We start from the raw sequence: 57671 nt of genomic DNA, 5'->3' as shown, positions 1-57671 counted from the left end.
ATAAGGAGATTGTTTTTGCCCTAAACTCCATCCCCATTCTCCCATAGTAACTACTTGATTGTGTAAAGTTGCTGTGTTGAATCCTGCTTTCTTCATCGTTTTTTCAATACATTTAAATGCTTTGGTAGCGAAATAGGGGCTTCCTGCTTGGGTTACAATCACGCCTCTATTTCGAAGAACTCGGTAGCAAGTTTTATAAAACTCAAAACTGTAAAGTCTAGAAAGTTCTATAGTTCGAGGATCTGGAAGGTCTATAATAATCACATCATAACTCGATTTATCATTGGTTAAATATTCATATCCATCTGCATTTACGATTTCAACTTTATCATTGTTTAAAGAGTTGTTATTAAGCTGAGACAGAATGTTATTTTCTTTTCCTAATCTAGTCATTTCTGGATCAAGATCGATAAGTTTAATCTTTTCTACAGTCGCGTACTTTAAAATCTCTCTAACTGCACAACCATCACCACCGCCTAAGACCAAGACGTTTTGTGGATGCGGATGTAAACGCATTGCTGGGTGAACCAAGGGTTCGTGATACATTACTTCATCTCTACTGCATAATTGTTGATTTCCGTTTAAATAAAGCCAAAAATCATCTTTCCATTCTGTAATAACTATTTTTTGATAAGCGGTCTGTTTAGAGAAAACTACTTTATCTTGGTATTTAGATTGTTCACCATATAAGATGATGGGTTCAGCAATAAAAAAACCACCCACTAATAAAATAAATAGGATACTAGAAATTGGGACTAATTTTTTCTTTTGTGAGGTAGAAAAAGCTTTCCAGAGTAATGTAATTAGTAAGCAAGCCACTAAGAAATTAGCTAGACCTAATACAAACGGAGTATACATTAAACCTAAAAGTGGTAAACCAATGAAAGCAAAAAATACACCCCCTAACAAACTTCCGTAGTAATCGTTTTCTAGAATATTAGAGATATTGAAGCGCAAATCTTCAAAATCATTGTTTATTCTAATTACTAAAGGAACCTCTAGGCCTATAAGCAAGCCAATCGCTATTGCTATTAAGTAAATGAGCAGGCCATAAGCCTCGGTATATGCTGCGCATAAGTATATAATTAATGGAGAAAATGCTACAATAAGCGATAAAGTAAACTCTATTAATAAAAACTTATTTAATAGGTTATTATGAAGAAACTTACTAAACCTACTACCTAATCCCATAGAAAATAGCATCAATGAGATGATCATAATCCATTGAAAGATAGAATCTCCCAGAAAATAAGTCGCTAGCGTAGAAAGTATATATTCTGCAACAACTCCAGAAAAACCAGTAGCGAAAATGGCAATTTTTAGTAAAGTAGATTTTTTACTGAAAACCTTCTTGAAATCTATCATTCTAATTGCTTTATAAACACCAAGTAAGAAGAATTGCTCCACCAATGTAAGCAAAACCTTCAATTAATGAAGCTCCGATATTCGGCTTTTCTTGATTGATGATTTCTTCAGTTAAATTTGCGCCAGGTAATAGAATTTTATCTGTTAAATACCTCATTAATGGAAGAAGTAATAAGCCAATCAAAATTTCTGCTCCTGCTTCATAAACCACATCGGTCCAATCTTCAAATACTCCTGAGATACCGAATTTAATGATAATAGAAATTGCTATAAGTGCTCCGGCATAACCAATACCTACCGCAAAATTATCTTCTTCTAAGTGTTTATGAATATTATAACTAGTGATCATATTATATACTCGAGTCGTGATAATGAGTACAACTTGACCAATTGCCCAAAAAATAAGAGTTGAAATTATGCCGTGTAGTAATGAATACCCTTCACCACTTATAGCTCCAAAAATTATTAAACCCGAGCCTATAGAAATTGCTCCCTCTATAACACCTACACCAACATTCTTATCTTCTATAATTTCTTTTTTAATTGAAAAATGCCTTAGAATTATTTTATCTGAAATTATAATGGATAGATTTAGTAAAATAATACCTAATACACCATAACTAAGTATATCGATGACATCATTTACTAATCCCTCTGAAGGGCCTATAATACTGCCACCAATTATTATTAATAAACCCGATAAGTAACCTAGATGTGAAAGAGTAAATGCTAGATTATCTTTAATGACTAATTCTTGTTTTAGAGAAATGTCGCGATGTACGAGTTGATATATTTTCTTTCCTATGAAGAAAATAAAGAATGCTAAGACAAAATAAATGAGTCCGTTATAAATTAATGTAGAAATTTCTGATAATGTCATTTTCTTATTTTTTATTTACCAAAGCCTCCGCTTCTTGATCTGTAAGAAGTGCTTCTTGAAGATCTTGATGCACTACGTGCTCTGCGGGCGCTAGAAAGTTTCACTTGACTTCTTACTTTGTTTTTAAAGCTTTGGTCTTTACTATTCCAAGAACTTTTTCCTGTATAAGTACTAGTGCCGTAAACTTTTCTGCCATTGGGACCGTAATAACTTCTACCTGAATAGTTTGTGCGATAATCATTATAATAATCTCTTCGGTAAGGATTATTGAATCTATTAAATACATGGGAAAGAAACATATATCGACCATAAAACTCCCAAAAAGAATGCCCGTTATGCTGCCTCCATTGCCCGTATTGGCTATTACCTACATAACCACGATAACCTGCAGGAACAGTTTCTTCGTGTACTTTACCATTTTCTTTAGTAACCAGCTCCATTCCTAAATCATCAATATGTTTATTAAAATAGGTGGAGGTTACAGGGTACCATTCTGTACTTTCTACGAGCACGGTATCTTTTCTTTCTTTTAAAATTTGATATTTATGAAGGTATTTTTCAGAAGACGTATTTAGATTTTTAGCGTCCATGTCTTCTAAAATGATACTGTAATTTTGCTCATTTTTAAGTTTCCCTTTTAAAATAGCAATAGGAGTAGGACTAGCAGGGTTAGAATGTGATCTATTTCTACAAGATTGGGTGATAAATGAAACAACTAAAAGAGCTGCAATTATCTTTGCGAAATTTTTCATAATAAATATTGGATTATTTTACGGGCAAAATGTTACTAATTTCAAACTCTTTTACTACTTTAGCTAGACTACCTTCAAATTCATTTTTAGCCCATTGTTCAATAGTTAAAATATTTTGAGAATTTTGACCAATCAAATCCCAGCTAATTAACTCTTCCCAATCGCTCTGCTTTCTAGCGGTATCTAAAAAGTATCCAGGAGATTCTTCTTCCAAAACAAAAGTTTCATCTTGATAGATTATTTTCTGAGGTGGCTTTTGATTATTAATAAGTTCGGTAGATAGATTTTTATCGATTTTACTAAGCTTTATTTTTTTACCTAACGTTAAAAGTAACTCATCGTCTTCTTCGACTCCTAAAAATAAGGTTTGGCTACCATTACTAATTTTATACTCTAAGGTATAAAAATGATTTCCCCAATCATATTTATAAGTATTAAGCACCTCCCAAGAACTAAGATCGTAATCAAAAATAAATCCGGTTTTTAGATCTTTAATCCCAATTCTTATACTATCGTAAGAAGGCTCTTTTTCTTTTGAAAATAAATTTTTTAAAAAGCCCATGATTATGAATCTTTAAGTTGTTTTTTTAATGCTTCTAATGAAGATTCTGCACTAGTATCAGTATTATCTAAGGCTTGATCAATTTCGTCGTCAACACTTTTGCCTTGTTTAGCAATATCACCGTAAGCCTCTGCTAGAGCTTCTTCTTCGGCCACTTTTTCTTTCATTTTTTCTAACATACTTACTGTTCCGCTGCTATCAATTCCTGAAACTTGTTTATTTATTTTCTTGGTAGCTGCACTTACTTTAGATCTTGCCTTTAGCGTTTTAAGCTCGTTTTCGTACTTAGAAATTGTAGATTTTAGATTCTGAATATTAGATTCTAGCTGAGAAATGTTACCATCAAATTTATTAACCTCTTCTTGATGAGTTGCTGCCTGCTGCTGAGCTTGATCTTTTTTCTTTAAAGCTTCTGTAGCAAGTCTATCGGCTTCCGTACTATCTATAGCTCCACTTTCAGCTTTTTTAAGAATGGCAACAGCTTTTTGTTGATAAGATTCTGCTCTAGATTTACTTTCACCTAATTCTTTTCTACTTCTAATGGCTATCGCTTTAACTTCAGCTAAAGCCTGTAAACTATTGTCTAAATCTTTTTTTAAGTCTTTTATACCTTGTTCGGTAAGTTTTATAGGGTCTTCTAATTTATCAATTGCTGAATTGGTTTCAGCCTTCCCTATTGTAAAAAGTCGTTTAAAAATTCCCATGGTTTGTTATTTTGAAAAAGCTATAATATTACCTGCGTATTCACTTAGTAGTAATTCTAATGAATATAAAGTAGCTTGTAATTCGTTAAAATCTAAATTTTCTAATTGTAAGGTATCTCTAAAAAATACTTTTTGTCCATTGTCGTCTAAGGCAAAGGCTCCGTGAATAATATCACGGTTTTTTATGAGTAAACTCTCAATTGTTGCTAAATTTTTGTTTTTGATGTCGAATAAATAAACCTCTATAATAAGTAGAGGATCTTCGCAGTCTATAATTAAGTTAGTGATCCCTGCTTCTAAATTTTCGGCGATAAAGAGCTGTTCAGCTTCATTTTCTTTGATAATTGTATATTCTAAATCTAGTAAAAATGTTTTTACTTTATTGAAGTGATTTTCCATCTTTGATAAAATTTCTATAAAACTAATGGTTTTACCTTAAACACGTATAAGGTCTTAAACTTTTATTAAAAAAATGTGTTAATGCTTCTATGTTTAAGTATTAGCAATCTATATTTATCCATTATGAGTAAAGAAAATATAACTACCGAAAGCGGCGTTTCCATTCAGATACCCGTAAAAATAAGATTAGAAGCTTTGGAGAAAGTACTTCAAGATAAATTGGTTGGGTTTAAAATTCAGAAAGAAGAAGATGGAGCAAAACAATTCGGTGAAATCTTATCGATTAATTTATCTTCAGGAATAGATGATTACGGTTTATGTATTCAGCAGGAAATTTTAATGAAAACATTTCTGTTTAAAAATAAGAAAATAGGTTTCAAGATGCAGCTTAATTTTGAATATAATCAAAAAGACCAAGAATTAGTTATTAAAAATTATAAAGTTGAAGGAGAAAAAAAGTCTTGGCTAACCAACATTTTGATTAATGTGGTGATGGGGTTATTGTTTAAAAAGAAACTTTCTAACAATTTTAAACTTGAATTGACTCCAAAAATATCTGAGTTGCTCAACCAAATTAACGATAAACTTAAAAATATTTTGGAAGTAAAAAAAGGAATTAATCTATTTGGAGCTATCGATACTTTTAAAGTCAACGATCTCTATTTTAAAGAAGATGGATTAGTAGCTTTGATAAATATACAAGGAAATCTTGCGGCAGAAGTTTCTGAAATAGAACTCTCTAATTAAAAATTCGTAGTCAATATTTGATTTTTTTATTAACGATGCTAAATGTAATTTCAGATTTTATTATTGAATAATTCATTATAATTGAGGGTTAGACTGTATGATGTTGAATATAGTAAGATTAAAAGTTTTTTTTTCTTATATATTTGTTGTGAAATTGAAATCAATTTTATAACCAACTATATTATTTATTATGAAAAAATCAATTTTTATCTTCTTTATGTTTTTATCAAGTTTTTTAAGTAGGGCACAAGAGAAAATGAATAATCAATCAGTGCTTGACTTATTAGATTTAGGGTTTGAGAGTGAAGTCATAATGGCGAAAATAAATTCTTCTTCTGTAGATTTTGATACATCTATAGAACAGCTTAAATTTCTTAAAGAAAAAGGAATTTCTTCTGATGTTTTAGCTTTAATGATAGATAAATCTAAAGTTGAAATTGAAACAGGAGTATTTTATTATGAAAACAATATACTAAAAAAAATTAATCCTTCTGTTTTTGCAGGGACTAAAACAAATGCTCTTGGTGCAGCTTTTTCTTACGGGATAGCTTCTGCTAAAATTAAATCTTATGTTAACGGTAATTCATCTTCAAATAAATTAAATAAAGATAATTTAACGTTTATCTTTCAATTTGATAATAAAAACAAAAATGATTTAGGTAGCGTTAATTGGTGGTTTAGATCGGCTTCTTCTCCAAAGGAATTTGCATTAACAAAACTAAAGGAAAAAAGAAATAGAAGAGAACTAATAACGGGCAAAGTTACTGGAATTACAGCAACATCACAAATGGGGGTTGATGTAAGAGATACTATTAATTTTTTGATTGAAGATTTAGAAAATGGTAGGTTTAAAGTAACATTAAAAGAAGCTTTAGAAACGGGAGAATATTGTTTCTTTTTTCAAGGAACAGTCCCAATGGGTGGATTTAATAATCAATCAATTTTTGATTTTTCAGTAGAGTAATTCTTTAATTTTTCACCTATAAAATGAGTAATAAACTATTATTTTCGTCAACCAAGAGTTGATAAGGGATTTTATTCTATTTTCAAAAAAATATATTGGTAAGGCTTTGATTCAAGTAGAGAGTGATTCCACTTAAAATTATGATTAGAGAATTGAATGATTTTGATAAAAATAGATCAACAGTCAATTTAAGTATAGGTAATTTGTTTAGTACGAAACGAAAAAGTGAAAATTATTGGACTCCTGAAAAATAAATATTAGATGAATAAAATCTCTTGGGGAATTATAGGTTGCGGTGATGTTGCTGAAGTAAAAAGCGGACCTGCATTTCAAAAATGTGAACATTCAGAATTACTTAGTGTGATGCGAAGAGATCTGGAGAAAGCTAAAGATTTTGCATCACGTCATAAAGTACAGCATTGGACGAATCAAGTACATGAAATTTTAAATAATCCTAAAATTAATGCGGTTTACATTGCTACGCCGCCGTCTTCGCATTTAGACTACGCATTAAAAGCCCTTGAAGCTGGAAAGCACGTGTATTTAGAGAAACCTATGACGTTGAATCTAGCAGAAGCTTTGCAATTAGAAATAGCTTTAAAAACTTCGAAAAGTAAATTGGTGGTTGCGCATTACCGAAGAAAACTTCCGTTGTTTTTAAAAGTAAAAGAATTACTAGATCAAAATGAAATAGGAAATGTTCAATTTGCAGAAATTAAACTTATTCAGCCTAATCATGATAAATTGACTGTAGAAACGCCAGAAGATTGGCGGTTAAATACCGAAATTTCTGGAGGTGGATATTTTTACGACTTAGCTCCACATCAACTCGATTTACTGATTCATTTTTTTGGTAAACCAAATCAAATAGATGGTTTTGCTAGTGGTCAATCAAATCTTCATACAACAAATACTACCGTAAACGGTATTTTGAAATTTAATAACAACATTCATTTCCAAGGAGTTTGGGCTTTTAATTGTGAAGTTGGAAAACGAAAAGATTCTTGTGTGATTTACGGAGATGAAGGTGTGTTAGAGTTTTCTTTTTTCGGAGATCAACTTCAGCTAATCACAAAAACACACCGTGAAACGTTCAGTTTCAAAAACCCGAAACATGTACAGCAACCCATGATCCAATCTGCAATACATTATTTTTTAGAGAAAGAAGCAAATCCTTGCTCCGTTACAACAGGCTTAGAAGTCATGAAGATTATGGAAAAATTCACAAAATCTTAAACAATAAAATTTTCGAAAAAGGTATAGGGAGAATTCTTATAAAATCTTTAATATTGTTATTAATGATTTCTTTGAGCTATTTTATTTGTTAATTCTTCATTTTCAATGTAAAAAAAATGAGAAATATTGAAATGATGAAAAAACATTTATATATTTGTGTAATCGATTGCACAAATTGATTTAGTTAAGAGCAATTCAGGTAAGCTCAGGATGCAAATCTTGACCTAATATGAATACCTTGCTAGTATTAATAAAAATTTCGAATTAAAAACACCTAAAATCATGACCACATCAGAATTTAGATACGCGCATCATCCAGAAGATGTCAAAAAATATACAACAGATCAACTTCGTGAGCATTTCTTAATCCCGAATTTGTTTGTGAAAGATGAAATTAAATTAACTTACACTATGTACGACCGCTATATTGCTGGTGGTGCATTTCCGGTAGATAAAGCATTAAAATTAGAAGCTATCGATGAGCTAAAAGCAGAAAACTTTTTAGACCGTCGTGAGCTAGGAGTGATTAATGTTGGTGGTAAAGGGAAAGTAACGGTAGATGGTAAAGTTTACGAAATTGGTCACCGTGAAGCTATTTATGTAGGTAGAGGATCTAAAGAAGTAATTTTTGAAGCTACAGAAGAACAGCCTTATTTTTACATCAATTCGGCACCTGCGCATAAAGCAAATCCTACTAAAAAAGTAACAAGAGCTGAAGCTGAGATTGTAGAGCTGGGAGATACCAAAACATCCAATAAACGTGTGATTAATAAACTAATCGTAAACAGTGTTGTAGAAACTTGTCAACTTCAAATGGGGATGACAGAACTTCAAGAAGGTTCAGTTTGGAACACGATGCCACCACATACACACGAACGTAGAATGGAGGTTTACTTTTATTTCGATTTAGAAGAAGGGCAAACTATTAGTCATTTTATGGGACAACCACAAGAGACTCGTCACGTGTTTATGAAAAATCATCAAGCCATCATTTCGCCAGAATGGTCTATTCACGCAGGTGCAGGAACTTCAAACTATACTTTTATTTGGGGAATGGCAGGTGAGAATTTAGATTATGGAGATATGGATAAAGTAACGCCAGACGAACTTAAATAAAAAGCAATTATGAGTTTATTTAGTTTAGAAGGAAAAACAGCCTTAGTAACCGGATGTAAACGAGGTATCGGTTTCGCCATGGCAGAAGCTTTAGCTGAAGCTGGCGCAAATATTCTTGGTGTTTCCGCTTCTTTAGAATTACAAGATTCTAAAATAGAAAAGCGAATTAAAGAAATAGGAAGAGATTTTAAAGCCTATCAATGTGACTTTTCAGATCGTAAATCGCTTTATGCGTTTATAGAAAAAGCAAAAGCTGAAAATCCAAAAATTGATATTTTAATCAATAATGCGGGTACGATTATGCGTAAACCGGCAGCAGAACATCCCGATGAATATTGGGATAAAGTGATTGAAGTTAACCAAAACGCGCAATTCATTTTAACTCGAGAAATTGGAAAAGAAATGATTAAGCGTGGTTCTGGTAAAGTGATTTTTACTGCTTCGTTGTTAACCTTTCAGGGAGGAATCACTGTTCCTGGTTATGCGGCTTCAAAAGGGGCAATTGGTCAATTAACGATGGCTTTTTCTAACGAATGGGCTAGCAAGGGAGTAAATGTAAATGCAATTGCACCGGGTTATATTGCTACCGATAATACGCAGGCTTTACGAGAAGATGAAGATCGTAGCGAAGCAATTTTAGCCAGAATCCCTGCAGGACGTTGGGGGCAACCAAAAGATTTTAAAGGACCTACCATTTTCTTAGCTTCAGAAGCTAGTGATTATATGAGTGGTAGTATTGTTACCGTTGACGGTGGCTGGATGGGAAGATAATTCTTCTAAAAATTGAAATTTAAAAAAATGAGTACAAAAACATATATTACCGATAATTTTTTGTTGGAAAACAAATTCGCAGAACAACTTTACCATTCGTATGCGAAAAGCCAACCTATTATAGATTACCATAACCATTTACCTCCGGCTCAAATTGAAGCCGATACGCAATTCGAGAATATTTCTCGCGTATGGTTAAATGGCGATCATTACAAATGGCGTGCAATGCGAACTATGGGAGTAAACGAAAAGTTTATTACAGGTGATGCAAGCGATAAAGAAAAATTTGAAGCTTGGGGAAAAACAGTTCCGCATACACTTAGAAATCCATTATACCATTGGACGCATTTAGAATTGAAACGTTATTTTGGTATTGATGAATTGCTGAATGAGAACAACGCTTCTTCCATTTATGAAAATGTAAATGCACAGCTTCAGCAAAAAGAGAATTCGTGTAGAGGTTTGTTGAATAAGATGAATGTAGAGACTTTATGTACGACAGAAGATCCTACAGATAATTTAAAGCATCATCAAGCTATCAAACAACAAAATATCGGGATTAAAGTTAGTACCGCTTTTCGCCCAGATAAATCAATTTTAATTGATGCTGAAGGTTATACCGATTATTTAAAAGAATTAGGAAAAGTTGCAGAAGTAGATATTCAGAGTTTTCAAGATTTAAAAGATGCGTTATTAAAGCGTGTTGAATATTTTGATGCAAACGGATGTAAATTATGCGACCACGGATTAAATTCAATGTCGTTTTCAGAATTTACAGATGCTGAAGTTGATGCTGCTTTAAAAGCTAAATTAGCAGGAAAAACTGTTTCTTTAGAAGATGCTGAAAAATTCAAAACGGCTTTATTATTATTTTTAAGCGAAACATATCACAAATTTGGTTGGGTACAACAATTTCATTTAGGTGCGCTTCGTAACAATAACAAGCGTATGTTGGCACAATTAGGTCCAGATACAGGTTGGGATTCTATTGGAGATTACAGTCAAGCTGAAAAATTATCTCAGTTTTTAAATACTTTAGACGGTAAAGATAAATTAACAAAAACCATTTTGTACAACCTAAATCCTGCCGATAACGAAGTTTTTGCCACTATGATTGGTAACTTTAACGACGGTAGTATAAAAGGAAAAGTACAGTGGGGTTCTGGTTGGTGGTTTTTAGACCAAAAAGACGGAATGGAAAAGCAGATGAATGCGCTTTCTAATATGGGTTTAATTAGCTGTTTTATTGGAATGTTAACCGATTCTAGAAGTTTCCTTTCGTTCCCAAGACACGAATATTTTAGAAGAGTTTTATGTAATCTCTTCGGAAAAGAAATGGTTTCAGGTGAATTACCACAAGATATGGAGTTGGTAGGAAAAACCATTGCTAATATTTGCTACGGAAACGCCAACGATTATTTCAATTTTTAGATGAAAAATTCAACTCAACATAAAAAAATTGTCTCTTTCGGAGAAGTTTTAATGCGATTATCACCTGCGGAAAACAGAAAGCTTCCGCAGGCAACATCGATGGATTTCTACTTTGGAGGAACAGAAATGAATGTAGCGGCTTCGCTTGCTTATTTTGGCGAAAAAACACAACAAGTGACTAATGTCTCAAACGATTTAGTAGGTGATGCTGCTATTGCTGCTATGCGCCAGTTTGGCATTAATGTATCGGCGGTCAATAAAGTAGATCACCCACTTGGGCTTTATTTTTTAGAAGTAGGTTCTGGGCTTCGAGCTAGCAAAATCGCTTATAACCGTTTACAAGGAAGTTTTGCCAATATTATACCAGAAAGTGTAAATTGGGAAGAAGTTTTAGAAGATGCTGGTTTTTTACATTGGACGGGGATTTCTCCTGCAATTTCAGAAGGTGCTTATCAAACTTTAAAAGAAGGCTTGCAAGTAGCTAAAGCAAAAGGAATAGCAGTAACCGCAGATCCTGCCTATCGTAGTAATCTTTGGAAATACGGTAAAGATGGTCACGAAGTCTTAAAAGAATTAGTAGGGATGTCTACCATATTTATTGGTGGCGTTAATGAAATTAATGAGATTTTAAAAACTGATTTTAATTTTTCTAAGGAAGGATTTATTGCCGCTAGTAAAGCGTTGATAAAAGAATGTCCTTCCGTAGAAAAAGTGTTCGATAAAATACGAGAAGGAGTAAGTGCAAGTTGGCAAAAAGTTTATGCTCATGCTTGGACAGGTTCAGAATATATCGAAACACAACAATTAGAAATTACCAATGTAGTAGATCGAATAGGTACGGGAGATGCTTATGCAGCTGGACTTATTTATGGATTACTTCATTTTGACGATCAAAAAGCAATAGAATTTGCAAACGCAGCTTGTGCTTTAAAACATACCATTTTAGGTGATGCTAATTTGGTAAGCCCTGAAGAAGTTTTAGAAGTAGCGGAAGGAAGTACCGGCGGAAGAATAAAAAGATAGATTTAGAAAGTCAGATATTAGAATATAGACCTTAAGCTAAATTATAGTAATCGTCACTTCGATTGATTTTAATGAAGCGCAAGCGGAATTAAAATAGTATCGAGAAACAATTTTTAGGTCATCTTGAATTTCTTTCAGGATCTCATTCTGTCGATCATGTAATGTGATTTCGTTCTAAAAACAGAATCACAAATAGTAAATAAATTAATTTATAACCATTAATAAATGGCAACATATTCAAGAATAGCAGTCGCACAACAAATGAAGGAAACAGGTATCGTTCCTGTCTTTTACCATGCAGATGTACAGACTTGCAAAGAGGTATTAAAAGCTTGTTACGATGGTGGAGCTCGTGTATTTGAATTTACCAATAGAGGTGATTTTGCACACGAAGTTTTTACCGAATTAGTAAAATATGCCAATAAAGAATTACCAGGAATGATGTTAGGAGTAGGTTCTGTAATAGATGCTGCAACCACCGCATTATACCTTCAATTAGGGACAAATTTTATTGTCTCTCCTTTAATTAATGCTGAAATGGCTACAACCTGTAATCGTAGAAAAGTAGCTTGGATGCCGGGTTGCGGATCTGTTACGGAAATTAACTACGCACAAGAATTAGGAGCAGAGGTTGTAAAGATTTTTCCGGGTTCTCAAGTAGGCGGACCATCATTTGTAAAAGCAGTAAAAGGACCGTTACCTTGGTCTAGCATTATGCCTACAGGTGGAGTTTCACCAACTGAAGAGAATTTAAAAGAGTGGTTTGAAGCAGGTGTTCACTGTGTTGGAATTGGTTCTAAACTTTTTATTAAAAATGAAGAAGGAAATTTCGACTTGAACAAAGTGCAAGCAAAGGTGAGTGAAGCTATTCAAATTGTAGAAAGCTTAAAGAAATGATTTCATTCAAAAAGAAAATAGCAGTAGCAGCACTTTTAGTTTTTACCTTAGTTTTTTCAGCTTGTAAAAAAGATGAGCAAACTAAAGTAATTCGCTTAGGTCATGCTTTAGATGTTTCACATCCAGTACATAAAGCCATGAAATTTATGGCAGACCGTATTGAAGAAAAATCTGATGGAAGGTTAAAAGTAGATATTTATTCAAGTCAGCAATTAGGTTCAGAAAGAGAGCTTATTGAGCTTTTACAAATCGGTAGTTTAGGAATGACTAAAGTTTCAACAGGAACTTTAGAAAATTTTGCTCCAGAATTAAAAGTTTTCGGATTGCCTTTTTTATTTAAAGATCGTCAGCATCGCTTTAATGTTTTAGAAAGCGAAATAGGCGAAAAACTTTTAGAGTCTAGTGTACGAAATCGATTGAAAGGATTAACTTTCTACGATGCGGGAAGTAGAAGTTTTTATAGCACTAAACCATTAAACTCTCCACAAGATTTAAAAGGACAAAAGGTGAGAGTAATGGAAAGTCAAACGGCGATGAATATGGTGAAATATTTGGGAGGTTCTCCTACACCAGTAAGCTGGGGAGAATTATATACTGCCTTACAACAAGGTATTGTAGATGGTGCAGAAAATAATTTGCCAAGCTTTTATTTATCATATCACTACGAGGTTTGTAAGCATTTTATGGTCGATGAGCATACTGCGCTTCCAGATGAACTTTTAATTGGTACAGTAGTTTGGAATAAGCTTACTGAGCAAGAACAAAAGTGGGTAAAAGAAGCTGCCATGGAATCTTCAGAATATGAAAAAGAAATTTGGAGAGAAGCAGAACTACATGCATTAGAAGAAATTAAAAAAGCAGGTGTAAAAGTAACCTATCCAGAAAAAGAACAATTTAGAGAAATGGTGCAACCCATGTATGATAAATTTAAGGAAGATCCTGAATTGAAGAAAACCATAGAAGCTATTCAAGCTATTAAATAATATTGATTCATGAAAAAAAGTTTAGATAAAATACTGGGAACGGTTTTAGTCTTTTTAATGGCTTTGATTGTAATTGCTGTTTTATGGCAAGTATTTTCTCGATATGTATTACAAAATCCAAGTTCATTTACCGAAGAAATTGCTCGGTATCTAATGATTTGGATCGGAATTTTAGGAGCGGCTTACGCTTCTGGACAACAAGAACATTTAGCAATTAATATACTTCCGCCTAAGTTAAACGAACGAAATCGTATTCGTTTACGTGTAGGGATTAATATTTTAATTATTGCTTTTTCTTTATTTGCCCTAATTATAGGAGGAGGAAATCTAGTCTATATTAGTTATTTACTAGGCCAAACTTCTGCAGCTTTACATTTACCGCTATCGGTGGTTTATATTGTTTTGCCTATAAGCGGATGTTTAATAATTGTATATAAATTAAATGAAGTGTTTAACAGTAAAAAGTATTTAGTATGATTGCCGAAATTTTATTGTTAGTTATTTCATTTTTAATACTCTTAAGTTTAGGAGTTCCTGTAGCTTGGTCTATTGGTATTTCTTGTTTATTAACTTTAGTAGTATCTATAGATTCTCTTGCGGCATTTACCACAATGGCGCAACGTATGGCCACAGGATTAGATAGTTTTTCTTTATTAGCAATTCCATTTTTTATTCTCGCCGGTCAAATTATGAATCAGGGCGGGATTGCTCATCGACTCATTAATTTTGCAAAAGCACTCATAGGCTCACTACCTGGAGGTTTAATTTATGTGAATGTAATTGCAGCCATGCTTTTTGGTGCAATATCAGGATCAGCAGTTGCGGCAGCATCTGCGATTGGAGGGATTTTAGGACCACCCATGGAAAAAGAAAATTACTCTAAAGAATTTGGAGCGGCAATAAATGTGACAGCTTCCACTACAGGCTTAATTATACCGCCTTCAAACGTACTCATAGTCTATTCATTGGCTAGTGGTGGTGTTTCTATCGCTAGTTTATTTTTAGCAGGTTACATTCCAGGTATTTTAATGGGATTGTCGTTAATGCTAGTAGCAGCGGTATGGATTAAAAAGAAAAAATATCCATCTGGGCAAAAAACAAACGTAAAAAGAATAGGGTCTACTTTTTTAGATGCTTTACCAAGTTTATTATTATTAGTGGTAGTTATTGGAGGTATTGTTTCAGGAATTTTTACAGCTACAGAAGCCTCAGGAATTGCGGTTTTGTATACGTTAATTTTAGCTGCGATCTACAGAGAAATTAATCCGAAGAAATTATTTCAGATCTTTTTAAGTTCTGTAGTCACTACATCTATTGTATTGTTATTAATTGCCACCTCAATGGGAATGTCTTGGGTAATGTCTTTTGAAAATATACCGCAAACAGTAAGTGATGCTTTGTTAGGTTTAAGTGATAATAAATATGTTATTCTCATTATCATTAATTTACTCTTACTTTTTGTAGGAACGTTTATGGATATGACTCCAGCCATACTAATCTTTACACCAATCTTTTTACCTATTATGGAAAGTTTAGGAGTAGATCCCGTTCACTTCGGAATGATTATGGTGATGAACTTATGTGTTGGTTTATGTACACCACCAGTAGGTTCTGTACTTTTTATAGGAGTAGGAGTCGCAAAAACCAGCATTCAAAAAGTAATTAAGCCTTTGCTACCCTTATATGTAGTGATGGCAATTGTACTTATATTAGTTACCTACATACCACAAATTAGTCTGTGGTTACCAAGTTTATTTGAATAAAAAATAATTAGCATTCATAAGATGGAAAGATTAACAAGAAAAAATACAAATATCACGACAACTTTACCAATAAAAGTAGTTCAGTTTGGCGAAGGAAACTTTTTAAGAGCCTTTGTCGATTTTGTAATCGATAAATTAAATAAAGAAGCAGATTTTAATGCTGGTGTAGCGGTAATTCAGCCTTTATCCGGCGGATTAGTAAAAATGCTCAATGAACAAGATGGCTTATATAACTTGTTTATGAAGGGCGTAAAACAAGGTAAGGAAATACAAGAGCAACGCACAATTTCGTGTATTCAGAAAGGAATTAATCCTTACACAGATTACAAAGAATATTTAAAATTAGCGGAAGAAGAAAGCTTAGAATTTATAATTTCTAACACCACAGAAGCAGGGATTGCTTACGATGAAACCGATACTTTAGAAGGAACACCGCATAAGAGTTTTCCTGCAAAACTAACGGCTTTATTATATAGAAGGTTTAAACATTTTAATGCAGATATAACTAAAGGATTAACGATTATTCCTTGTGAATTAATCAATTATAATGCCGATACATTGAAGAAAATAATTCTTCAGTATGCCGAATTGTGGAAATTAGAAGCAGATTTTGTAACTTGGATCAATCAAAGCAATAGCTTTCATAATACATTAGTAGATCGTATTGTTCCAGGTTATCCAAAAGACGATATCGATGCGTATCAAAGTCAGTTAGAATTTGAAGATACTTTAATTGTTTCCTCAGAAGTATTTTTACTTTGGGTAATCGAAGGAGGAGAAGCACTAAAAGCTAAAATTCCATTCGATAAAATTGACGAGAATATTTTAATAGTGAAAGATATGCAACCATACCGAACTAGAAAAGTTCGAATCTTAAATGGTGCACATACCACGATGGTTCCTTTTTCGATTCTTTTTGGGAATGAAACCGTAAAAGAAACCGTAGATCACGAGTTTACAGGAGCGTTTGTTAAAGAAGCAATTTTTAAAGAAATTAATCCGACACTTTCTTTATCTAAAGACGAATTAAAAACTTTTTCTGAAGAAGTGTTAGACCGTTTTAGAAATCCTTTTATCAAACACCAATTGGCGAGTATTGCTTTAAATTCAATTTCAAAATTTAAAGTAAGAGTATTACCAAGTTTATTAGCTTTTCAAAAAGATTGTAATCGATTACCTTTGCATCTTACTTTTGCATTTGCTTGTCTTATAAGATTTTATAAAGGAGAATGGAATAACCATACGCTACCAATTAAAGACGATGAAGCTGTAGTTGCAGAGCTTAAAAGAGTTTGGGAATTGCATAGTTATCAAGAGATTAGTGAAGCGGTATTGAAAAACGAAAAATTTTGGGATCAAGATTTAACTCAGATACCAGAGTTAAAGAACCATATAGCAATGGCTTTAGAACTTATTGAAACCAAAGGTATAAAGGAAGGTTACCAGCAATTTTCAGAAAAGGTTGAGGTAGAATAATTACTGAAATATTTCAGTTTAAAATTGAAGAAGATGAAGAATAAACTCATAAAAGTACATCCAGATGATAATGTAGCCATTGCCTTAGTCGATTTATGGCAAGGAGATAAGCTTACTTTTGAAGGTGAAGAAATCATTATATTATCGGATGTAAAAGCCAAACATAAAATCACGATGGTCGATTTAGCGCCAGAAGATAAGATTTTTATGTATAGTGTATTGGTCGGTAAAGCTACTGAAAGTATTAAACGCGGTGATGTGCTCACAGTAGATAATGTAAAACACCAAGCCAGTAGCACTTCAGGTAAAACAGAAACCACAAGTTGGACGGCACCAGATATTTCAAAATGGAAAGACCGTACCTTTAATGGTTATCACCGTAATGACGGTCAGGTAGGTACACAAAATGTTTGGTTGTTCTTTCCGTTAGTATTTTGTGAAAATAGAAATGTAGAATTGCTAAAAGATGTTTTTGAAAAAGAACTTTCTTTTCACAAATCTAGTAAACAGCGAAAATTACTTCGAAATTTAATTAGCGGAGAAAATATAGAGTTAGCTGAAGATAATACCCCAGATGAAGATCCTATTTTTGATAATGTAGATGTGCGTTTTATAACACATCAAGGCGGTTGCGGAGGTATTCGGCAAGATTCTGTCGCTTTATCAAAGCTATTGGCGGGTTATGTAAATAATCCTAATGTAGCTGGAGCAACGGTGTTGAGTTTAGGATGCCAAAACCTTCAGATTGATATTTTTCAGAATGCGTTAGATGCTATTAATCCAGATTTAGATAAACCCATTTTAATTTACGAACAGCAACAAGAAGGAACTATAGATGATATGCTAGCTAAAATCATTAAAGATTCTTTTGACGGAATTAAAAAAGCCAATGAAATTCAACGTAAACCAGCACCCTTGTCTAAACTAAAATTAGGATTAGAATGTGGAGGTTCAGATGGTTTTTCAGGAATTTCAGCAAATCCATCGTTGGGCTACGCATCCGATTTACTTTCAGCCTTAGGAGGTTCACCTATTTTATCAGAATTTCCAGAGTTATGTGGTGTAGAGCAGGAGTTGGTGAACCGTTGTGTAGATGAAGAAAAAGCAAAACGTTTTTTAAAATTAATGCGTGCTTATGAAGATTCTGCAGAAGCAGCTGGTTCAGGTTTTGATATGAATCCGTCTCCTGGAAACATTAAAGACGGCTTAATTACCGATGCAATGAAATCTGCTGGAGCCGCAAAAAAAGGAGGAACATCACCTATTCAAGATATTTTAGATTACGGAGAGTATGTGACCAAACCAGGATTAAATTTATTGTGTACCCCGGGTAATGATGTAGAAAGTACAACGGCAATGGTTGGCTCTGGTGCTAATGTAGTGGTTTTTACTACCGGATTAGGCACACCTACAGGAAACCCAATTTCACCCGTAATTAAAGTCGCTTCCAATTCAATTTTAGCAGGAAGAATGCCTGATATTATCGATATTGATAGTGGTGGTGTAATAAAAGGTGAAAAAACCATAGAAGAAATGGGCGAAGAAATTTTAGAATATATTGTATCGGTAGCCAGTGGTGAAACCATTTCTAAAGCCGATCAGAATGATCAAAACGACTTTATTCCTTGGAAACGAGGAGTTTCTTTATAAGCTCACGATTAGAAGATTCTCTAATATTTAATTTGGGAGTAAGAACCACTTTCTTTTCAATACTAAGTGTCTTGCTCCCTTCTATTTGTTCTAAAAAGACTTTGGCAGCATTTCTACCCATTTCTACGGGAGTTTGATCTACAGAGGTTATGGGTAATTCCATATATTTGGTAAAAGGTTCGTTACTAAAACCAACCACACCAACTTCTTCTGGAACTTTAATGCCTTTCCTTTTTAATTCTTGAATAGCTCCTAAAGCTGCATAATCACTAGCAGAAAATATAGCATCGGGCTGTTCTGATAAATTCCATAAATCATTAATAGCAGTCGAACCAGATTCTATTTTACTATTTACTTGCATACTGAATTTAGGGATAGCCGTTACATCATAATCTTTCATAGCTGCTAAGTAACCTTCATGCCTATTTCTATAAATTTCTAGATTTAAATCTCCAGAAAAATGAGCAATTTTTTTGCATCCTTGTTTAATGAGATGCTCTGTGGCTAAATAACCACCCTTAAAATCGTCTATAACAACAGAGCTAATTCCGTCGATATTCTTCTTCCTATCAAAAAATATTAAAGGAGTATTTTCTTTAACCACTTTTTCAATATGTTTGGTATCTTGAGTTGTTTTTGCAACAGACATAAAGATACCATCTATTTGTGTGTTTAAAAGCGTATTTATTTGTTCAATTTCATTGTGAACATCTTCATGGGTTTGACATATGATCACGTGGTAACCGTGAGGAGATAGCTCTTCTTCAATACCTCTAATTACACTAGAGAAAAAACTTCTGTTAATATAAGGAACAATAACCCCAACATTATTAGTCTTCCCACTTTTTAGAGCTTGTGCTAAACGATTCTGCTTATAGTTCATCTCGGCTGCAGTTTTTAACACTAATTCTTTAGTCTTTAAACTAATTTTAGGGTTATTATTAAGCGCTCTAGAAACAGTAGCAGCACTAATGTTTAATTTGTTAGATATATCGTAAATGGTTATTTTTTCTGCCATTTAGTAATTTTTATAGATGTAATCGATTGTATTTTTTATACAATCCAGTTATCAAAGAGGTACAAGATAATATTTTTTTTAGTATTACTTAACAATATGGTAATTTTTGCATCTATGTAATGTTTTATTAATAGTATTAATTCTTTAATTTAACTTTTTATTAATTTTTATAAGTTTTTTTTTGGATATTGGTAATAAATATATACTTTAGTGCAATCGATTACAACTGTTATATTCTGAACAGGTAATTCTATAAAATGAGATTTATATAATTGAATACTTAAATTATGAGAAAAAAATCTACAATTAATAATTTTCAGTGTGTTTTAGCTGCGCTGATGATTATTCCATTTAATCTCTCTGCGGTTAACACCAAAGTGATAGCTAAAGAAGAAATTACAATTCTTTATCAGCAAGAACTAACAATAAGAGGTACTGTGTTAGATGATCAAGGTGTACCATTAGTAGGCGCAACCGTGATGGAACAAGGTACAACTAACGGAACTACTACTGATTTTGATGGTAATTACGAAATCGTTGTAGCTAGTCAAGAAAGCATTTTGGAATTCACGTATGTTGGTTTTCAGAAGGTTACACAGAAGGTTGGTGAAAAAAGAAATTTTGATGTTAGCTTAGAAGCTGAAACTAATCAGCTTGAAGAACTGGTAATTGTAGGTTATTCTCAGGTTTCTAGAGAAGAGCTTACTTCTGCAGTTTCTTCTGTAAATCAAGAACAAATAAAAGATATGCCTGTAAATAGTGCTGCGGAAGCTATACAAGGGCGTTTGGCTGGGGTAAGAGTAACTCAATCTGAAGGAGCTCCTGGGGCTGAAGTTAATATTCGAGTTCGTGGAGGAACTTCTATTACTCAGGATAACAGTCCATTATATATTGTAGATGGTATTCAGGTAGATAATGCCTTGTCTATATTATCGCCTCAAGAGATTGAAACTATCGATGTTTTAAAAGATGCGGCTTCTACCTCTATATATGGGGCGCGTGGTGCTAACGGTGTAGTGCTAATTACAACAAAGGGGGGTAAAGCAATGCCTACTCAAGTAAACTATAATACATATGCGGGGGTTAGAAAGATTGTGAATAAATTAGATGTAATGAATCCTTACGATTTTGTACAATATCAGTATGGTCTTTATAACTTTCCTGGAGATGAGCAATTAGCTAGCACTTTTGTAAATAGATATGGTCAATATCAAGATTTAGATATTTATAAATCTATTGAAATGCAAAATTGGCAAGAAGAGGTTTTTGGTAGAGATGCTTTTAATCAGACTCATAACCTTACCGTTACAGGTGGTACTGCTAAAACAACATTCAGTTTAGCTTTAAACCATGTGGAAGAGGAAGGGATTATGCTAAAATCGGGCTATAAAAGAAGTATGGCTAACTTTAAATTTGATCATAAAATTAGTGATCGAGTTAAATTTGGTGTAAATTCAAGATATAGTAGAAGAAAAATTTCAGGAGCCGGAACATCAAATACAGGTTCTCAAGGTTCAAATAGATTAAGAAATGCAGTAAGGTATCAGCCGTTTATTGGTCCTAATAACGATGATTTTGTAGATGTATTTGATCCTAACTATGCTACCTTAACAAATTTAGTGAATCCGTTGAAGTTGGTGAATAACGAAATTCAGGATGATTATAGAAACGATTTAATTTTAAATAGTTTCTTAACATTTGACCTTACAGATAACCTGACATTTAAATCTGTTCTTGGTTATGTTCAGAATGATCGTAAAGTAAATAGCTTTAATGGTAAAGTGACTAGTGTTGCTAGAGCAAATGCAGAAATGCCAGTAATAGATTTAAGAAGAAGTCAATCTAGAAGAATAACTAATTCTAATACTTTAAATTTTTCTAAAACGTTTTCGGGAAAACATCGTTTAGATGTATTAGTGGGACAGGAAACTGTAAAAACTGACGGAGAGTCTGAAAGAATGTATATTAAATGGTTGCCAGAAAATATAAGTCCTCAACAAGCTTTTGCTGGAATTCAAAAAGCTACGCCTCCAGACGGTATGGTGCAAGATGCTCCAGGGAGTTCAGTATCAATAGATAGATTGTTGTCTTTCTTTGGTAGAGCACATTATTCTTATAAGAAAAAATATTTAGCGACAGTTTCTGTAAGACGAGATGGGTCAAGCGTTTTTGGTGAAGATTATAGATATGCAACATTCCCTTCTGTTTCTTTAGCTTGGAATGCTTCAAAAGAAGATTTCTTGAAAGATTCAAATTTCTTATCTAATCTTAAACTAAGATTAAGTTATGGGGAATCGGGAAATAATAGAATTCCAGCATTTTTATATCAAACTTTTTATGATACTTCTAGTGACTATGGTTATGCTTTTGGGCAATCAATAACGCCAGGAGCAGCGCCTCCATCAGAGCTAGCTAATCCAAAAGTAAGATGGGAATCTACCGTATCTAAAAATGCGGGTATAGATTTTGGATTCTTTGATGATAGAATATACGGAAGTTTAGATGCTTATATTACAGATACAGAAGATTTGTTATTAAGAGCAAAAATCCCTCAGACGAGTGGGTATGATTATCAATATCAAAATTCAGGAAAAACAAGAAATAAAGGTTTAGAATTAACTTTAGGGGCAAGTATTATTAATACTGAAAATTTTGGATGGAATGCTAACTTTAATATTTCTACCAATGATAATAGAATTATAAGTTTAGGAACAAATACTGCAGGAGAAGATTTAGAATTTTACTATGAAACTTCGGGTTGGGTAAATAATATTAGAGATTTTAAAGTTGAAGTAGATCAACCTGTAGGTCAGTTTTACGGTTACGTTACAGAAGGTTTTTACGATTTAGACGATTTTAATTACGATGCTTCTACACAAAGCTACACTTTAAAAGAAGGAGTGCCTAGTTCTAGTGCTGCAGCATTAGGTGCTAGAGGTGTTAATCCAGGAGATTTAAAACTTAGAGATTTAAATGATGACGGAGTAATTGATGATGACGATAAAAAAGTATTAGGGAATTCTCAACCTGACTTTTTTGGAGGTTTAAATCAACAATTTAGATACAAGAATTTTGATTTAAGTATGTTTTTTAATTTCTCTTTAGGAAATGATGTTTATAATGCTAATAAAGTAGAATTTACAACCCAGTATTTATATAGAGATAATAATATGCTTACTTCTGTTAACAATAGTTGGAAATGGTTTGATGCAAATGGTGTGAAAGTTACAGACCCTCAAGGATTGGCAGAATTAAATCAAAATACAACCTTGTGGACTCCACCTGCGGGACAATATATTTTACATTCTTATGCAATTGAAGATGGATCATTTTTAAGGTTAAGTAACTTAACTTTAGGATACTCGCTTCCTAAATCTGCATTGGATCAATTAAAATTTATTTCTAACTTTAGAATTTATGGAACAGTAAATAATCTATTTACAATTACAAATTATACAGGTTATGATCCTGAAGCAAACACAAGAAGAAGTAATCCATTAACTCCTGGAGTAGATTACGCAGCTTACCCAAGAAGTAGATTTTATTTAGCAGGATTAAATGTTACATTTTAAAAAAAAGGAATGATGAAAAAGTATATAATTTTTAGTTTGATAATGGTGGGTTTAACTGTAACATCATGTCAAGATTATTTAGAAGTAGAAAGTCTCTCCAAAACATCTCAAGATGTACAATTTGGCGATGTTTCTAATGCTACTTCAGCAGTTGTAGCTATCTATGGAGAGCTTATAGGTGATAACGGTTACGGGAACAGGTTAAGTGTAATTTTACCTCAAGGAGCAGATGACTTTGAAACTTCTGGAGATTACAATTGTAATGACCGAAGAGGGATAAGTATGTATGAAGCTTGTTCTTCAAACCCAGAGCTTAACAACCCATTTAAGCAATTATATAGTGGTATAGAAAGAGCAAATTTATGTATAAAATACATTCCTAGTTCTCCAGTGTATCAAAACGGATCGCAAAGCGATGCAGATATGATGGATAGACTCCTGGGGGAAGCTTTAGCATTAAGAGCACAATTTTACTATGAGTTAATTAGAAACTGGGGTGATGTTCCTTTTCAAGATAAGCCTTCTTCAGATTATGAAAACCTTTTCTTAGAAAAAACAGATAGAGATATAATCTATGAGCAAATTATAGCAGATTTAGAAGAAGCTGCTACATATGTGCCATGGAGAACAGAAGCTAATATTCCGCCAACAAGACTATCTAAAGGAGCAATTAAAGGGCTTAGAGCTAGAATAGCATTAGCAAGAGCTGGGTATTCTTTAAGAAGAGATTCTCAACAAATGGAACAAGGTGCTAATCCTCAAGAATACTATGCTATCGCAAGGCAAGAATGTCTTGAAATAATGCAAAATAGTGGTAATCATAGTTTAAATCCAGATTATGAAGATATCTTTAGATCACTTCATGAGGGTAGGGCAGATAATACTAATGAAATTATGTTTGAAGTTGGTGCTTTTGGCGGAAACTCAAAAACAGATAGTAAATTAGGTTATTACAATGGTTTAAGACACGATAGAGCATCTCAATGGAACGGTGGTGCTGGTGTAAATGCTATTCCGGTTTATTTTTATGAATTTAATAGAGTTGATTTAAGAAGAGATGTTACGATTAATATTTTTCAAGTTAATGCTAAAGAAATGACCGTTGTAGCCGCATCTAATAGATGGACAGACGGTAAATTTAGAAAATCTTGGACAGATATTACAGGACCTTCTCAGAACTTAGCAGTGAATTGGCCGATTTTAAGATATGCAGACGTTTTATTAATGTTTGCTGAAGCAGATAATGAAGTTAATAACGGTCCTACTTCTCAAGCTATTGATGCTTTGCAACAAGTTAGAGCTAGAGCTTTTATGGGTAATGAAGATCAAATAGAGCCAATTCCAACTGGTAAACAAGCATTTTTTGATGCTATTGTGCAAGAAAGATATTTAGAGTTTGGAGGCGAAAGTATTCGTAAATACGATTTAATTAGATGGAATTTACTTAATGATAAATTTATAGAGACTAGACAAAAACTCACAGATTTCATGGAAGGAACAGGTCAGTATGCAGGTTACCCTGAAGTAATTTATTACCAAGAAGCGACTTACGATCCTTCACTTTCAGCGCAACAAGTAGTAGAAAATTTAGATATTTTTTTTACAGGAAATGATTCCTCTGCTGTTTTTTATAATGCTACTCCTGATCCATCGCAAGTGCCAGCAGGTTATACCCAAGCACAATGGTTAGATGGTATAACTCCAGAATATATAGATAGTGAGCGTAAAGGATTTATGCAATATTTTGAACCTAACAGAAAAGAGCTGTTGCCAATATATGATGATATTATAAATACAAACTATAACCTAACACAAGATTACGGTTATTAGTAAAAAAGTTAATACTATGAGAACAAACATTATTCATAAAATAAAATTGAGCAATCTGTTAGTGCTGTTTACGTTAATAGCATTAACATGGGCTTGTGAATCAGATGATGATTTTTCAGCTGAAGGAGAAACAAGAATGTTTACTCCTGGTGAAATTAGCGTACAGAGCTATGAAGACCGTGCAGAACTAACTTGGGATGCATCATTATTTACTAGCGGTATACAAGAAATTTATACGGCTCAAGTAGCAGAAGATTCTTTATTTACAACTCCCTCAGAAATTGTTGTAGAGAAACAAACAGATACTTCAGGAGTTATTTTTACAGATCAAGAATTAGAGGTAAGACAGCAATATTATGTTCGTGTAAAAGTGGCTGCGCTAGCAGATCGACCAGAATCAAAATGGAGTGTAAGTAGAGGTTTCAGCATAAGAGGAGTGCAAAAACTTTATCCAGTTTTAAGTCCATCTATTTTGGCTACAAGTGTAAAAGTAAATTGGGAAATTACTGCAGGAGTAACAGAATTTAAATTACAAGAATATACGCAAGATGAAACAGATCCTACGGCCGAAAAAGTTTTGGTAGGAGATCCTTTTTCTATAGAAATTTCAGATGATGAAGCTCAAAACGGGAGTAAAGTTATAGAAAATTTAGACCCCGACACCAAATATAACATAGACCTATATAAAGGTCCTGTAAGTATAGGGTATAGAAGCTTTAAAACCAAAGAAGAGAGTGATTACGCAGCAATTTTAACTCCAGCAGATGATATTGTAACTATCGTAAATAATAGTCAAGATGGTGATGTAATAGGTTTAGAACCGGGTGTTTACGAAACCGGCGGTAGTTCTTTCTTTATTGATGGTAAAACAATTGTAATAGAGTCTATTTCTAATGATCCTAATGATACTAAAATAAACTTTAAAGAATTTACGTTAAACAATTCAGGAGCAGGAATAACGTTAAGAGGTTTAGAGTTAGATGGAACAGATGCAGGAGCATTATACTTAATTAATTTAACTAGTGGTAATGGCAATGGAGATACAGCGGCTTTTACAGATGTGTTTATAGACAATTGTAAAATTCATGATGTTGCGACTAGCGCATTTAGAGCAAATAGAGGTTCAGATGGGGCTTATTCTATGAATACATTTAATATAGATTATTCTACATTTTACGATTTTGCACCTGGTAATTATGCTTTTTTACATGCAGAAGAATTAGTGGTAAACGAAGTTAATTTATCAAATTCAACTTTCTATAGAACTGGAGATTTATTCATTAGGTACAGAAAAGAAGTTTCTGCCTCTCCAGTTTTTAACATTAATTATTGTACAATAAATAGTATTGGTTTTGCAGATAATTATACTCTTTTAGATGTTAACGATGTGCAATTTAGCTTCAACTTTAAGAATAATATTTTAGCAAATATTCCAAGACCAGGAGGTACTGCTAGAGAAGATTTAATCAGAATGAGTAATGCAACTTCATCAGCCTCATTCACTTTTAATAATTTTTTTAATTTAACTAATGGAGATGTAGATGATCCTCAACCGGTCACTATACCAGAACAAAGTTTTATTACACAAGAAAATATTTTCAACGTAGATTTAGGATGGGATGATTCTACTACAGATTTTACACTTCCATCAGATTCAGAATTACAAAATGCTTCTTCTACAGGAGGAGCTATTGGAGACCCTAAATGGTGGTTTTAATTAGTTATCTAACATTGAAGGCTTATTGCTTTAGTTTTTATTAGCCATTCAGTTTTTATAAACTGTAACTCTAACCAATAAGCATTCTCATAATTTTCCTCTATAGATGTAAATTTACGTATCAATGTAAAGAGCTCTATAGAGGATTTTTTTAAATCATAATTAATAGAATATGATCAATCAAAAACAAATACAAAATTCAATTTTTTTATTAATCAATATTTTATTTTTCATGGTGGCCTATGGTCAACAGAAAGCTTTTCCTACCGCAGAAGGATTTGGTCAATTTACTACTGGTGGTCGCGGAGGCTTAGTTTATAAGGTTACCAATTTAAAAGATGATGGAGAAGGGAGTTTAAGAAAAGGCATATTAAAAGATACCGTTAGAACAATTGTTTTTGAAGTTTCAGGAACGATAGAACTTAACTCTTCATTAGATATTAATCACGGTAATCTTTCTATACTTGGTCAAACAGCTCCTGGAGAGGGAATAACGATAAAAGGATATCCTGTAAAAGTGAAGGCAGATAATGTAATAATTAGATATATGCGCTTTAGAATGGGAGATGAAAATGGAGTAGAAGATGATGCTTTAGGTGGGCGTGAACTAAAGAATACAGTCATCGATCATTGTTCCATAAGTTGGGCAACCGATGAAAATGCATCTTTTTATTGGACAGAAAATTTCACCATGCAATACTGTATTATTTCAGAAGCATTAAATGAGTCTGTACATCATAAAGGTAATCACGGTTACGGTGCGATTTGGGGAGGTGTAAATGCATCATTTCATCATAATTTAATTGTAAGTAATAACAGCAGAAATCCAAGATTTGGAGGTTCTAAGAGTGTTCCTAATTCTTCTCACGAATTTGTAGACTTTAGAAATAACGTAATTTTTAATTGGGGAGACAATAGTATTTATGGAGGAGAAAAAGGTAAATATAATATTGTAAATAATTACTTTAAATCTGGTCCTGCAACAACATCATCTAAAACAGATAGAATTATAGGTCCGTCGCAACCCTATGGTAAATTTTATATTAAAGGAAATCACATAGTAGGTTTTCCTGAAATTACTAAAGATAATTGGAATGGAGGAGTGCAAGGAGAAAATATTTTGGAAGCAAAAAAAGAAGAAGAATACGCTATCCATAATAATATAAAAACTCAAACCGCTTTAAATGCTTACGAAAACGTACTTAAAAATTCAGGAGCTAGTTTAGCAAGAGATGTAGTAGATCAAAGAATAGTGTACGAAGTGCGTACAGGTAAAACTACTTACGGTAACGGTATCATCGATTCTCAAGAAGACGTTGGCGGATGGCCAATACTTAGGAAAGGAAAATCTTTAACAGATTCAGATGGCGATGGCATGCCAGATGAATGGGAAAGAAAAAATGAATTATTGGTAACCGGTAATGATGCCAATAATTTCGATTTAGATAAAAATTATACCAATTTGGAGGTATATACCAATCAGTTAATTCATCAAAAAGACACAGCTAGTAAAGCTTACGATTTTATAGTAGCTAAAGATGGAACTGGTGATTTTGATAATTTAACCCAATTGATAAATAATTTACCAAACTTTAGAAAAAATGAAACTAAGGTTTATATAAAAAATGGAGTTTATAAAGAAAAATTGGTACTACCTTCTTCTAAAACCCATATCACTTTTGTAGGTGAAAATAAAGAAAAAACCATACTTACTTATGATGATTATGCAACTAAACTTAATGATTTTGGGGAAGAAATAGGAACTACAGGTTCTACCTCATTTTTTGTATTAGCAAATCATTTTAAAGCAAAAAACCTAACTTTCGAAAACAGTGCAGGACCTATTGCGCAAGCAGTTGCTGTTAGAGTAGATGGTGATCAAGTAATTTTTGAAAATTGTAATTTTTTAGGAAATCAAGATACACTTTATCTACATGGTAAAGAAAGCAGACAATATTACAATAACTGCTATATAGAAGGGACTGTAGATTTTATTTTTGGTTGGTCTGTAGGGTTGTTTACAAATTGCCAAATTCATAGTAAATCTCCAGGTTATGTGACTGCAGCTTCTACTAGTAAAGGTGCAGAGTACGGTATGGTATTTAAAAAGTGTAATTTTACAGGAGATACAGAAAAAAATACGGTCTATTTAGGAAGACCTTGGAGAGATTATGCCCAAACGGTACTCATTAATTGTAGCTTAGGTGAACATATAAAAACTGAAGGTTGGCATAATTGGAATAAACCTGAAGCTGAAAAAACTTCTTTTTATGCCGAATACAACTCATCTGGGCAAGGTGCTTCAAATCAACGGGTCAAGTGGGCTAAAAAAGTTTCTAAAAACGACTTAGAAAAATACACTTTATCTAAAATGATCGGAATTTAATCTTGTAACAAGATGGGATGATATATTTTAGTTTACTAATAATTGCAGGCGTTTATTAGTAGATCAATAATTTTAAGATTAAAAATTATGTTAATTCATAAAGCTTTTATATTTTAGTGCAATCGATTACAAAATTAAACTCACCTATGAAATTTATAAAATTTACTTCCTTATTTTTCTTCACATTAATAATGTTATTTAGCTCGTGTAAAGAGCAAAAAAAAACTATTGCTAAAGAAAGCGATTCTGAAGAAAATCAAAATGAAATCGTTGAGAATTCAGTTTGGGAAAAAGCAGATCAAATCGTATCTTCTATTGTAATTCCACAATTTCCAGATAAAGATTTTCTAATTACAGATTTTGGAGCTGTAGCAGATGGAAAGACTAATAATTCTGTAGCTTTTAAAAAAGCAATTGCAGCTTGTTACAAGTCAGGAGGCGGTAAAGTTATCGTTCCTGAAGGGAAATACTTAACAGGACCAATTCATTTAAAAAGTAATGTTAATCTTCATTTAAAAGAAGGAGCAGAAGTTTTATTCAGTAAAAATAAAGCAGATTATTTGCCAGTAGTTCATACTTCTTATGAAGGTGTGGAGCTCATGAATTATTCTCCGTTAATATATGCTTATCAACAAAAAAATATAGCCATAACCGGTAAAGGTACTTTTAATGGTCAAGCCAGTAATGAAAATTGGTGGCCTTGGTGTGGAGCTGAGCGTTATGGACACAAAGAAGGTATGGCACAACAAAAAGATGAAGCTAATTTGCCTGCCTTAAGAAAAATGAATGAGGCTGGTGTACCTGTTAATGAACGAGTATTTGGTGAAGGTCACCAACTAAGACCTTTATTTTTAGAGCCTTTTGAGTGTGAAAATGTTTTAATTTCTGGCGTAACTTTTACTAATGCGCCATTCTGGGTAATTCATCCTATTAAATCTAATTCGGTAACCGTAGACGGTGTTACTGTAAATAGTCACGGTCCCAATAATGATGGTTGTGATCCCGAATACAGTAAAAATGTTCGTATAGCAAATTGTTTATTTAACACAGGTGATGATTGTATTGCCATTAAATCTGGAAGAAATGAAGACGGAAGAAGAGTAGCTATTCCAAGTGAAAATATTGTCATCGAAAATTGCGTTATGAAAGATGGTCATGGCGGCGTTGTGATGGGAAGCGAAATTTCTGCAGGAGTTAGAAATGTTTTTGTTAGAGATTGTAAAATGGATAGTCCTAATCTAGATCGTGCCATTAGAATAAAAACAAATACACTAAGAGGTGGTTTTGTAGAAGATATTTACGTAAAAGATTTATGGGTAGGAAGTGTAAAAGAAGCAGTTTTAAAAATTAATACACATTACGGTATTTATGATAATCAAGAAGGTGAATTTATGCCTAGCATTAAAAATATTTATTTAGAAAACGTAACGGTAAAAAATGGAGGTAAATATGGTATTTTAATTACCGGTAGAGAAGAGTCTCCTGTAAAAAATGTAAACTTTACCAACGTAGTGATTAATGATGTAAAAGAAATTCAATCTGTAGAACACGCAGAAAAAATTAATTTTAAAAACACTAAAATTAATAACCAAGAAATGAAATGATTCCCCAAAAAGTTAACTAACTAAACTATTTAAAATGTATAAAAAACTATCAAAAGCTAAGCTGTCGATTATTTTTTCGGTAATTTTTTTCATCACCGGATATCAGGTAATGGCACAAGATTTAAAAACGATACAAGGAACAATAACGTCGGCAGAAGATGGAATGCCGTTGCCAGGTGTAAATGTTTTCGTAAAAGGAACAAGCTATGCAGCAATCACAGATTTTGATGGTAAGTTTTTATTAGACGTGCCTCAGAATTCGGTTATTACAATTAGTTTTGTGGGCTTTGTTACGAAAACGATTGAAGTTTCAGAAGACTCTAATTTCAATATTGTTTTAGAAACAGATGTAGAAGCATTGAATGAAATTGTAGTTGTAGGTTACGGCTCGGTAAAGAAAACGGATTTAACTGGAGCCGTAGGGAGTGTGGGTTCAGATGATTTGACCGAGAGGAATATGACAAATCCTCTTGAAGCCTTACAAGGTAACGTACCTGGTGTTCAGATTAGTAATTCTACTGGTCGTATTGGAGATGGATTTGATATTGTTGTAAGAGGTAAAAATTCTTTTGGTGATAATCAACCTTTATTTGTAGTAGATGGTGTGCCTACAGATAATATCGATTTTCTAAATCCTCAAGATATAGAACGTATGGATATTTTAAAAGATGCATCTTCGACAGCAATATATGGCTCTAGAGGTACAAATGGGGTGGTTATAGTTACGACAAAAAATGGTGCAGGAGCAAAATCAGGATTTAATGTATCTTTAGAAAGCTTTTTTGGAGTTAAGGAAGTAGCTCGATTACCTAATATGATGTCACCAGATAAATGGTGGCAATATCACCAATCTGCTTACTTAGAAACAGCAGCAATAGATCCTAATACTGGAGCCGTCTCTGCTGAGACTCTAGCTAATGCCGTTGGTGGTGGTGGTGACAATGCAGAATTGTTTAGAAGAGTAGCCGATGGAGATTCTTTTGATTGGTATGATGCTGTTTTGAAAAGTGGTTATCAGCAAAATACTTATTTAAATGTATCTGGGCGTTCAGATAATGGAATGGGATATAATTTAGGGTTAGGTTATCAAAAAGAAACAGGGAATATTGAAAATGAAGAGTTAGAAAAATATACTTTAAAATTAGGGTTAGATCATACCGTAAATGATAAATTTTCTTTTGGAACAAATTTAACAATTACAAAAACAGATCAAAATTTAGGGAGTAGTGTAGCGATGAGAGACGCTTTTCGTTTAAACCCTTATTTAAATCCTTATGGTTTAGATGGAGAACTTTTTCCATTACCAGGTAAGTTAACAGATGATAATGGGGATTTTATAATTAATAAAACAAGTACATACAACCCTTTATTAGAAATAGCTAATTCTACTAATGAGATTCAAAGATGGAATATTATAGCAAGTAGCTATTTTCAATTTAATTTTAATGATTGGCTATCATTCAAGTCTACTTTTTCTTCGGGTTTAAATCAAAATAGAAGAGGTCAAGCGTGGGGAGCACTTACAGATACTGGTGCAAATAATAGAAATTTGCCTTCAGCAGAAATTGAAAAAAATCAAAATTTTAATTACACGTGGGATAATCAGATTAATATTGATAAAAAAATTGGGGAAGATCATAGTTTTAATTTTTTAGGGCTTTTTAGTCAATATTCAGATGAAACAGAATCTTCTTTTCAAAGTTCTAGATTTATGCCTTTTGAAACTAGCTTTTATAATATAGGTAGTGGTGAACAAAGTACTTTTAATTTAGGTACAGGCTTTATTAAACAAACAATTACATCTTACGCTTTAAGATTAAATTATTCATTTAAAGAGCGATATTTGTTAACTTTAACAAATCGCTGGGATGGCTCATCGGTACTTTCAGAATCTAAGCGTTGGGATTCATTTCCATCTGCAGCAGTGGCTTGGAAAATTTTAGAAGAAGATTTTTTTAAAAATCAAAACACATTATCTAATCTAAAACTTAGATTAAGTTATGGATTTACAGGAAATAATAACATATCACCATATTCTTCTAAAAATTTGTTGAATTCACAAGTTTTTTATGACTTCAATGGCAATGCTAATAATGGGTGGGTTCCTAATAGGCTTGCAAATTCAAGCTTAGACTGGGAGAGAACTCGTGAGTTTAATGCTGGTGTAGATTTTGGATTCTTAAATAGCAGAATCGTAGGTAGCTTAGATATTTACGATAGACTATCTAAAGATATTTTATTTGAACAAGATCTGCCATTAGAAACAGGATATCCTTTTATAAATGCAAATGTTGGTTCGGTAAGTAATAAAGGTTTAGAGTTAAGCTTAACCACTAGAAATATACAAACTCCTGATGTTTCATGGTCTACAACATTCACATTTACTAAAAATACGAATGCGGTTGAATCTATTTATGGACAGAGTGAAATAGATGATATTGGTAATAATTTATTTATAGGAGAATCACTTGATGCTCATTACAATTATCAATTTACAGGAATATGGCAAGCAGATGAAGCGGAACAGGCGGCAGGTTATGGTATGGAAGAAGGTCAAGAAAAGTTAAGAGATGTTAATGGTGACGGTAGATATACAGCTAATGAAGATCGAGTGATATTAGGATCTTCTAATCCAGATTGGTCAGGTAGTTTATTTACAAGTTTAAAAGTTAAAAACTTTGATTTATCTGCATCTGTAATTACAAATCAGGGAGTTTTAGTTTATAGTGAATTTCATTCTAATTTCGCAAATACTCGAGATCGCGGGAGGCAAAAACTAGATATTAATTGGTATATGCCAGAAAACGATGCAGGTCTAGCAGCTCAAACTTCAAATAGTTATCCTCAACCTAGAAATGAAGGAAACTTTTGGAGAAATAATGGGGTAGGTTATTATCATGATGCATCCTTTGTGAAAGTTAAAAATATTGCTTTAGGATATAATTTTAAAGATAAAATTCTAACGAAATTAAAATTAGAAAAGCTTAGAGTGTATGCAAATGTTCTTAATCCATTTGTCTTTACTAAGTATGAAGGTTACGATCCAGAATGGGCTTCGGCTCCTTTAAATACAGGGCGTACAAGTTCAATAACATACCAATTTGGTTTTAACTTAAAATTTTAAGAGAAATGAAAAAGATTAAACATATAGCTACAGCATTATTTTTGGGACTTTCATTAAATTCTTGTCAAGATTTTTTAGAAGAAGATGTAAGATCTAATGTATCTTCAGAATTTTATAATACTTCAGAAGGATTCGATTTAATAGTAAATTCTAATTATTCACAATTAAGAGAAATATTCGGGAATGAGCCTTGGCTTTTTTCCGCAGGAACAGATATGTACGCAGAAGGTAGAGATGCAGAGCCACCAGGATTGAGTCAATACACACAACTTGATGCTAATTCTGAAGGTGTAGCTCATCTCTATAGTAGTTGTTTTAGAGCTATACAATTAGCAAATACAGCTATATTTTATTCAGAAACGACGGAAGAATCTCCTGTAAAGCAAAACAGAATAGGAGAAGTGAAATTTTTAAGAGCTCACGCTTATTTTTTACTAGTTCAAACATATGGAGGTGTTAGTATTGTAACCGATTATATTGAAGAACCTATTTTAGAATTTGATCGTGATTCTGCAGAAGATGTTTATAGCTTTATAATTTCAGAACTTGAAGAATCGTTAGATTTAGTTGAGGATAACATGCTAAGCGCAAGAGTTAATAGAAGAGCTGTTGAGCATTATTTAGCTAAAGTTTATTTAACACGCGGCTATGAAAGTTTTGGTTCTAGCTCAGATTTTGCAACAGCAGCAAGTTATGCAGATGATGCAATTGCAGGAGAAGGTTTAACCATTTCCTTTTCAGAATATTGGTTACCAGATACAGAATATACTATAAAACCAGGTACTATATTTTCAGTACAATATGATGAAAGTTCTACTAATCAAGATCCTTTTAAATTAGGACATATGCAATCAAGCTATTTTGGTCCATATCAAGGCGGTAGTGAAATAGCAGGTGATGCACCTTATAGAACTTATACTTTATGTCCTACGCAATATGCTATAAATTTATTTACAGAAGAGGATGAAAGGTGGCATGCAACATTTATGCAAGAAGTCTATGAGCGCTATTTTGACTTTTATGATTTTGAAGATACATCTAGCTTAAATGTAGCGCATTATTATGCTGCTGCTTGGGAAAACTCTCAACAATTCGAAAACGATTATCAAACAGAGCATCCAGAAGCTACTTTTCATTCTTTTGGTTCTTATGTACCCTCCATTAATCCTAACAACGATTATCAAACCATTCCAGTTAAGAAATTTGATGACCCAGCAGCTCCATTTGGTGAAAAAACAAATAGACGAGATATAGTACTTGCAAGATTGGCAGAAACCTATTTAATAGCTGCAGAAGCTTATTTACAAGCAGGAAATGCTGCTATAGGATTACAACGTCTAAATGTAGTAAGAGAAAGAGCAGGAGTAAGTGATGCTAGCCCAGCAGATTTTGATATCAATTATATTTTAGATGAAAGAGGTAGAGAACTTTTAGGAGAGTACCATAGGTGGTTTGATTTGAAGCGTACTGGAACTTTAGTAGAAAGAGCATCTATGTATCACTACCTTATAGAACCTGGGAATTTTATCGGTGCTAACGGAGAGTTAAAAATTTTAAGACCAATACCTCAGTCTGCATTAGATCTTAATCAAAATAATAATTTCCCACAAAACCCAGCATACCAATAAAAAAATCTCAAAATAATTTGATGTTAAATTAGCTACTAAAGAGGGGTGTTGCAAATCATACAAATTCCTTTTTTACAAAAAATACTTATGAAAAAAATAATATTGTCTATTTTTCTTACATCATTCATCATATTAAATAGTTGTAAGGAAGAAAAAAAAGATTCTCAAAACGAAGAAGTAAATAAGCTGAGTCTATCTTTAGAAGAAGATGCTTGGCAAAAACCTAATAAAGATGCCAAAACTTATGCAGAACTTTCTATACGAAAAGGTGACAATTGGGAGCCTAAAAAATTTGGAGGAGGAGAATTTAAAAATGTTGAATCTCTAGAGTTGCCGGAAGGACATTCAGATCACGCCTACTATATTCGTTACGAAGGTCCAGGTTGGGAAAATAGCCAAGTTGGTTTTAGAATGTATCTCGATTGGAGAAACGCTATAGATATTTGGGGAAAAAAAATAGATACACTCGTTTTACCTTATGTAGGACAAAAGAATTACGAAGATTATCATCACGATTCTGCTTGGGGGCAAGATATTCTTAAAGCCGGTAAATCATTAGGATTAGGCGGATATGGTAGATTTATAAATGATTCGGTAGCACATTTTAGAAATGTTGCAAGAACAGTGGCTTCTGTAAAAAATACATCAACTAGTTCTTCTGTAAATATTAATTATGATGGATGGAAAACAGGAAAAGAAACCATCAATTTAGAAGCAAAATTTACCATTTATCCAACCGATCGTTACTCAAAAATATCTTTAAAGCCTTCAGACGAAATAGAGGGTTTAACCACGGGAATCGTAAAATTTAAGGATATAGAATTAATTAAAAATAAAAATGAGGATTGGGGTTATATAGCTACTTACGGTACGCAAACTTTAGTAAGTGATGAAGATCAATTAGGAATGGCTATTTTTTATAAAACTTCAGAAATAGAAAAAATTCAAGAAGGACCGCACGATCACTTGGTAATTTTTAAACCTACCATAAACCGAGTTTCTTATTACATTCTAGCAGCTTGGGAACAAGAGAAAAAGGGAATAACGACTAAAGAAGCTTTTGTGAAAGATTTAGAAATCAAATTAAATACGCTTCAGCAAAACGGAAAATTACAGTAAAATGAAAAAAAGGGAATTTAGTTTTATTACAAGCTCAATAACTATTATAGTTATGGTTTTAATAATTTTTGCTTGTAAAAATAAAAATGAAGAGAAAGTTGATAAAGCTGAAAACGAATCAGTAACAGCAACTAATGAAATGATGATTTCAGAAAATCTAAAGTGGTCAGAACGCATGATGCTTTCAGAGATCGAAAGATTTCCAGAAGCATCAAAACTTGACTTTAGAGACAAACCTAAATGGAGTTATACAAATGGTTTAGTACTAACTGCGGCTAAACGAGTTTATGATGAAACCAAAGATGAAAGGTTTTATAACTATATCTACAATTACGCTGATACGATGATTACTGATAAAGGTGAAATTAGAACTTACGATATCGAAAAGCAAAACTTAGATATGCTTAAATCTGGAGACGTATTACTTTACTTATATCCTAAGACTAAAGAAGAACGTTTTTTAATCGCATTAAAAACATTAAAAAAACAAATTGAAACTCAACCTAAAACTTCAGATGGAGGGTTTTGGCATAAAAAAAGATATACACATCAAATGTGGTTAGATGGGTTGTATATGGCAGAACCTTTTTATGCGCATTATACTAGAATGTTTAGTGAAGGAGACGAAGCGCAAAAAGCTTTTGATGAAATTGTTAGGCAATTTGATCTTATTCAAAAACATACTTTAGATAAAGAAACCGGATTATTATATCACGGTTGGGATGAGAGTAGAGAGCAAAAATGGGCTAATAAAGAAACCGGAACTTCCCCTAACTTTTGGTCTCGTGCAATGGGTTGGTACGGTATGGCATTAGTCGATGTATTAGATTTTTTACCAGAGAGTCAAAAAGGTAGAGAGCGATTAATTAACTATTTACAGCAATATGCAGATGCAGTAATTAGCGTTCAAGATAGAGAAACTGGGTTATGGTATCAAGTATTAGATCAACCCAAAAGAGACGGTAATTATCTAGAAGCTACTGGTTCAGCAATGTTTGTTTACGCTTTAGCTAAAGCGGTTAATAAAGGTTACTTACCAGAAAAGTACTTAGAAATTGCAAATAAAGGCTACCAAGGAATTATAGATAACCTAATTGAAGTTGAAGATAATGGAATGGTTAACCTTACGCAATGTTGTGCGGTAGCAGGTCTTGGCGGTGATCCTTACAGAGATGCTTCATTTGAATATTATGTCAATGAAGAAATTCGTTCTAACGATCCCAAAGGAACAGGACCTTTTATCATGGCAAGTTTAGAGTTGAACAAATAAATTTTTTCATTTGAAATTAAATAAATACATAGCAATAATAGCATTAGGAATCGTTACTTTTTCTCAGGCACAAACTACAGAAAATTATATTTCTGATGTTTGGGTTGCAGACCAAGGTGACGGCACCTATACCAACCCAATTTTACACGCCGATTATTCAGATCCAGATGTAGCTCGAGCAGGAGAAGATTATTATATGACCGCTTCTAGTTTTAATGCTGCACCAGGTTTACCTATTCTGCATTCTAAAGATATGGTGAATTGGGAGTTAATCAATTATGCGCTTCCAAAACAAGTTCCAGTAGATCATTTTGAAACTCCACAACATGGTAACGGAGTTTGGGCACCAGCAATTAGATATCATAATGATGAATTTTATATCTATTGGGGAGATCCAGATTTCGGAATTTATATGGTGAAAACCAAAGATCCCGCTGGTGAATGGGAAGATCCAGTATTAGTGATGAAAGCTAAAGGCGCTATTGATCCTTGTCCGCTTTGGGATAAAGATGGTAAAGCATATTTGGTTCACGCTTGGGCAGGAAGTCGTGCTGGTGTAAAAAGTTTATTAACCGTGCATAAAATGTCTCCCGACGGAACCAAAGTTTTAGATGAAGGGCGTCACGTTTTTGATGGTCACGAAGATCACGACACGGTAGAAGGTTCTAAATTTTATAAGCGAAATGGCTATTATTATATTTTTGCTCCTGCAGGTGGGGTTTCAACTGGGTGGCAACTAATTCTTCGCTCTAAAAATATCTATGGTCCTTATGAAGAAAAAGTAGTACTAGAGCAAGGAAGTACAAAAATTAACGGTCCGCATCAGGGCGCGTGGGTAGAAACTCCAAACGCAGAAGATTGGTTTTACCATTTTCAAGATAAAGATGCTTACGGCAGAATTGTGCATTTACAACCGATGAGTTGGGAAAACGATTGGCCAGTAATGGGAGAAGATCAAGATGGTAACGGTGTTGGAGAGCCAGTTTTTCAGTATAAAAAACCTAATGTAGGAAAATCTTATAAAATAGTCACTCCTAAAGAAACCGATGAATTTACCAGTGATAGCTTAGGGATTCAATGGCAATGGAATGCGAATCCAAATGTATTATGGCACGCTAAGTTGCCTGGTAATGATTATTTACGATTATTTAGTATAGCTCAGCCTGAAAAGGCTACAAATTTATGGGATGTTCCCAACTTATTATTACAGAAATTTCCCGCACCAGAATTTACGGCAAATTCTAAAATTACGCTAATTCCTGAAGATGCTAAGATGCAGCGTAAAGCAGGTTTCATCGTAATGGGTAGAGATTACTTTACGCTTACCATTACTCAAAAGAATGATAAATTCTATTTGCAACAAACCGAAGCAATAAATGCCGACAAGGGTTCCGTAGAAAAAGTTTTAGAAGAGAAAAAACTAAAATCGAATACCGTATATGTAAAATTGGAAGTTTCTGGTTCAGATGCTAAATGTCAGTTTATGTATAGTGAGAATGGCAAACGTTATAAAAAAATAGGTAAACCTTTTAAAGCTCGAGTAGGAAAATGGATTGGAGCCAAAGTTGGTTTGTTCAGTATTAGTTCAGCTGGTGCTAAACGAGGAGGCTATGCCGATGTTGAATATTTTAGAATTACTAAATAGAAGAAATGAATCAGTTAAAGAAAATTGTAATTATTATTTGTGCCGCTTTTTTTGCGCAGAGTTGTGCTGAAGAAATGAAAGAATCTTCTAAAGAATCTAATGAAGAGGAAATAACTCAAGAGGAAACTGCTCAAACTATATTTTTAATAGGAGATTCTACAATGGCAAATTATGCAGATGATTACGAACCTGGCAAGGATTATATGGAAACGAGGTATCCGGTTACCGGCTGGGGACAAGTATTTCAGCAATTTTTTGTAAAAGATAGTTTAGCTGAAGTAAAAAACATCATCCAAACCGATTCTGTTATTGTAGATGATCGTGCTCGTGGAGGAAGAAGTACACGAACTTTTTTTCAGGAAGGAAGATGGCGTGGAGTATTTGAAGATTTACAAGAAAACGATATAGTGATTATACAATTTGGTCACAATGACGCTGCTGAAAATAAAACAGAACGTTATGTGAATATTGAAGGCTATAAAGAATTTTTGAGACTTTTCGTAAGTCAGTCTCGGGAGAAAGGAGCTACTCCAATTATTTTAACTCCAGTCGCTAGAAATTATCCTTGGGAAGATGGCCATTTACAAAATGTACACGGAGATTACGATCAGGCTCCAAAAGATCTTGCTGAAGAAATGCAGGTAGAATTAATTGATCTAAATCAGCTTTCGATGGATTACTTTTCAAAAAAAGGCAAAGATTTTGTAACTGAAAATTACTTTATGAATTTACCTGCGGGTAAATATGAAGCTTATCCTGATGGTCAAGATGATAACACTCATTTTCAGCCAAAAGGGGCAGAAGCAATTGCACAATTGGTATTTAACGAGTTGAAGAAAATTAATACAAAATAATGTACAGGAAAATCATTAAAAATTACATTGTTGTGTTTGTAACTTTGGTGATGGGGGGAAGCACTTTTGCTCAGAAAAAAGTAGAAGTTCGCCCCTATACCATTGCTACTACAGTAGATAAATACAAAAAAGAGTATCCGTTTATTAAAGGTATCAAGCCTTTGGAGTCAAAACAATTTTTAGCTGAAGAAGACATTGCATATAAAGAAACAGAAACCTCAGTTTTAAAACTAGATGTGTATTACCCATCTGGAAAAACTAATGAAAACTGTCCGGGTGTGTTGTTAATTCACGGCGGCGGATGGATCTCTGGAAGTAAAGAAAATCAGCGCATCATGGCGCAACATTTAGCCGATAATGGCTTTGTAGCGGTAACTGCTTCTTATCGATTAAGTCCGGAAGCAAAATATCCAGCGGCGGTAATCGATTTGAAAGATGCTTTACGGTGGATGCGAAAAAATGCTAAAACTTATAAGTTGAATCCGAATAAGATTGCCGTTTTAGGCACTTCCGCAGGAGCGCAATTAGCGACTTTAGTTGGGGTAACGCCTAATTCAGAATTGTATGATGAAGAAGATAAAACTATTAGTTCAGAAATTCAAGCGATCGTAAATGTAGATGGTATTGTTTCATTTGTTCACCCTGATGCTGATGCTGAAGGTGAAATTGCAGGACTTTGGCTAGGTGGTATGAGAAACGAAAATTATAAAAACTGGAAAGAAGCTTCACCGTTAGAATATGTAGGAGAAAATACTCCGCCTACTTTATTTATCAATAGTTCCATGCCAAGATTTCACGCAGGTCGCGACGATATGATTAAAATTTTAGATAAAAACAATATTTATTCTGAAGTTCATACTTTAGACGGTTCGCCACATTCCTTTTGGTTATTAGAACCTTGGTTTGAACCTACCGTAGATTTTACAGTTGCTTTTTTAAACAAAATATTTAAAAATTAACGATGAAGAAATTACTACCCATATTCGCATTATTATTAATAGTTCAATGTGCTATCGCTAAAGATCCATATCTTAAGTTAACGGTGGCTCAAGATGGAAGTGGCGATTTCAAAACCATTCAAGAAGCGGTAAATTCTACTCGAGATTTAGGTCCTGGTGAAGTTGAAATATTTATCAAAAAAGGAACTTATCAAGAAAAATTGGTGATTCCCAGTTGGAAGCATCAACTTACTTTAATTGGAGAAAGCAAAGAAAATACCATCATAACAGGTAGTGATTATTCCGGTAAAATCGATTCTGTTACTGGTAAAGAATTATCAACATTTACTTCCTCTACGGTTTTAGTTCAAGGCGACGATATCCATTTTAGAAATTTAAGTGTTCAAAATACGTGGTGTAATCGTGGTCAGGCAGTAGCTCTTCACGTAGAAGGAGATCGTTTTATTGCTGAAAACTGTAAGTTATTAGGCTGTCAAGATACATTATATACAGCAACAGAAAGTAGTCGCCAATATTATAAAAATTGTTATATCGAAGGAACAACCGATTTTATTTTTGGTGAATCCACTTGCGTTTTTGAAGATTGTACAATTAAAAGTTTATATAATTCTTATATTACCGCAGCAGCCACACCCCAAAATCAGGAATTTGGTTATGTTTTTTTTAACTGTAATTTAATTGCAAAAGATGGGATAGATAAAGTTTACTTAGGTAGACCTTGGCGTTCGTATGCAAAAACCGTTTTTATCAATTCAATTTTAGGAGATCATATTGTAGAAAAAGGCTGGGATCCTTGGAGGGGTGATAAAATGTTTCCGCAAAAAGAAAAAACTACTTTTTACGCAGAGTATAATAGTAAAGGAGAAGGGGCTTCACCAAAAACCAGAGTAAGCTGGTCGCATCAATTAAGTAAAAAAGAAGTGAAAAAATATACACTAGAAAACATATTCTCCATAACTAATAATTCTTGGAGTCCAATTCAATAGTATTAACCTAAAATAACTTAAAATGAGAATCTCAAATCTTATAAAATTTAAATTGTGCTTGTTGGCAATATTAGCTATCCTAAGCTCTTGTGAATCTGTAGATGATAATTATAGTGATGGTTCTGTTTGGTCGGGCTATCAAGATCCAGATGAACCTACCCAGCCTATTGCTGTAAACGTAAATAGCGCTGAAGGATTAAGAGATGCTTTATTAGCAGCTAATGCTGGAGATTCAATTATCGTAGCTGCAGGAAATTATGAATTTAGTGCACCATTATCTGTATTAGCCTCAGGAACTGAAAATGAGCCGATTGTTGTCATGGCTCAGGGTGAAAGACCTCTACTAGATTTTTCTGTGATGGAAGAGAATGCTTCTAATAGAGGTTTTAATTTAGACCAAGATTACTGGAAGATAAAAGGTATAATTATCGAAGGTGCTGGTGATAACGGTATGGTTATTAGTGGAAGCAATAATATTATCGAATTTTGTGATTTCAGAAGAAATAAAGATACAGGACTTCAGATTGGTAATGGAGGTGCAAATAATTTGATATTAAATTGTGACTCATATTTCAATGCAGATTCTTCTATCGAAAATGCCGATGGATTTGCTTGTAAATTAGATGCAGGAACTGGTAATAAATTTGAAGGATGCCGTACTTGGAATAATTTAGATGATGGTTGGGATGGTTATTTAAGAGATAACGATAATATTACAACCACTTATATGAATTGTTGGGCGATTAATAATGGATACCTAGAGGACGGAACACCAGGCTTAGGTGATGGAAACGGATTTAAAACGGGAGGTAGTGATGATAAAGATTTAAGCCATAATGCTTTGTATATTAGGTGTCTTGCGGTTGGTAATATTTACGATGGTTTTGACCACAATAGTAACAGAGGCACAGTAACTATTTACAATTGTTCAGCCTACGGTAATGGAAGAAATTACGCATTTAGTAGTACAAATCCTCTTCAAGAGTTAATTATTAAAAACGCTATTTCTTTTAATGGGGCTAATAGTTTTGATGCTACTACCACAAATATTTCTAATAATAGTTGGAACGATGGTTTATCGGTATCTGAAGAAGATTTTGAAAGTTTAATGGCAGAAGAATTAACAAATCCACGTCAAGCAGATGGTAGCTTACCAGAAGTGACTTTTATGAATTTAGTTTCAGGAAGCGATTTAATAGACGCCGGATTAGAAGTAGAAGGGGTAGAGTTTAACGGAGCAGCCCCAGATTTAGGAGCTTTTGAATTTTAAAACAAAACATATGAAAGTATTATTTTCTTGTATTTTTATTTTAATATCTATACATTTTTATGCACAAGAGAAACCAACACTATACCTTATTGGAGATTCTACCATGGCCGATAAAAAAAATCCGGAAGAAAACCCCGAGCATGGCTGGGGGCAAATGCTTCCAGAATTAATGACCAATAAAATAACTATTGAGAACCATGCCGTTAATGGTAGAAGTACTAAAAGTTTTTTAAATGAAGGTCGTTGGAAAACGATTTATGACCAACTTAAACCTGGTGACTTTGTCATAATTCAGTTTGGGCATAACGATCAAAAAATTAATTCTCCAGATCGTTATACTAATCCGTTTACGGCTTACCGCTATAACTTAGAAAAATTTGTAAACCAAACCAGAGAAAAAGGGGCAACTCCTATTTTGATGAGTTCTATTGTACGTAGAAATTTTAATAAATTTGGTACATTTGTAGATACACACGGGTCTTATCCATTAGTTGTGAGAATGCTGGGCAAAGAGTTGGACGTTCCGTTTATCGATATGCAATGGCTTACCGAGCAGTTAGAAGAAAAATATGGAGAAGAAGACTCAAGAAATTTACATTTGCATTTTGCTCCGGGAGAAGTAGCGTATTATGAAAAACGTAAAGATGATGATACACATTTATCTAAAATGGGAGCAACTCTAGTAGCTACCTTAGCCTTAAAAGAAATTGCAAAAAAAGATTTAGATTTGAAAAAATATATAAAAAATCAAACCTTAAAAAAACAAATTCTTTAATGTACACACCACCAATTTTTTTCAAAGACAATGAAAGTAAATGGGAATATGCAGCCGAAGGAATTACCCGTAAATTTATTGGCTATAATCCTGAATTAATGCTTGTAAAAGTGAAGTTTGAAAAAGGAGCTGTAGGAGCATTGCATGATCATTTTCATTCACAGGGTTCTTATGTCGCATCAGGTAAGTTTAAAATTATTATAAATGGCGATGAAAAAATTCTAGAGCAAGGTGACGGTTTTTTTGTATCTCCAAATACAGAACACGGAGCCGAATGTCTAGAAGCAGGGGTGCTCATCGATGTATTTAATCCGATTAGAGAAGATTTTTTAAATGAAGAAGATGATTATTAATCATCTTTTTTTTTATTCAATATATAATGAAGAAATTAGAAAGTAAAGTTGCTATTGTTACTGGTGGAAACGGAGTTTTAGGAGGAGCTATTGCTATAGGTCTAGCGGCTGAAGGTGCTAAGGTTGGTATTTTAGGAAGAACTCAATCAACCGTTGTTAAAAAAGTAGAAGAAATAGAAACTTTAGGAGGCAAAGCGTTTTCTATAATAGCCGATGTTCTTAATCGAGAAGAATTAGAAGTTTGTAAAGAAAATATACTAAAAGAATATGGACAGATTGATATTTTAGTAAATGCAGCTGGTGGTAATATAAAAGGAGCAGTAATTACTCCAGAACAAGAGCTTTTCGACTTAAATTTAGATGATTTTGATAAAGTAAATCACCTTAATTTTAAAGGAACCTTACTACCTACATTGGTATTTGCTAAAGAAATGGTTAATCAAAAAAAAGGAAGCATTATTAATATTTCTTCTATGGCTGCCCAACAAGCTTTAACCCGAGTATTAGGGTATTCTGCAGCAAAGGCAGCAGTAGATAACTTCACAAAGTGGTTAGCTGTTGAAATGAATCATAAATATGGAGACGGTATTCGTGTAAATGCAATTGCACCGGGTTTTTTTATAGGTAAACAAAACAAAAGTTTACTATTAAATAAAGATGGAAGTTTAACGCAACGTGGGCAAACCATCGTGAATCAAACTCCCATGAAGCGTTTTGGAAAACCAGAAGAATTACAAGGATTAGCTAATTGGTTAGCGAGTGATGAATCTTCTTTTGTTACGGGTGTAATTATTCCAGTAGATGGTGGTTTTGGTGCTTTTAGCGGAGTTTGATTTAAACTTCTTTAAACACATTACCAAAGAAAATAAAAGTGTCTTTAGCTTTTTGTATAGCTTCATTCTCTTCGCTTTTAGAAAATTCTTGATGTTTTAAATCTTTAGTAAATTGGCGCCAACCATCAACACTTTGTCTTTTTCCGTTAAAAAAATGATGATTTTCTATAGCAGCTAGTTCATCACATTCTTTAATATTTTTTGCAATCATCATTCCTCCTAAAGATGAACCTTCAACTACATACCACGCACCCCAAGCTTCTGCTGGAGAGTTGAGTTGGTATTGTTGGATAAATTTATTAGAATTTTCTATTTTTACTCCTAATTGAGCTAAATCTTTGGCTAAATTTTCAGATTTATCTGAAGTGTAGGTAGGTAATTGTTGCTGAATAGCTCGTTCTGTAACGTAATAAGCTATATAATTTTGAAGTAATAGTTTTTTATATTCTTCTAAAGTAATATTATGCTGCATAATTAATTCAGCTAAATTTTCACTTTCAATATCTTTATGTAACTGATGTGTGGCTTCTCTAAATTTATTCAGCATCGTCTTCTTCTTTAAAAGGTTTGATAAAATCTATATTTTTTCTAATTTCATTAATATTTAAATGTTGTTCATTATTCTCACTCTGAATTTTATCTAAATAATCATAAATTTGATTGACCGCAATTTTATTTTTTCTTACTTTTTCTCTAAGCTCTTCTTTTTGAATCATATTAAAAACCACTTTTTTAAATAATGGTTTTAGCTTTTCAGCTAAATTAATCATATGTTTTTTCAATATAAAACCTGAGGCTCCAGACAAAATTGTATTGGCAGCAATCTCATCATCATCTATGGTGCCGGTTATAAAAATAAACGGAATAGACTCATCGTAACGTTGTGCAAATTGCAAAATGTCAAGACCATTACACGTAGGTAAGTTATAATCAGATAGAATTACATCTGGCACAAAGTTTTGAAGTTCATTTTTAAAATCTTCTAAATTGTCTACTAGGTTAATCTCGTAATTTTGTACTATTTGCTGAATTTGCATTTCAATAAGTTCAGCATCTGTTTTATAGTCTTCTACTAATAAGATTCTTAGTTTTGTGGTGATCATAGTTTTTTTTAATGCAAAATTATTTTTCGCTTACCGAAACATAAAAGTAGAATGTGGCTCCTTTACCTAAAATTGATTCTGCCCAAATTTTTCCTTGGTGCTTTTCTACAGCTTTCTTTACTGTAGCTAATCCTATGCCAGATCCTTTAAATTCGCTTCCATTAACAAAGCGTGAAAATACGTCAAAAATTTTATTTTTAAAATCATCTTTAAAGCCTATGCCGTTGTCTTTTATATAATAGATTGTATTTTTATCATGAATATAAAATCCAATTTCAATTTTCGGGTTTTTTTCTTTTGAAGAATACTTCACTGCATTGCTTATTAAATTTGAAAATACTTGCAATAGCATTCGTTTATCACCTATAATATTGGGTAAGTTATCTGCGATATCAATTTGGATATTAGGGTATTCTAATTTAATGTTTTGTGAAGCTATAATATTTTCTATTTGATGTTTGGGATTGTAATTAGTGATGTTAAGTTTATTTTGACCTACTTTAGAATAGGTTAAAATATCTTCAATCAAAAGGTCCATTTCTTCCGCAGAAGAAAGAATTGTTTTTAAGGCATTCTGTCCAAATTCATCTAGCTTATCAAAGTATTTTTGAATAAGAATTCTAGTATAACCTTCAATTCCTCTAAGAGGTGCTTTTAAATCGTGAGAAACACTGTAGCTAAAAGTTTCTAATTCCTTATTTACATCTAGCAGACTTTCATTAAGTTCTTTTATTTGATCTTTTTGTTTTTTTACTAAAATATGAGTGATACTTTCTTTGAGGTTTGAAGCAGCTTCAACATCATAGTTTTTCCAAGGTTTTGCAATACCTGAAATTTTTTCTGTCCATTTTTCAAAAGATTTTCTTGGGTGTAAATATTCTACCCCATCTTTTATACTCCCATTTTTTTTAGGATTTCCTCCCCAAGTTATCGTAGTAGATTCTTCGGGTCTAAACCAAATAAGGTAATTTTCTTCATTACCGATTCTAATACTTAAAACACCAGATGCTTTTTCTGCAAATTTAGAAGCTTTAGCGTAATACTTTGTAAGTTGTTGGGTATAGAAAACATTTTCTTCAGTATTACTAAGCACCTTAGATATTATTTTTAGCACTTGTTTTTCTGTAGGTGTTTTTCCAACTAATGTAAGTTTTTCATTATTATATATAGCACCTCCGGTAGATTCTATAATATCAGTGAAGTTTGGCTTGTAAAGGCTTAAAGCTTGATCGAAATTAGAAATATAATCTAGCTGAAGTATTAATTCTTTTCTAATTTTTTCAGATAAATGTATCTTATCTAAAAAATTATTGCTTGTTCTTAATGCTAATTTATTTGAAAATACTTGTGCAAGAAATTTGCAAGATTGGCGTTGATGGTAATTAATAAATTTTGTACTGTAATGATGGCAAGCTATTAAACCCCAGAGTTTTCCATTTAAAATAATAGCAACAGTTAAAGACGCACCTACGTTCATATTTTTTAAATATTCAATATGAATAGGGGAAACACCTCTTAATTCACTTTTAGATAAATTTATTTTTTCATCTAAATTAGGTAGAAGGGCAGCGGGGTGGTGGTTTACATCGCAAATCATTCTAACCCCTTGTTTAAAAAAAATTTTTCTAGCTGGTTCAGGAATATCTGTGGCAGGATAATGTAAACCTAGCCAACTTTCTAATTCTTTTTCACGAGCTTCAGCGACAACTTCACCATTCCACTGTTCATCAAACCGATACATCATTACACGGTCGTAACCATATAAATTTTTAATGAGTAATGCGGCTTGATTGCACATTTCTTCAATAGGATCTGTATCTTTTATTTCTTTTAGGATTTTTGTTAATTCTTCTTGAAATAAAATAGGATCTATATTTTTCCCCAGAGGCTCAATGTCTATAATGAGTTGATTGGTTTCTGAAATATGAGGAATAAGTAAGTATTTTTCTCCGCTAAATTGAGCGTGATATGGGTAAAGTGTTTCTTTTTTATTAATCTTATCAAAAAGATCTTTTGCGATAGTATTAGAGACTGTTTTTTCTAACTCTTGATCTACAATTTCTTTGGTATTTTTGCCTAATATAGTTATACAATTCTCACTTGCTTGCAATACTTTTTGTGTATGAGTATTCACCACAATAATCACCCCGTGTTGCTGTGCTTTTTCAATCACATGAATAGGCTCTCTATCGCAGTTAGTCATAGTAACTGTATCGTTTTTTTGAGAGGAAAGCTTCATTAATTAGGCTTTAATTTTAAAGTAAAAAGTACTTCCAACTCCTTTTTGAGAGTCTACCCAAATACTACCTTCATGTAATTGTACAATTTTTTCTACGTGAGCCAGTCCAACCCCTGTTCCTTCATATTTATCTTCAGTAGGAACACGACTAAAAATAGTAAATATATTTTTTTGATCTTCTTCAGAAATTCCAATACCATTATCCATAACAGAGAATACCCAATAATCATCTTGGGGATATGCAGATATTCTAATTTCTGGTTTTCTGTTTTTATCTACATACTTTAAAGCATTGCTCATTAAGTTTTGTAAAAGCAACCTAAGCTCTACTTTGTAGGCTTTAATTTTTGGTAAAGAACCAATGCTTATTTTAGCTTGGGTATCTTTTATTCTTTTAGTAAGATCGTACCTTACCACTTCTGCTAACTCTTTAGTGTCTACTAATGTTTTCTTAGTATTTCTACCAATTCTAGAGTGTTCTAATAAATCTTTAATTTGGTTAGCTAATCTATCTGAAGCTTCATCTATATAAGAGATATAACTTTTTCCTTTATCGTCTAATTTATCTGCATAAAGTTTACCTAAAACATCACTACCAAATTTAATTGTGGCTAGCGGTTCTTGTAAATCGTGAGAGCATATAGAAACAAATTGTTCTAAATCTTTATTAGCTCTTTGTAAATCTGCTTTTTGCTCTTTAAGCTTTTCTTGTACGGTTTTAAGTTCAGATACATCTACGCAAGTAAGACGGTTGGTTACAATTTCTTTTTTCTCGTTATATTCTATATTAGAATAAAGAATAATGGGAACTTTTTCACCTTTTTTGGTGAGCATTTCCATTTCTATATGTTTTAATTCTCCTTCTTCTTTTAAAACTTTATTAAATTGAACTACTTTAAGTTTCGTTTTATCATCGTATAAATCGTAAATAGGTCTACCTATTATTTCTTCTTTTTCATCATAGCCTAATCTTAAAATCGCTTCTTCATTACATTGTAGAATTTCTGAAGTGTTAGGGTCTATACTAAAATGCATGACTGGATCTTCTTCGTAAAAAGATTTAAACCTTTTTTCGCTGGCTACTAATTTATCTTTAGCTCTTTGTAAAGATTCTATGTCTACAAAGGTAATTACTACTCCGTCGATATTGTTTTGAGAATCTATAAAAGGAGAAATTCTTCTTAAATAATTTCTACCTTCTTTAGAGACTATATTTCGTTCTAAAGTTTTACCAGTTTCCATAGATTTTTTACATCTAGAAACAAGACCACGACCTCTGTTTTTGCCAAAATTTGTTACAAAATTATCTATAGGTCTTCCGGTATCTGAGTTTATTAAACTAAAGTGTTTTTTAATAGCAGGGGTAAACTTTCTAATTCTTAGTTGACTATCTAAGAAAATTACACCAATATCGGTGCTTTCTAGAATATTATTCATGTCGGCATTTAATTCAGATAAATCATCCATTTTTTGAATGTTTTCTGCATTTACCGTATTAATTTCTTCGTTTACGCTTTGTAATTCTTCGTTAGTGCTTTGCAATTCTTCGTTAGAAGCTAATAATTCTTCGTTCGCATTTTGTAATTCTTCGTTACTGGTTTCAATTTCTTCCATCGAAGTATGTAATTCTTCTTTGGTTCTCTTCAGTTCATTTTCTAAATCGAGAATATATTCTTGTGTTCGAGAATCTAGAGTGATTTTTTCTGACTCTTCAATATCACGTAAATCAATGTTTTTTTCTAAGAAAGTGATTACATAATTAATTTCACCATCTAAATTATGCTGTATAAATGGTTTTACAATTAGGTCTAATGCTTTTTTTTCTTTTAAATGTGTATAAGTAGCATTTCTGTATATTATTTTTTGATTGTCTTTTTTTGCTTTTTTTACACAAGATTGCAAAATGTGCTGTAGATGCACATCGAGCATTTCATTTAATTTCGTGGTAAAACCTTTTACTGGCAGGTTTGCATATTTTCTAAATTCACCTACTGCTTCTAAAATATTTGTATCTTCATCTATAAATACACTTGCGCCACCAAATTGATCTAAGATAGCCTCATTAAGCTCAGAGGTGAATTTTTGAAGGGGATTAGAGCTTTTAGATTCGGTTCTTTTACTTCGCTTTTCAGCTACATTCATTTTAGAATTAGGCTTTAAATTGGTGCTGTTTAGTCTTTTTCTAGGTAATATATTTCGGTATATTTTCCATTTTCGACTTATTTCTTCAAAATTTTCTCGGTGTGAATTAACCGTTTCGCTAGTACCTAAAATTAAAAACCCTTTTTCTTTTAATGAATAATGTAAAACATTTAATGCTTTTTTCTGAATACTTTGTTGAAAATAAATGAGCAAGTTTCTACAGAAAACCATATCCATATTACTAAAAGGTGGGTTTTTAATAATATTATGCTGTGAAAAAATAACCATTCTGCGTATTTTCTCTATAACTTGATAGCCTTCTGGTTTTTTTATAAAATATCTATTTAAAAGTTGACTATCAATATCGGCTATCATACTTTCAGAATACATACCATTACCACCAATTTCTAAATGTTGTTTAGCTATATCAGTAGCGAAAATTTTAACTTCTATTTTTTTATTTTGTCGCTGTATTTCTTCATAAATATAAATGGCTAAAGAATAAGCTTCTTCACCAGTACTACAAGCAACATCCCATATTTTAAGAATTTCGCCATCTTCTTTAGTTTCTATTAATTCAGGGATAATATCTTCTTTTAAGATTTGCCACACACGTGGGTCTCTATAAAATTTGGTTACTCCTATTAAAAACTCTTTAAATAAAACAGAAACTTCATCAGGGTTAGTTTGTAAATAATGGTAGTATTCTTTGAGCGTTTTACATTTACAAACATTCACTCGTCGAGTTATTCTTCTTGCTAAGGTAGAAGTTTTATATTCTCTAAAATCTAAACCTGTATTTTCGTCTATATAGTTGAGTATTTTAGATAAAACTTTTTCATCATAACTTTCTAAATCTCCATGACTGCTAAATGATATATCAGCTTTTATATAACTATGTATTTCAACTCCCATTTCTTCTACAGGTAAAATATAATCTACCATACCAGAATTAATGGCGCTTTTAGGCATTCCGTCAAATTTGGCTTCTCGCGGGTCTTGTACCATTACCATCCCATCATTCTCTTTTATGGCTTTAATACCTCGTGTACCATCGCTACCAGTTCCGCTTAAAATTAAAGCAATAGCTTGATCTTTTTTATAATCTGCAAGAGAGTCTAAAAAAATGTCTATAGGAAGATTTAATTTTTGATTTTTAGGTTTTTCTGTTAAATGTAATATTCCATCCTCTATAGTAAGATTATTAATTGGAGGAATAAGATATATTTTACCAGGTTCAACTGTAGAATTATCGTGAATTTCTTCAATTGGTAATTTTGCAGTTTTAGACAAAAGTTCTGCCATCATACTTTTGTAATCTGGCGATAGATGTTGAATAACAATATAAGAGTTAATATCGTTATCAGGTAAGTTACTAAAAAAAGATTTTAAAGCTTCTAAGCCTCCTGCGCTAGCTCCAACTGCAATTAATCGGGATTGGTAAGATTTATTTTTTTGGTTATCTATAACTTGATTTTTTTTTGTTTTTGTCATCTTTGCACTGAATCGCTAGATTAATGGTCGATTTTGAAAATGATTGTTGTAAAAATAATAAAATTATTATTTAGATTTATAACCTAAATAATTATATTAATAACTCATTTAGATTTTTAAGATTTTCTTAATAAAAAATGAGTGTTATCCCATTAAAGTAATGAAAAAGAGAATATTTTTATCAGTGATATGTTTATTATTAATCATAAGCTGTGCCAAAAAGCAAAACGAAAGTAAAATGCAAGAAAGTAATCATCAAGAAAATATATTCTTAAGAAAGTGGTCTGGTAATTATGGAGGAGTGCCTGCGTTTGATAAAATGGAGCTTTCAGATTTAAAACCTGCCATTGAAAAAGCAATGCAGTTGCATTTGCAAGAAATTAAAAAGATTGCTAATCAAAATAGTGAACCTAATTTTCAAAATACAATTGTGGCTATGGAAAAGGCCGGGAAAGATTTAGACCGGGTTTTTACATATTACGGTATTTATAGCAGTAATATTTCTAGTGAAGAGTTTAGAATAATTCAGCAAGAATTAGCTCCTGAAATTTCTAAATATCGTTCAAAAATTTCTCAGAATAAACAACTTTTTCAACGTATTAAGAATGTTTACGATCAATCTCAAAATCAAGAACTGCCAGCTCAACAACAAAGAGTTATAGAACTTATTTATAAGAATTTTGAAATGGAGGGTGCAAACCTAAATGAAGAAGATAAAAAGCGTTATGCTCAAATAGAAGAAGAACTTTCAGAACTATATACTCAATTCTCTAATCATGTCTTAGCAGATGAAGAAAGTTATATAACTTATTTTTCAAAAGAACAAGCTAATGGTTTGCCAGATTCATATTTAAAATCTGCTCAAGCTGTGGCAAAAGATAACGGAAAAGGTAAGATGTTTGCAGTTACCAATACACGCTCATCCATAGATCCTTTTTTAACTTATGCAGAAGATCGTCTATTAAGAAAAGAGGTCTGGGAAAAATATTATGCGCGCGGTAATAATGGTGATGATTATGATAATAATAAAATTATTAAAAGAATTCTTGAATTGAGGAATGAGCGTGTTCATTTAATGGGATATGATAATTATGCACAATGGCGTTTGCAAGATAGAATGGCTAAAAATCCTGAGAATGCGATAGATTTAATGATGAAAGTTTGGCCCGCCGCATTAAGTAGAGTAGAACAGGAGGTAGAACAGATGCAAGCCTTAGCAAAAACAGAAGGAAAAAACATTTCTATAGAGCCTTGGGACTACCGTTTTTATATGGAAAAAGTTAGGAAACAAAAATATGATTTAGATAGCGAAGAAGTAAAACAATATTTAGAGTTGAATAACCTTAAAAAAGCTATTTTTTATGTAGCTGGAGAGTTATTTGATTATGAATTTAGTCCTGTAAAAAAAGGAGAAGTTCCGGTGTTTCATAAAGATGTAGAAGTCTGGGAAGTTAAAGATAAAAAGACAGAAGAAATCGTTGGCTTATGGTATTTAGATCCTTATGCCAGAAAAGGTAAACGCTCTGGAGCTTGGGCTACTACTTACCGTAGTCGTACAGTATTAGAAGATAATCTACCCGTATTAGCATCTAATAATTCAAACTTTGTAGAACCTGCAAAAGGAGAACCTATTTTAGTTTCTTGGGATGATGCTGAAACATTTTTTCATGAATTTGGTCATGCTTTACATTTTCTTTCTGCCGATGTGAAGTATCCAACATTGAATGGCGGTGTTCGTGATTATACAGAATTTCAGTCTCAATTATTAGAGCGTTGGTTATCAACAGACGCTGTGATTAATAAGTTTCTAAAACATTATAAAACTGGAGCTTCAATGCCAAAAGATTTAATTGCGAAAATTAAAAAAGCAGCTACTTTTAATCAAGGTTTTGCAACTACAGAGTATTTGGCTTCAGCTTTAATGGATATGAAATACCACACCACAGACCCAAGTAAAATTAATGATATACAAGAATTTGAAAAAGAACAATTAGAGCAATTAGGAATGCCAGAAGAAATACCAATGCGTCATCGTTCTACACAATTTAGCCACGTGTTTTCCGGTGAAGGTTATGCAACTGGATATTACGGATATCTTTGGGCAGACGTATTAACCTCTGATGCAGCAGAAGCTTTTGCAGAAGCACCCGGTGGGTTTTACGATAAAGAAATGGCTCATAAATTAAAGAGCTATTTATTTTCTCCTAGAAATGCTGTAGATCCAGCTGAAGCATATAAAATGTTTAGAGGGAGAGACGCAAATATCGATGCGTTGATGCGTGACAGAGGATTTTTCAATAAACAAGAAAAAAATAAGAACTAATTTAATAATGTTTTGTTATTTATAATAAATAACAGAACATTTTAATAAAAAAACCTCGACTAAGCTTTATTTTATTGCTTTGTTGAGGTTTTTTTATGTTGTATACTTATCATTTTTAGCGTTAACGTGCTAAAAATTAAATTTTATAAAAGTTCTAGTGCAGGAGTGAAATTAAAATTTACTCGGTGATATATTTATTAACCAAGTCAATATATTTTTGCTTTGCTTGATCTTTAGTGAGTCCTTTAATTTGAAAAAGTGCATTCATTTTAAACGCACCAACGAGTCTACTATTTAAACTTTCTTCTTGATGAATAGCATTATCTTCTGTTGCTCTTTTATAATAAGCATAAAAGTGTAATCTAATGTCTGGAGGAAAGCGTAGCTCAGTTTTAGCAGCTCTAAGGTAAGCCTGCTCAAATTCTTCGTTTAAGTCTTTCTTTGTTTTTTTCATTAAACTTTTGCAATAACGGTTAGACCTCCTTTTACTTTTTGGTTAAGTTGAATGTCTAATTTTGTATCAATTGGTAAAAAAACATCTACACGAGATCCAAATTTTATAAATCCGCTATCGTTACCTTGCACAACGTTATCTCCTTCTTTAGCATAGTTTACAATTCTTTTTGCCATAGCTCCAGCAATTTGTCTGTAAAGAACTTCACCTATAATGTCATTTTTAACGACAACTGTTGTGCGTTCATTTTCTTCACTAGATTTAGGATGCCATGCGACTAAAAATTTACCAGGGTGATATTTACTAAATACTACTCTCCCATTAATAGGATGTCGCGTTACGTGTACATTTATTGGAGACATAAATACAGAAACTTGTAAACGTTTTTCTTTAAAGTATTCTTTTTCAAAAACTTCTTCAATAACCACTACTTTACCATCTACAGGAGCCACTACATTATGGTCGCTTACTAGTGTTTGACGTTTTGGATTTCTAAAAAACTGAAGAATGAGTAAAAATATTACAATAGTAACTCCTAAAATAAATTGATTTACCCATGTAAGTTCAATAAATGTATATGAAATAATATTTATTAAAATGCATATAGCAATAGTAACCCCTAAAATTTTATAACCTTCTTTATGAAACATAACTTTATATAATTAATAAGTAAGCATATACAAATGTACCTGCAAAAAGAATACTATCTAATCTGTCTAAAAGCCCACCGTGGCCTGGCATAATGGTTCCGCTATCTTTTACGTTAGCTTGTCTTTTAAGCTTAGATTGTATTAAATCTCCACAGGTGCCAAATATACTCACTAATATAGAAATTATTAGCCAAGTTTGATAATCTAAAGTTTTTGTAAAATAAGCCACTGCAGCACTGCCTATTGCTGCAAAAAATAAACCTCCTAGAAAACCTTCTACAGTTTTATTAGGTGATATTCTTTCATATAACTTTCTTTTACCAAAGTTTTTACCTACTAAATAAGCAAAAGAATCATTAAACCATACTAAAAAGAATACACCAATTAAAATGTATGGTGAGTATTCACCGTTTTCGTAAGGAATAAGTGTTAGAAATATAATAGATGAAATAAGGTAGAAAAGAGTTAGAATATATTTCTTACCCTCAAATAACGGAATTTCATTAATAATAAGTAAGTCTTTTAATAATAGTATTTTAACGAAAATGGTGATAATTAAAAGTATAAGAACAGAATAGTCGTGAATTTTCAATATACCGTATAAAAATAAAGCACCCAATAAAACGATATAGTTTAAATAACTATTTAGTTTTAGTAGGTTTTGTAACTCATAAAGACAAATAATTCCGAAAGCAAAGAATAGAGCGATGAAGCTATATTCTGAAAATAAAATAGCCGAAATTAATAGGATTACATAGAAAGCACCAGATAAGGTTCTTTTTAAAAGTTCGTTCATAAAATTATAAGTCTTCTAGTAGGAGTAAATATACATTTTTAGAAGTACTCCCATAACTCATAAAGTCACTTTCTTTTTTATCTTCAAAAGTTTTAATGGTAGTTATGTTAGACGGAATTCTATTTTTACTCTTAGATTTTATACCTCTTAAGCCTTCTCCAATCGTATTTACTAACTGGCTTGTAGCAGCTACAATAATAAAGTTGTGAGGTATTTCTGCAAGCTTTTTTTCTTTTATTTGATTAGAGCTAATAAGTAAAGCTCCTGTATTACCAATTAAGTATTCGCATGTAGAAAGAAAAAAACTAGCTTCACCGCTAGTGGTGTAATTTAGATTGAAATTTTTAAAGTTCTGCTTTAAATGATCATCAAAACAACAACAGTCTGTGTTATTCCAATCGTTTTCATTTAAAATTTCTTTAAATATTTCTTGTACTTCTTTTTGATCTTGGCAGTATAGAAACTTTCCACCATTATTTTTAAAATGATATACAAAGTTTTCATCTGTCGGAAGTTCTGGTTCCGGCATATATTTACTTCGTGGCTCATCTTTTTGATCCTCTTCTTTGTCTGATTTAGATTTGGATAAAAAAAGCTTTCTAAATAGACTCATATATTATTAGGGGGTAATTAACTACTTAATTATTTATACTACACCAAATATAAAAAATCTTGATTGTACCTAAGGCAAAATCAAGATTTTTTAATGATTAATTAGAGGTTTGAGTCTAAATTTTGAGAGTTATCTGGGAAACTTTCGTTATTTGAGTCGGTATTTTTAGAATTTTCTAATTCTTGTGTACTTTGA

The 57671-nt window shown here is 32.6% G+C and carries 47 protein-coding genes (2 of these 47 cut by a window edge); 31 read left to right on the top strand and 16 right to left on the bottom strand.

The window, feature by feature from the left end:
* The 6 genes in view from KW502_RS08265 to KW502_RS08240 are tightly spaced (at most 13 nt apart) and all read right to left on the bottom strand, a layout consistent with a single transcriptional unit that may run on beyond the window.
* On the bottom strand, positions 1–1365 hold the 5' portion of the coding sequence (locus KW502_RS08265) for a polyamine aminopropyltransferase (RefSeq protein WP_219040078.1). It extends 207 nt beyond the left edge of the window; only the first 1365 of its 1572 coding nucleotides appear in the window; it begins with the start codon at positions 1363–1365; the stop codon falls past the left edge of the window.
* 10 nt (positions 1366–1375) lie between these two features.
* The gene (locus KW502_RS08260; protein WP_219040077.1) at positions 1376–2245 is read right to left on the bottom strand and encodes a DUF350 domain-containing protein; all 870 of its coding nucleotides are present in this window, start codon (positions 2243–2245) and stop codon (positions 1376–1378) included.
* Positions 2246–2256: 11 nt separating this feature from the next.
* Positions 2257–2997, bottom strand: a complete 741-nt coding sequence (locus KW502_RS08255; RefSeq protein WP_219040076.1) for a hypothetical protein — start codon at positions 2995–2997, stop codon at positions 2257–2259.
* A gap of 13 nt (positions 2998–3010) precedes the next feature.
* Positions 3011–3559 carry a DUF4178 domain-containing protein gene (locus KW502_RS08250; protein ID WP_219040075.1) on the bottom strand — a complete coding sequence of 183 codons (549 nt, stop codon included), beginning with the start codon at positions 3557–3559 and terminating at the stop codon, positions 3011–3013.
* A gap of 2 nt (positions 3560–3561) precedes the next feature.
* Positions 3562–4263, bottom strand: coding sequence for a PspA/IM30 family protein (locus tag KW502_RS08245; protein WP_219040074.1), 702 nt, complete (start codon positions 4261–4263; stop codon positions 3562–3564).
* 6 nt (positions 4264–4269) lie between these two features.
* Entirely contained in the window at positions 4270–4662 is a 393-nt protein-coding gene (locus KW502_RS08240; protein WP_219040073.1) for a type III secretion system chaperone family protein, read from the bottom strand.
* Positions 4663–4785: 123 nt separating this feature from the next.
* Here KW502_RS08240 and KW502_RS08235 point away from each other — a divergent pair, with 123 nt between their 5' ends.
* The 13 genes from KW502_RS08235 (at position 4786) to KW502_RS08175 (ending at position 18719) form a co-directional block, all read left to right on the top strand.
* Complete coding sequence (locus KW502_RS08235) at positions 4786–5409, top strand: DUF4403 family protein (protein ID WP_219040072.1); 624 nt, start codon at positions 4786–4788, stop codon at positions 5407–5409.
* A 190-nt stretch (positions 5410–5599) separates the two neighbouring features.
* On the top strand, positions 5600–6373 hold the full coding sequence (locus KW502_RS08230; protein WP_219040071.1) for a hypothetical protein: 774 nt from the start codon (positions 5600–5602) through the stop codon (positions 6371–6373).
* Positions 6374–6634: 261 nt separating this feature from the next.
* Positions 6635–7609 (top strand): Gfo/Idh/MocA family protein, encoded by a 975-nt coding sequence (locus KW502_RS08225; protein ID WP_219040070.1) that lies wholly within the window; start codon positions 6635–6637, stop codon positions 7607–7609.
* Between the two features lie 282 nt (positions 7610–7891).
* Positions 7892–8725, top strand: a complete 834-nt coding sequence (kduI, locus tag KW502_RS08220; protein WP_219040069.1) for a 5-dehydro-4-deoxy-D-glucuronate isomerase — start codon at positions 7892–7894, stop codon at positions 8723–8725.
* Positions 8726–8731: 6 nt separating this feature from the next.
* Entirely contained in the window at positions 8732–9496 is a 765-nt protein-coding gene (locus KW502_RS08215; protein ID WP_219040136.1) for an SDR family NAD(P)-dependent oxidoreductase, read from the top strand.
* Positions 9497–9523: 27 nt separating this feature from the next.
* Positions 9524–10927 carry a glucuronate isomerase gene (uxaC, locus tag KW502_RS08210; RefSeq protein ID WP_219040068.1) on the top strand — a complete coding sequence of 468 codons (1404 nt, stop codon included), beginning with the start codon at positions 9524–9526 and terminating at the stop codon, positions 10925–10927.
* Positions 10928–11950 carry a sugar kinase gene (locus tag KW502_RS08205; protein ID WP_219040067.1) on the top strand — a complete coding sequence of 341 codons (1023 nt, stop codon included), beginning with the start codon at positions 10928–10930 and terminating at the stop codon, positions 11948–11950. It begins immediately after the preceding gene.
* A 225-nt stretch (positions 11951–12175) separates the two neighbouring features.
* Positions 12176–12847, top strand: a complete 672-nt coding sequence (locus KW502_RS08200; RefSeq protein ID WP_219040066.1) for a bifunctional 4-hydroxy-2-oxoglutarate aldolase/2-dehydro-3-deoxy-phosphogluconate aldolase — start codon at positions 12176–12178, stop codon at positions 12845–12847.
* Positions 12844–13830, top strand: a complete 987-nt coding sequence (locus tag KW502_RS08195) for a TRAP transporter substrate-binding protein (protein ID WP_219040065.1) — start codon at positions 12844–12846, stop codon at positions 13828–13830. The genes KW502_RS08200 and KW502_RS08195 overlap by 4 nt, the downstream gene beginning before the upstream one ends.
* 9 nt (positions 13831–13839) lie before the next feature.
* Positions 13840–14307 (top strand): TRAP transporter small permease, encoded by a 468-nt coding sequence (locus KW502_RS08190; protein ID WP_219040064.1) that lies wholly within the window; start codon positions 13840–13842, stop codon positions 14305–14307.
* Positions 14304–15593 (top strand): TRAP transporter large permease, encoded by a 1290-nt coding sequence (locus KW502_RS08185; protein ID WP_219040063.1) that lies wholly within the window; start codon positions 14304–14306, stop codon positions 15591–15593. Before KW502_RS08190 ends, KW502_RS08185 begins: the two co-directional genes overlap by 4 nt.
* Positions 15594–15614: 21 nt before the next feature.
* Positions 15615–17069, top strand: coding sequence for a tagaturonate reductase (locus KW502_RS08180; RefSeq protein ID WP_219040062.1), 1455 nt, complete (start codon positions 15615–15617; stop codon positions 17067–17069).
* 33 nt (positions 17070–17102) lie between these two features.
* Positions 17103–18719: a UxaA family hydrolase gene (locus KW502_RS08175; protein WP_219040061.1), complete on the top strand. Its 1617-nt coding sequence runs from the start codon at positions 17103–17105 to the stop codon at positions 18717–18719.
* Here the strand turns inward: KW502_RS08175 and KW502_RS08170 are convergent.
* Positions 18688–19737, bottom strand: a complete 1050-nt coding sequence (locus tag KW502_RS08170; protein ID WP_219040060.1) for a LacI family DNA-binding transcriptional regulator — start codon at positions 19735–19737, stop codon at positions 18688–18690. The two genes, KW502_RS08175 and KW502_RS08170, sit on opposite strands and share 32 nt — an antisense overlap.
* Before the next feature lie 287 nt (positions 19738–20024).
* On the opposite strand from KW502_RS08170, the gene KW502_RS08165 reads away from it, so the two are divergent.
* The 17 genes from KW502_RS08165 to KW502_RS08085 all read left to right on the top strand — a co-directional run bounded on the left by KW502_RS08165 (position 20025) and on the right by KW502_RS08085 (position 45662).
* On the top strand, positions 20025–23309 hold the full coding sequence (locus tag KW502_RS08165) for a SusC/RagA family TonB-linked outer membrane protein (protein WP_219040059.1): 3285 nt from the start codon (positions 20025–20027) through the stop codon (positions 23307–23309).
* Between the two features lie 12 nt (positions 23310–23321).
* Positions 23322–25139, top strand: a complete 1818-nt coding sequence (locus tag KW502_RS08160; RefSeq protein WP_255554177.1) for a RagB/SusD family nutrient uptake outer membrane protein — start codon at positions 23322–23324, stop codon at positions 25137–25139.
* A gap of 16 nt (positions 25140–25155) precedes the next feature.
* Positions 25156–26856 carry a DUF4957 domain-containing protein gene (locus KW502_RS08155; RefSeq protein WP_219040057.1) on the top strand — a complete coding sequence of 567 codons (1701 nt, stop codon included), beginning with the start codon at positions 25156–25158 and terminating at the stop codon, positions 26854–26856.
* Between the two features lie 172 nt (positions 26857–27028).
* Positions 27029–29242 carry a pectinesterase family protein gene (locus KW502_RS08150; protein ID WP_219040056.1) on the top strand — a complete coding sequence of 738 codons (2214 nt, stop codon included), beginning with the start codon at positions 27029–27031 and terminating at the stop codon, positions 29240–29242.
* Positions 29243–29388: 146 nt separating this feature from the next.
* Entirely contained in the window at positions 29389–30846 is a 1458-nt protein-coding gene (locus KW502_RS08145; RefSeq protein WP_219040055.1) for a glycoside hydrolase family 28 protein, read from the top strand.
* Between the two features lie 34 nt (positions 30847–30880).
* The gene (locus KW502_RS08140) at positions 30881–33970 is read left to right on the top strand and encodes a SusC/RagA family TonB-linked outer membrane protein (RefSeq protein ID WP_219040054.1); all 3090 of its coding nucleotides are present in this window, start codon (positions 30881–30883) and stop codon (positions 33968–33970) included.
* 5 nt (positions 33971–33975) lie between these two features.
* Positions 33976–35598 (top strand): RagB/SusD family nutrient uptake outer membrane protein, encoded by a 1623-nt coding sequence (locus KW502_RS08135; RefSeq protein WP_219040053.1) that lies wholly within the window; start codon positions 33976–33978, stop codon positions 35596–35598.
* Between the two features lie 87 nt (positions 35599–35685).
* Positions 35686–36717: a DUF4861 family protein gene (locus KW502_RS08130; protein ID WP_219040052.1), complete on the top strand. Its 1032-nt coding sequence runs from the start codon at positions 35686–35688 to the stop codon at positions 36715–36717.
* Position 36718: 1 nt separating this feature from the next.
* Entirely contained in the window at positions 36719–37987 is a 1269-nt protein-coding gene (locus KW502_RS08125) for a glycoside hydrolase family 88/105 protein (protein WP_219040051.1), read from the top strand.
* Between the two features lie 10 nt (positions 37988–37997).
* The gene (locus KW502_RS08120) at positions 37998–39632 is read left to right on the top strand and encodes a glycoside hydrolase family 43 protein (protein WP_219040050.1); all 1635 of its coding nucleotides are present in this window, start codon (positions 37998–38000) and stop codon (positions 39630–39632) included.
* 5 nt (positions 39633–39637) lie between these two features.
* Positions 39638–40486: a rhamnogalacturonan acetylesterase gene (locus KW502_RS08115; protein ID WP_255554176.1), complete on the top strand. Its 849-nt coding sequence runs from the start codon at positions 39638–39640 to the stop codon at positions 40484–40486.
* Positions 40486–41445, top strand: a complete 960-nt coding sequence (locus tag KW502_RS08110) for an alpha/beta hydrolase (protein WP_219040049.1) — start codon at positions 40486–40488, stop codon at positions 41443–41445. The genes KW502_RS08115 and KW502_RS08110 overlap by 1 nt, the downstream gene beginning before the upstream one ends.
* A gap of 2 nt (positions 41446–41447) precedes the next feature.
* Entirely contained in the window at positions 41448–42431 is a 984-nt protein-coding gene (locus KW502_RS08105) for a pectinesterase family protein (protein ID WP_219040048.1), read from the top strand.
* A 22-nt stretch (positions 42432–42453) separates the two neighbouring features.
* Positions 42454–43701 (top strand): right-handed parallel beta-helix repeat-containing protein, encoded by a 1248-nt coding sequence (locus KW502_RS08100; RefSeq protein ID WP_219040047.1) that lies wholly within the window; start codon positions 42454–42456, stop codon positions 43699–43701.
* Positions 43702–43711: 10 nt separating this feature from the next.
* A complete protein-coding gene (locus KW502_RS08095; protein ID WP_219040046.1) occupies positions 43712–44476 on the top strand; it encodes a rhamnogalacturonan acetylesterase in 765 nt (254 codons plus the stop codon).
* The gene (locus tag KW502_RS08090; RefSeq protein WP_219040045.1) at positions 44476–44829 is read left to right on the top strand and encodes a cupin domain-containing protein; all 354 of its coding nucleotides are present in this window, start codon (positions 44476–44478) and stop codon (positions 44827–44829) included. Before KW502_RS08095 ends, KW502_RS08090 begins: the two co-directional genes overlap by 1 nt.
* Positions 44830–44855: 26 nt before the next feature.
* Positions 44856–45662, top strand: coding sequence for an SDR family oxidoreductase (locus KW502_RS08085; protein ID WP_219040044.1), 807 nt, complete (start codon positions 44856–44858; stop codon positions 45660–45662).
* Between the two features lies 1 nt (position 45663).
* Here KW502_RS08085 and KW502_RS08080 read toward each other — a convergent pair whose 3' ends face one another.
* Genes KW502_RS08080 through KW502_RS08065 form a run of 4 tightly spaced genes read right to left on the bottom strand, consistent with a single transcriptional unit; the run spans position 45664 to position 52640 of the window.
* Positions 45664–46209 (bottom strand): biliverdin-producing heme oxygenase, encoded by a 546-nt coding sequence (locus tag KW502_RS08080; protein ID WP_219040043.1) that lies wholly within the window; start codon positions 46207–46209, stop codon positions 45664–45666.
* Complete coding sequence (locus KW502_RS08075; RefSeq protein ID WP_219040042.1) at positions 46199–46765, bottom strand: response regulator; 567 nt, start codon at positions 46763–46765, stop codon at positions 46199–46201. The genes KW502_RS08080 and KW502_RS08075 overlap by 11 nt, the downstream gene beginning before the upstream one ends.
* A gap of 19 nt (positions 46766–46784) precedes the next feature.
* On the bottom strand, positions 46785–49004 hold the full coding sequence (locus KW502_RS08070; protein ID WP_219040041.1) for an ATP-binding protein: 2220 nt from the start codon (positions 49002–49004) through the stop codon (positions 46785–46787).
* A gap of 3 nt (positions 49005–49007) precedes the next feature.
* Positions 49008–52640, bottom strand: coding sequence for a CheR family methyltransferase (locus KW502_RS08065; protein ID WP_219040040.1), 3633 nt, complete (start codon positions 52638–52640; stop codon positions 49008–49010).
* Positions 52641–52878: 238 nt separating this feature from the next.
* Between KW502_RS08065 and KW502_RS08060 the strand changes: the two genes are divergently transcribed.
* Positions 52879–54963, top strand: coding sequence for a M3 family metallopeptidase (locus tag KW502_RS08060; RefSeq protein ID WP_439651397.1), 2085 nt, complete (start codon positions 52879–52881; stop codon positions 54961–54963).
* Between the two features lie 178 nt (positions 54964–55141).
* Here the strand turns inward: KW502_RS08060 and KW502_RS08055 are convergent, their stop codons facing one another.
* The 5 genes from KW502_RS08055 to ftsH form a co-directional block, all read right to left on the bottom strand.
* On the bottom strand, positions 55142–55417 hold the full coding sequence (locus tag KW502_RS08055; protein WP_219040038.1) for an acyl-CoA-binding protein: 276 nt from the start codon (positions 55415–55417) through the stop codon (positions 55142–55144).
* Positions 55417–56067 carry a phosphatidylserine decarboxylase family protein gene (locus KW502_RS08050; protein ID WP_219040037.1) on the bottom strand — a complete coding sequence of 217 codons (651 nt, stop codon included), beginning with the start codon at positions 56065–56067 and terminating at the stop codon, positions 55417–55419. Before KW502_RS08050 ends, KW502_RS08055 begins: the two co-directional genes overlap by 1 nt.
* Before the next feature lie 4 nt (positions 56068–56071).
* Positions 56072–56863 carry a phosphatidate cytidylyltransferase gene (locus KW502_RS08045; RefSeq protein WP_219040036.1) on the bottom strand — a complete coding sequence of 264 codons (792 nt, stop codon included), beginning with the start codon at positions 56861–56863 and terminating at the stop codon, positions 56072–56074.
* Positions 56864–56867: 4 nt separating this feature from the next.
* On the bottom strand, positions 56868–57476 hold the full coding sequence (locus KW502_RS08040) for an LUD domain-containing protein (protein ID WP_219040035.1): 609 nt from the start codon (positions 57474–57476) through the stop codon (positions 56868–56870).
* 101 nt (positions 57477–57577) lie between these two features.
* On the bottom strand, positions 57578–57671 hold the 3' end of the coding sequence (ftsH, locus tag KW502_RS08035; protein WP_219040034.1) for an ATP-dependent zinc metalloprotease FtsH. The gene runs 1949 nt beyond the window's last position; the window shows 94 of its 2043 coding nt (coding positions 1950–2043); its start codon lies off the right edge, out of view — the gene reads right to left on this strand; it ends in the stop codon at positions 57578–57580.

This window comes from Mesonia aestuariivivens, from assembly GCF_019311235.1.
Classification (GTDB): domain Bacteria; phylum Bacteroidota; class Bacteroidia; order Flavobacteriales; family Flavobacteriaceae; genus Mesonia; species Mesonia aestuariivivens.
The sequence above is the reverse complement of the archived record's forward strand: the minus strand, read 5'-3'. Positions and strand labels throughout refer to the sequence as shown.

What these genes read in the sequence shown, in the direction of transcription:
- KW502_RS08260 (WP_219040077.1), bottom strand. Translation starts at nt 2,245, where the DNA reads ATGACATTATCAGAAATTTCTACATTAATTTATAACGGACTCATTTAT.
- KW502_RS08255 (WP_219040076.1), bottom strand. Translation starts at nt 2,997, where the DNA reads ATGAAAAATTTCGCAAAGATAATTGCAGCTCTTTTAGTTGTTTCATTT.
- KW502_RS08250 (WP_219040075.1), bottom strand. Translation starts at nt 3,559, where the DNA reads ATGGGCTTTTTAAAAAATTTATTTTCAAAAGAAAAAGAGCCTTCTTAC.
- KW502_RS08245 (WP_219040074.1), bottom strand. Translation starts at nt 4,263, where the DNA reads ATGGGAATTTTTAAACGACTTTTTACAATAGGGAAGGCTGAAACCAAT.
- KW502_RS08240 (WP_219040073.1), bottom strand. Translation starts at nt 4,662, where the DNA reads ATGGAAAATCACTTCAATAAAGTAAAAACATTTTTACTAGATTTAGAA.
- KW502_RS08235 (WP_219040072.1), top strand. Translation starts at nt 4,786, where the DNA reads ATGAGTAAAGAAAATATAACTACCGAAAGCGGCGTTTCCATTCAGATA.
- KW502_RS08230 (WP_219040071.1), top strand. Translation starts at nt 5,600, where the DNA reads ATGAAAAAATCAATTTTTATCTTCTTTATGTTTTTATCAAGTTTTTTA.
- KW502_RS08225 (WP_219040070.1), top strand. Translation starts at nt 6,635, where the DNA reads ATGAATAAAATCTCTTGGGGAATTATAGGTTGCGGTGATGTTGCTGAA.
- kduI (WP_219040069.1), top strand. Translation starts at nt 7,892, where the DNA reads ATGACCACATCAGAATTTAGATACGCGCATCATCCAGAAGATGTCAAA.
- uxaC (WP_219040068.1), top strand. Translation starts at nt 9,524, where the DNA reads ATGAGTACAAAAACATATATTACCGATAATTTTTTGTTGGAAAACAAA.
- KW502_RS08205 (WP_219040067.1), top strand. Translation starts at nt 10,928, where the DNA reads ATGAAAAATTCAACTCAACATAAAAAAATTGTCTCTTTCGGAGAAGTT.
- KW502_RS08200 (WP_219040066.1), top strand. Translation starts at nt 12,176, where the DNA reads ATGGCAACATATTCAAGAATAGCAGTCGCACAACAAATGAAGGAAACA.
- KW502_RS08195 (WP_219040065.1), top strand. Translation starts at nt 12,844, where the DNA reads ATGATTTCATTCAAAAAGAAAATAGCAGTAGCAGCACTTTTAGTTTTT.
- KW502_RS08190 (WP_219040064.1), top strand. Translation starts at nt 13,840, where the DNA reads ATGAAAAAAAGTTTAGATAAAATACTGGGAACGGTTTTAGTCTTTTTA.
- KW502_RS08185 (WP_219040063.1), top strand. Translation starts at nt 14,304, where the DNA reads ATGATTGCCGAAATTTTATTGTTAGTTATTTCATTTTTAATACTCTTA.
- KW502_RS08180 (WP_219040062.1), top strand. Translation starts at nt 15,615, where the DNA reads ATGGAAAGATTAACAAGAAAAAATACAAATATCACGACAACTTTACCA.
- KW502_RS08175 (WP_219040061.1), top strand. Translation starts at nt 17,103, where the DNA reads ATGAAGAATAAACTCATAAAAGTACATCCAGATGATAATGTAGCCATT.
- KW502_RS08170 (WP_219040060.1), bottom strand. Translation starts at nt 19,737, where the DNA reads ATGGCAGAAAAAATAACCATTTACGATATATCTAACAAATTAAACATT.
- KW502_RS08165 (WP_219040059.1), top strand. Translation starts at nt 20,025, where the DNA reads ATGAGAAAAAAATCTACAATTAATAATTTTCAGTGTGTTTTAGCTGCG.
- KW502_RS08160 (WP_255554177.1), top strand. Translation starts at nt 23,322, where the DNA reads ATGAAAAAGTATATAATTTTTAGTTTGATAATGGTGGGTTTAACTGTA.
- KW502_RS08155 (WP_219040057.1), top strand. Translation starts at nt 25,156, where the DNA reads ATGAGAACAAACATTATTCATAAAATAAAATTGAGCAATCTGTTAGTG.
- KW502_RS08150 (WP_219040056.1), top strand. Translation starts at nt 27,029, where the DNA reads ATGATCAATCAAAAACAAATACAAAATTCAATTTTTTTATTAATCAAT.
- KW502_RS08145 (WP_219040055.1), top strand. Translation starts at nt 29,389, where the DNA reads ATGAAATTTATAAAATTTACTTCCTTATTTTTCTTCACATTAATAATG.
- KW502_RS08140 (WP_219040054.1), top strand. Translation starts at nt 30,881, where the DNA reads ATGTATAAAAAACTATCAAAAGCTAAGCTGTCGATTATTTTTTCGGTA.
- KW502_RS08135 (WP_219040053.1), top strand. Translation starts at nt 33,976, where the DNA reads ATGAAAAAGATTAAACATATAGCTACAGCATTATTTTTGGGACTTTCA.
- KW502_RS08130 (WP_219040052.1), top strand. Translation starts at nt 35,686, where the DNA reads ATGAAAAAAATAATATTGTCTATTTTTCTTACATCATTCATCATATTA.
- KW502_RS08125 (WP_219040051.1), top strand. Translation starts at nt 36,719, where the DNA reads ATGAAAAAAAGGGAATTTAGTTTTATTACAAGCTCAATAACTATTATA.
- KW502_RS08115 (WP_255554176.1), top strand. Translation starts at nt 39,638, where the DNA reads ATGAATCAGTTAAAGAAAATTGTAATTATTATTTGTGCCGCTTTTTTT.
- KW502_RS08110 (WP_219040049.1), top strand. Translation starts at nt 40,486, where the DNA reads ATGTACAGGAAAATCATTAAAAATTACATTGTTGTGTTTGTAACTTTG.
- KW502_RS08105 (WP_219040048.1), top strand. Translation starts at nt 41,448, where the DNA reads ATGAAGAAATTACTACCCATATTCGCATTATTATTAATAGTTCAATGT.
- KW502_RS08100 (WP_219040047.1), top strand. Translation starts at nt 42,454, where the DNA reads ATGAGAATCTCAAATCTTATAAAATTTAAATTGTGCTTGTTGGCAATA.
- KW502_RS08095 (WP_219040046.1), top strand. Translation starts at nt 43,712, where the DNA reads ATGAAAGTATTATTTTCTTGTATTTTTATTTTAATATCTATACATTTT.
- KW502_RS08090 (WP_219040045.1), top strand. Translation starts at nt 44,476, where the DNA reads ATGTACACACCACCAATTTTTTTCAAAGACAATGAAAGTAAATGGGAA.
- KW502_RS08085 (WP_219040044.1), top strand. Translation starts at nt 44,856, where the DNA reads ATGAAGAAATTAGAAAGTAAAGTTGCTATTGTTACTGGTGGAAACGGA.
- KW502_RS08080 (WP_219040043.1), bottom strand. Translation starts at nt 46,209, where the DNA reads ATGCTGAATAAATTTAGAGAAGCCACACATCAGTTACATAAAGATATT.
- KW502_RS08075 (WP_219040042.1), bottom strand. Translation starts at nt 46,765, where the DNA reads ATGATCACCACAAAACTAAGAATCTTATTAGTAGAAGACTATAAAACA.
- KW502_RS08070 (WP_219040041.1), bottom strand. Translation starts at nt 49,004, where the DNA reads ATGAAGCTTTCCTCTCAAAAAAACGATACAGTTACTATGACTAACTGC.
- KW502_RS08065 (WP_219040040.1), bottom strand. Translation starts at nt 52,640, where the DNA reads ATGACAAAAACAAAAAAAAATCAAGTTATAGATAACCAAAAAAATAAA.
- KW502_RS08060 (WP_439651397.1), top strand. Translation starts at nt 52,879, where the DNA reads ATGCAAGAAAGTAATCATCAAGAAAATATATTCTTAAGAAAGTGGTCT.
- KW502_RS08055 (WP_219040038.1), bottom strand. Translation starts at nt 55,417, where the DNA reads ATGAAAAAAACAAAGAAAGACTTAAACGAAGAATTTGAGCAGGCTTAC.
- KW502_RS08050 (WP_219040037.1), bottom strand. Translation starts at nt 56,067, where the DNA reads ATGTTTCATAAAGAAGGTTATAAAATTTTAGGGGTTACTATTGCTATA.
- KW502_RS08045 (WP_219040036.1), bottom strand. Translation starts at nt 56,863, where the DNA reads ATGAACGAACTTTTAAAAAGAACCTTATCTGGTGCTTTCTATGTAATC.
- KW502_RS08040 (WP_219040035.1), bottom strand. Translation starts at nt 57,476, where the DNA reads ATGAGTCTATTTAGAAAGCTTTTTTTATCCAAATCTAAATCAGACAAA.